This window comes from Burkholderia sp. B10 (assembly GCF_004368385.1).
Lineage (GTDB): Bacteria > Pseudomonadota > Gammaproteobacteria > Burkholderiales > Burkholderiaceae > Burkholderia > Burkholderia vietnamiensis.
The window spans coordinates 55,410-112,783 of the sequence record NZ_PQMX01000009.1 but is presented as its reverse complement, the minus strand read 5'-3'; the positions used below and the strand labels follow the sequence as shown (position 1 = coordinate 112,783).

The following is a 57,374-nucleotide window of genomic DNA, read 5'->3' as shown; positions in this document are numbered from 1 at the left end:
CGGCGCGCGGCAACCGCGGTCCTGCCGCCCACCGCGCGGCACGCCACACGAACGACAGGAATCCATGATGGAGAAGCAACAAGAGTCGCGCGACGCGCAGAACCGCGAGCCGCACCTGCGCAGCGTGCGGCTGACGAGCGACTTCAGCCTGCCGAAGCTGTCGGCGATCGAGATCGGCAGCTACCTGTTCGCGCTGGTCGCGATGGTGGCCGTGATCGAGCTGAAGCTGCTCGGCGGGCTGCTGGCCGGCCTGCTGGTCTACCAGCTGATCCACACGATCGCGCCTGCGATCGAACGGCATACGACCAGCATGCGCGCGCGCTGGGTGGCCGTCGTGCTGCTGTCGATCGCGATCGTCGGCGGCCTCACCGGCCTGACGATCGGCATCATCCAGCACTTCGAGCACACGGTGCCGAACCTGCAGAGCCTGCTCGGCCAGCTGATGCAGATCGTCGAGCAGACGCGCGCGCGCACGCCGGCGTGGATCGCCAACCTGCTGCCGGTCGACGTCGAGCAGATGAAGGCGAAGGCCGCGCTGCTGATGCACTCGCACATGGACCAGCTCCAGCAAGGCGGCAAGAGCGTCGCGCGCGGCTTCGGCCACGTGCTGTTCGGGATGGTCATCGGCGCGATGATCGCGATCGGCGTCGAGCACGGCAAGGTGCGCCGGCCGCTGTCGACGGCGCTCGTCACGCGCGTGTCGCGCTTCGCCGAATCGTTCCGCCGGATCGTGTTCGCGCAGATCAAGATCTCGGCGATCAACGCGGCGTTCACCGGCGTCTACCTGCTCGTCGCGCTGCCGATCTTCCAGCAGCGGCTGCCGCTGTCGAAGACGCTCGTGCTCGTCACGTTCATCGTCGGGCTGCTGCCGGTGATCGGCAACCTCGTCTCGAACACGCTGATCGTCGCCGTGTCGCTGTCGGTGAGCATGGGCACCGCGATCGCGTCGCTCGCGTTCCTGATCGTGATCCACAAGCTCGAATACTTCCTGAACGCGAAGATCATCGGCGGCCAGATCGAATCGCGTGCATGGGAGCTGCTGCTCGCGATGCTGATCATGGAAGCCGCGTTCGGGCTGCCGGGCGTGATCGCCGCGCCGATCTTCTACGCATACGTGAAGCGCGAGCTGTACATGCTGCGGCTGATCTGACCCCGCGCGCCGTCACCCGGCCTACGAAAAAAACGCCGCGCTCGATTACGAGCGCGGCGTTTTTGCTGGCGGGCCGGCAAGCGGCCGGCGCGATGCGCCGCTCAGCGGAACACGACGGTCTTGGTCCCGTTCAGCACGATCCGGTGCTCGACGTGCCACTTCACCGCGCGCGCGAGCGTCACGCACTCGACGTCGCGGCCGATCGCAGTCAGCTGGTCGGGCGTCATGCTGTGGTCGACGCGCTCGACTTCCTGCTCGATGATCGGGCCTTCGTCGAGGTCGGTCGTCACGTAGTGTGCGGTCGCGCCGATCAGCTTCACGCCGCGGTCGAACGCCTGGTAATACGGCTTGGCGCCCTTGAAGCTCGGCAGGAACGAATGATGGATGTTGATCGCGCGGCCGGCGAGCTGCTCGCACATGTTCGGCGACAGGATCTGCATGTAGCGCGCGAGCACGACGAGATCGGCGCGGTGCTCGTCGATCACCTCCAGCACGCGGGCTTCCTGCGCGGCCTTCGCCGCGTCCGACGATCCGCCGACGAGCGGAAAGTGATGGAACGGGATGTTGTAGCTGGCGGCGAGCTGGTAGAACTCCTTGTGGTTCGACACGATCGCCGGAATCTCGATCGGCAGCTGGCCGGTGCGATAGCGGAACAGCAGATCGTTCAGGCAATGGCCGATCTTCGACACCATGATCACGACGCGCGGCTTCACCGCCGCGTCGTGCAGCTCCCAGCGCATCTCGAACTGCTCGGCGAGCGGCGCGAATTCGCGGCGCAGCGTGTCGAGCGCGGCCGTGGCATCCACGCCGTCGGCATCCTGCTCGAAGTGCACGCGCATGAAGAACTCGCCGCTGCGGCTGTCGCCGAACTGCGCGGAATCGAGGATGTTGTTGCTGCGCTCGAACAGGAAGCCCGAGACCGCGTGGACGATGCCGTGCCGGTCGGGGCACGACAGTTTCAAGATAAAGCTGTGATCGGTCGACATGACCGCTACTCCCTTCGTTTCGGTATTCGTCAATTGGGCCGTGGGTTCGGCTGCGACGCCGGCCGCGCCCGCCACGGCATCGCGCGGGTCACGCGGCTGAGGCTCAGGCGGGCGGCGCGAACAGCGCATCCATGCCGTCGGCGTCGGCCGCTGCCAGCCAGCGGTGGCGCAGCAGCGTGTCGAGCATCGCGAGGCTCGCATCCATCGTCGCGCGGCCTTCGCGCAGCCAGCCGAGCACTTCCGGAACGCCGGCCAGCAGATGCTCGGCCACCTCGCCGTCCTGGTTGTGCGGCGCGAAGTCGCGCGGCAGCGGCAGGTCGTACACGAAGATCAGTTCGGATTGCGTGCCTTCGGGCAGCGAGCACAACACCTGCACCGCACGGCCCGCGACCGCGCGCGCCGCCAGTTCGGCCGGCATGCCGGCCTCTTCCCAGCACTCTTTCGCGAGCGTCTCGCGCACGCCCAGCCCCCAGCCGATGCCGCCCGCGACGACGTTGTCGAGCATGCCCGGGTCGGTGGCCTTGGTGGCGCTGCGGCGGCCGAGCCACATCTGCGGCACGGCCGGCGCGCCCGGCGCGGCCGCATATTCTACGATGCCGTTCAGGTGCACCGCATAAGTCTGCGTGCCGAAGAAGCGCGCGGCGGCGCGCTCGATATAGGCGAGCGGCGGATCGTCGAAGCGGTTGCGGATCGCATAGATCTCGTCGCGCCAGCCGGGGATCGCGCCTTCCGCGGCCAGTGCGCCGATCGCGCTCGCGAGCGCCATGCTGCGTGCGTCGACCGTGTCGTAGCGCGCCGACAGCACGACGCGCGCGTCGCTCAGCTCGAACACGTCGGGCCAGCGGGCCAGCTTCGCGACGTCTGCGCGCCGCACCCAGCCGACCTGACGGCCGGCGATCTCGAAGCGCAGGTGCGCGGCCGGATCGAAGCGGCGCGCGGCCGCAATGCAGGGGAACGTCATCGGCGTCAGTCCTTCAGCGCCACGCGGATGCCGATCGCGATGAAGGTCGCGCCGGCGATCCGGTCGAGCCACACGCCGGCCTTCGGGCGGCGCTTCAGCCAGGCGCCGATCGCGCCCGCGCCGACGCCGAACAGCGAGAAGATCGCGGCCGTCTGCAGCATGAACAGCGCGCCGAGCTCGAACATCTGCAGCGTCACCGGCTGCGCGCCGTGCGGATCGACGAACTGCGGCAGGAACACGACGAAGAACAGCGTGACTTTCGGGTTCATCAGGTTGCCGATCACGCTCTGCCGGAAGATCGCGCCGAGCGGCTGCGGCGGGCGCGCATGCGCGTTCGCGAGCCCCTGGCTGCGCAGCGCCTTGATGCCGATCCACACGAGATACGCGGCGCCCGCGAGCTTCAGGATCTGGAACGCGACCGGCGACGAGCGCAGCACGGCCGCGACGCCGAGCGCCGCGAGCGTCGTATGGAACAGGATCCCGGCCGTGAAGCCGAGCGCGGCGACGAAGCCGGCCGCGCGGCCCTGCGAGATGCCGCGCGCGAGCACCTGCAGGTTGTCGGGGCCGGGCGCGAAGGTGATCGCGATCGACGTGGCGAGAAACAGCATGAAGTTGGGCATCGTGACCTCGCGGCGTGAGCCGGCGCTCGATGGTTCAGTGGCCGGCGAATTCGGTGACGGTGTAGATCGGCAGCCCTGCGTTGCGAAGCAGCGTCGAGCCGCCGAGGTCCGGCAGGTCGATGATCGCCGCGCCTTCGACGACGACCGCGCCGAGCCGCTGCAGCAGGTTGCGTCCCGCCATCATCGTGCCGCCGGTCGCGATCAGGTCGTCCATGATGATCACGCGGTCGCCGGGGCGGCACGCGTCCTCGTGGATCTCGACCGTCGCGCTGCCGTATTCGAGGTCGTAAGATTCCGAGCACGTCTTGTACGGCAGCTTGCCGACCTTGCGGATCGGCACGAAGCCGACGCTCAGCTCATAAGCGACGATCGGCGCGATGATGAAGCCGCGCGCGTCGAGGCCCGCGACGTAGTCGAGCTTCGCATCGACATAGCGCTCGACGAACAGGTCGACGAGGATGCGCAGCGCCTTCGGGCTCTGCAGCAGCGTCGTGATGTCGCGGAACATCACGCCCGGCTGCGGCCAGTCGGGCACCGTGCGGATCTGGCTGTGGATGAAGGCGACCGGATCGAGCGGCGCGCCCGACGACGAATGCGGCATGAAACTCTCCGAAAAAAACGGTGCGCGACGATCGCGCACCGTTTCGAATTAATGCGGGTCAGGTTGTTGGGTCGCCCTTCGAGGCTTCGAGGCTTCAGGCTACCGCGGCCGGCGGCTCGCGCCGCAGCCGCGACAGCCGCTCCTCGGCGATCGCGAGCGCCTCGGGCAGCCCGCGCAGCACGACGATGTCGCTCGCGCGCAGCTTGGTCTGCGGATCGGGCTCGACGCCGCGAATGCCGTGCCGGCGAATCGCCGTGACTTCGATCCCGAGCACGTACAGCCCGAGCTCCTCCAGCGAGCGCCCGACCGCGTCGGCGCGCGCGTCGACCGGCACCGATTGTAGCCGCACCTGCTCGTGATCGTCGTCGTCGGCATCGTCCGCGCCGTGGAAATAGCCGCGCAGCAGGCTGTAGCGCTCGTCGCGCATCTCCTCGACGCGCCGCACGACCTTGCGCATCGGCACGCCCACCAGCACCAGCGTGTGCGACGCGAGCATCAGGCTGCCCTCGACGATCTCCGGAATCACCTCGGTCGCGCCGGCCGCGAGCAGCTTCTCGAGATCGGCGTCGTCGACGGTGCGCACGATCGCCGGCAGCGTCGGCGCCAGCTCGTGCACGTGGTGCAGCACGCGCAGCGCCGACGGCGTGTTCGCATACGTGATCGCGACGGCCGCCGCGCGATGGATGCCGGCCGCGAGCAGCGACTCGCGGCGCGCCGCGTCGCCGAACACGACCGATTCGCCGGCCGTCGCCGCGGCGCTCACGCGATCGGGATCGAGGTCGAGCGCGACGTACGGAATGCCTTCCTGCTCGAGCATGCGCGCGAGGTTCTGCCCCGCGCGGCCGTAGCCGCAGATGATCACGTGGCCGCGCTGCTTGAGGCTTTGCGTCGCGATCCGCGTCATCTGCAGCGACTGCTGCATCCATTCGGTCGACGACAGCCGCATCACGATCCGGTCGGCGTTCTGGATCAGGAACGGCGCGGCGAGCATCGACAGCAGCATCGACGCGAGGATCGCCTGCAGCAGCGTCGCATCGACCAGGTGCCGGTCGAGGATCAGGTTCAGCAGCACGAAGCCGAACTCGCCGGCCTGCGCGAGGCCGATGCCGGTGCGCATCGCGACGCCCGGCGTCGCGCCGAACAGCCGCGCGAGCCCCGCGATCGTCGTCGCCTTGAACAGGATCTGCCCGATGAAGAAGCCGAGCACGAGCAACGGATGCTCCCAGATCACGCGCGGATCGAGCAGCATCCCGGTCGTCACGAAGAACAGCCCGAGCAGCACGTCGCGAAACGGCTTGATGTCCTCTTCCACCTGATGACGGAACGGCGTCTCGGCGATCAGCATCCCGGCGATGAACGCGCCGAGCGCGAGCGACAGACCGAAGCGGTCGGTGATGAACGCGGCGCCCAGCGTGACGAGCAGCAGGTTCAGCACGAACAGCTCCTGCGAGCGGCGCCGCGCGACGACGTTCAGCCAGCGCGTCATGAAGCGCTGCCCGACGATCAGCAGCAGGGCGAGCGCGATCACGATCTTGACCGCCGCGAAGCCAAGCGTGATCGCGAGATCCTTCGACGACTCGGCGCCGAACGCCGCGATGACGATCAGCAGCGGCACCACCGCGAGATCCTGGAACAGCAGCACGCCGAAGATGTTGCGCCCGTGCGCGGTCTCGATCTCGAGCCGCTCGGCGAGCATCTTCGAGACGATCGCCGTCGACGACATCGCGAGCGCGCCGCCGAGCGCGACGCTGCCCTGCCACGCGATGTGCACCCAGCGCTCGAACAGCGCGCCGAGCACGACCGCCAGCACGAGCGTCGCGACCACCTGCAGCAGCCCGAGCCCGAACACGAGCCGCTGCATCGCCCGTAGCTTCGCGAGCGAGAACTCGAGGCCGATCGAAAACATCAGGAACACGACGCCGAATTCGGCAAGATGCTCGGCGCGCTCGAGGTCCGCGGCGACGCCGAACGCGTGCGGGCCGACCAGAATGCCGACGGTCAGATAGCCGAGCATCGGCGGCAGGTTCAGCGAGCGAAATACGACGACGCCGACCACCGAAGCCAGCAGCAGCAGCAGCGTCATTTCGAGCGGGGAAATCACAGGCGAAGCGTCCTCGTTCGTCGGGGCCACGGCAATGCGGGCGCGGGTGGTGGCGGTAGGCAAGCGGCATCGGACAAGTCCGAAGGCGCGGCGCGGCGAACAAACGCCTTTGCTATACTCCGCGCATGATAGCGAAAATCAATGATGATCGGGCGCTCGCGCTCGCCCGCGACGTGCTCGACATCGAGGCGGACGCCGTGCGCGCGCTGCGCGACCAGCTCGACGGCGACTTCGTCCAGGCCGTGGCACTGCTGCTCGGCTGCCGCGGGCGCGTGGTGGTCTCCGGCATCGGCAAATCAGGGCATATCGCCCGCAAGATCGCGGCCACGCTGGCCAGCACCGGTACGCCTGCATTCTTCGTCCACCCGGCGGAAGCGAGCCATGGCGACCTCGGGATGGTGACCGCCGACGACGTCTTCATCGGCATTTCGTATTCCGGCGAATCGGAAGAGCTCGTGGCGATCCTGCCGCTCGTCAAGCGGATCGGCGCGAAGCTGATCGCGATCACGGGCCGCGCCGAATCGAGCCTCGGCAAGCTCGCCGACGTGCACCTGAACGCCGCCGTGTCGAAGGAAGCCTGCCCGCTGAACCTCGCGCCCACCGCGAGCACGACGGCCGCGCTCGCGCTCGGCGACGCGCTCGCCGTCGCGGTGCTCGATGCGCGCGGCTTCGGCTCCGAGGACTTCGCGCGCTCGCATCCGGGCGGCGCGCTCGGCCGCCGTCTGCTCACGCACGTACGCGACGTGATGCGCAGCGGCGCCGACGTGCCGCGCGTCGGGCTCGACGCGACGCTGTCGGACGCGCTGTTCCAGATCACCGAAAAGCGCCTCGGCATGACGGCCGTGGTCGATCCCGACGGCCGCGTCGCCGGCATCTTCACCGACGGCGACCTGCGCCGCGTGCTCGCGCGCGACGGCGACTTCCGCACGCTGCCGATCGTCGACGTGATGACGCGCGCGCCGCGCACGATCGGCCCGGACCAGCTCGCGGTCGAAGCCGTGGAACTGATGGAGCGCCACCGGATCAACCAGATGCTGGTGGTCGATGCAAACGGCATGCTGATCGGCGCGCTGAACATGCACGACCTGTTTTCGAAGAAGGTGATCTGATGAGCGCAGCGCTGACTGCGGCCGAACGCGCGAGCCGCGTGAAGCTGATGATTTTCGACGTCGACGGCGTACTGACCGACGGCGGCCTGCTGTTTACCGCGGCCGGCGACGCGATGAAGTCGTTCAATTCGCTCGACGGCCATGGCGTGAAGCTGCTCGGCGAAGCCGGCATCGCGACCGCGATCATCACCGGACGCCGTTCGGAGATCGTCGCGGCGCGCGCGAAGGAAATGAAGATCGCGCACCTGTTCCAGGGCGTCGAGGACAAGCTCGCCGTGTTCGCCGATCTGGCCGGCTCGCTCGGCATCGGCGCCGACGCATGCGGCTACATGGGCGACGACTGGCCCGACCTGCCCGTGATGCTGCGCTGCGGCTTCGCGACCGCGCCGGCCAATGCGCACCCCGAGGTGATCGCGCGCGCACACTGGGTGGCCGAGGCCCGCGGCGGTCACGGCGCGGTGCGCGAAGTGTGCGACGCGATCCTGCGCGCGCAGCGCCGCTACGATGCGCTGCTCGCCGCCGCGTGCGGAGTCTGACCGATGAATCCGCAATTTCGCTGGACCCAGCTGCTGCCGCTCGTCGCGGTGGCCGCGCTCGCGGGCATCACGTGGTGGCTGCTGCAGGCGACGCTGCCGCCGCCCGGCGAAGGCGCCGCGCAACCGAAGCGCCATACGCCCGACTATTTCGCCGACAACTTCTCGGTCACCGAGCTCGACCAGACCGGCACGACCCAGTACCGGCTGACGGCCGCGAAGCTGGTCCACTACGAAGACACCGACGACAGCGACCTGACCGATCCGGCGATGCGCGCGTTCCAGCCCGGCAAGCCGGTCGTCACGACCACCGCGAAGCGCGGCACGGTCAACGGCGACGTGTCGATCGTCGACTTGTACGACGACGCGCGCATCCTGCGCGTGGCCGGCGGCGGCGATCCGCAGATGCAGGCCGATTCGCAGCATTTCCGGATCTTGGTCAACGACGATGTGATCCAGACCGAAAAGCCGGTTAAACTTCAGCGCGGCCTGTCGCTCGTCAACGCGACCGACGGCATGAAGTACAACAACGTCACCCGGGTCATCGAGCTTTACGGCAACGTGCGCGGCACGATCGCCGCCACGGACACGTCCGGCGGCTCGAAAGGTCAACCCAGGTGACGCATCCCTCACGTGACTGCATGAACGAACCGTTCCCTCGACAGAATTCCGGCGGCGCTGCGCGCGCCGTCCGCGCCGCGCTCGTCGCGACGCTCGTGGCGCTCCCGCTCGTCGGGCTGGCGCCGCTCGCCCATGCCGAGAAGGCCGACCAGAACAAGCCGATCAACGTCGAGGCCGACAACCTGACCTATGACGACCTGAAGCAGGTGACCGTCGCGACCGGCAACGTCGTGATCACGAAGGGCACGATCAAGATCACCGGCGACCGCGTCGAAGTGCGGCAGGACCCGGAAGGCTACCAGTACGCGACGTCGTTCGGCAGCGGCAAGAAGCACGCGACGTTCCGCCAGAAGCGCGAAGGCCTCGACGAATACATCGACGGCGACGCCGAGCGCATCGACTACGACGGCAAGCAGGACCTGACCACGCTGACGACGGCCGCCACCGTGCGCCGCCTGCAGGGCACGTCGACGATCGCGGACACCGTGCACGGCAGCGTGATCACGTACGACGGCCAGCGCGACTTCTACACCGCGAAGGGCGGCAAGGACGTCGCCGCGCCGGGCAACCCGAACGGCCGCGTGCGCGCGATGCTGTCGCCGAAGAACGGCGGCCCCGGTCCCCTGAACGGCGCGCCGGCGAAGCTGTCGCCGTCGACCACGATCCAGGGAGCGCCCGCCCAATGAACGCGCTTCCGAATCGCCAGCCGGCCGGCACCACGAGTTCGCTCGTGGTGCGCAACCTGAAGAAGCGCTACGGCTCGCGCACCGTCGTCAAGGACGTGTCGCTCGACGTGAAGAGCGGCGAGGTGGTCGGCCTGCTCGGCCCGAACGGCGCGGGCAAGACGACGTCGTTCTACATGATCGTCGGCCTCGTGCCGCTCGATGCGGGCGAAATCTCGCTGAACGGCAGTTCGATCAGCCTGCTGCCGATCCACAAGCGCGCGTCGCTCGGCCTGTCGTATCTGCCGCAGGAAGCGTCGGTGTTCCGCAAGCTGACCGTCGAGGAAAACATCCGCGCGGTGCTCGAGCTGCAGCACGGCGAAGACGGCAAGCGCCTGTCGAAGGACGCCATCGCGGCGCGCACGGAGGCGCTGCTCGACGAGCTGCAGATTGGCCACCTGCGCGACAATCCCGCGCTGTCGCTGTCGGGCGGCGAACGCCGTCGCGTGGAGATCGCACGCGCGCTCGCGACCAACCCGAACTTCATCCTGCTCGACGAACCGTTCGCGGGCGTCGACCCGATCGCGGTGCTCGAGATCCAGAAGATCGTCAAGTTCCTGAAGCAACGCAACATCGGCGTGTTGATCACCGATCACAACGTGCGTGAAACGCTCGGCATCTGCGATCACGCCTACATCATCAGCGACGGTTCGGTGCTCGCCGCCGGCGCGCCGAGCGAAATCATCGAGAACGAGAGCGTGCGCCGCGTCTACCTCGGCGAACACTTCCGGATGTAACTTCCCCATGGCTGGCCGCCCCCGCCCGGCGACGCCGCGCGGGGCCGCGCCCGCGTGCCCGCTCAGCGGCCCTGCCGCGGCCTGACGCCGCGCCGCGCGTAATCGCGGATGGCTCAACGCGGCTGGGTCGTGGCAAACTGCCGGTATGACTCCCTCCTCGCCATGAAAGCCAGCCTCCAACTCCGCCTGTCGCAACACCTTGCGTTGACGCCGCAGCTGCAGCAGTCGATTCGGCTTTTGCAGCTGTCGACGCTCGAGCTGCAGCAGGAAGTCGCGATGGCCGTCGCGCAGAATCCGCTGCTGGAAAGCGACGACGAATGGATCGCGAGCCCGCTGCGCGTCGCAGCCGACGGATCGCTGATCGCGCAGACGCCGCCCGCCCCGAACGGCGAGTCCGGCAGCATGAACGGCAGCGGCCAGTCGAGCGAGCGCGCCGAACGCGACGAGCCGGCCGCCACCGACGAATACGACGGCTATGGCTCGGGCGACGCGAGCGACGGCCCGCAATGGAATCTCGACGAATTCGGCCGCTCGAGCGGCGCGTCGGACGACGACGATCTCCCGCCGCTGCAGGTCCAGGAAGCCGCCACGTCGCTGCGCGAGCATCTGTCCGCGCAGCTGCGCGTCACGCAGGCCAGCCCGCGCGATCGCGCGCTCGTGATGTTCCTGATCGAATCGCTCGACGACGACGGCTATCTGACCGCGTCGCTCGACGAAGTGCTGGCCGACCTGCCGCCCGAACTGGAAGTCGACGGCGACGAGCTGAACGCGGCGCTCGCGCTGCTGCACAGCTTCGATCCGGCCGGCGTCGGCGCGCGCTCGGCGTCCGAATGCCTGAAGCTGCAACTGCTGCGGCTCGATCCGTCCCCGACCCGCACGCTCGCGCTGGAAATCGTCTCGCAGCATCTCGAGCTGCTCGCCGCGCGCGACTTCACGCGGCTGCGCAAGCAACTGAAGGCGAGCGACGACGCGCTGCGCGACGCGCACGCGCTGATCCGCTCGCTGGAGCCGTTCCCGGGCGCGGCCTACGGCAAGGCCGAGGCCGACTACGTGGTGCCCGACATCATCGTGAAGAAGGCCGGCCAGGGCTGGCTCGCGGAGCTCAATCCGGAGGTGATGCCGCGCCTGCGGATCAACAACCTGTACGCGAACATTCTGCGCAACAGCCGCGGCGATCCGTCGACCGGATCGTTGAAGCAACAGCTGCAGGAAGCACGCTGGCTGATCAAGAATATCCAGCAGCGATTCGACACGATCCTGCGTGTCGCGCAGGCTATTGTCGAACGTCAGAAGAACTTCTTTGCGCACGGCGAAATTGCCATGCGCCCCTTGGTTTTGCGGGAAATAGCTGATACGCTGGGCCTACACGAGTCGACTGTCAGCCGTGTGACAACCGGTAAGTACATGCTGACCCCGTTCGGGACGCTGGAGTTCAAGTACTTCTTCGGATCGCACGTTTCGACCGACACCGGAGGCGCCGCATCGTCGACCGCCATCCGAGCCCTGATCAAGCAACTGATAGGAGCTGAAGACCCAAAGTCGCCACTTTCGGACAGCCGCATTGCCGAGCTGCTGGCAGAACAGGGATTCGTGGTCGCGCGCCGCACGGTCGCGAAGTATCGCGAAGCCCTCAGGATCCCGGCAGTGAATCTGCGCAAATCTCTTTAAGCCTGCTGCCTGCCCGGCGGCAGGCGTGTTCCGGCCACCGCGCATACGGGGAACAGGCCGGGCGACCTGTCCGCGATTACGCCGCCATGTGCGGCAGGGCAAGTCGACCGGAGCGCCGCCTCGATGCGGCCGGGTGGTCACTCGCTTGGAGAAGCACTATGAACCTGAAGATCAGTGGACATCATCTCGAAGTCACGCCTGCAATTCGCGAATACGTGATCACCAAGCTGGACCGGGTGCTACGCCATAGCGATCAGGTCATCGATGGCACTGTGATCCTCTCGGTCGACAACCACAAGGAAAAGGACAAGCAGCAGCGCGCGGAAATCAACCTGCACCTGAAGGGCAAGGACATCTTCGTCGAAAGCGCGAACGGCAACCTGTACGCAGCGATCGATCTGCTGATCGACAAGCTGGATCGCCAGGTCGTCAAGCACATGGAGCGTCTGCAGACCCATGCGCACGACCCGATCAAGCTCCAGCCGTCGGTCGACCAGATCGAACTGCCGCCGCAATAACCTTTACCGCAACACGCACATCGCCCGGTTCGCCGGGCTTTTTTTGTGCCCTCGGGGCCGTGGTGCGACCGGTCCGTCCATGCTGCGCCATGCACGCGGCTGTGCTCTATAATGTGCCGGTTATCGCCGGGGGGCGTGGCGCGCGGTAGCTGCGTTGCAGGCTGCCGAAGCCGAACGCCTTGATATCGCCGAACATGGAAAATCAGTCTGCCGCAGCAAGGAGACCCCAGGCCGCCCACTCGCCTGCCAACATGAATCGCCTAGCCAAAATCCTGCCCATTGAGAACGTCGTCATCGACCTCTCCGTCACCAGCAAGAAACGCGTCTTCGAGCAAGCGGGGCTGATCTTCGAGAATCAGAACGGCATCGCCCGCAGCACCGTCACGGACAACCTGTTCGCGCGCGAGCGCCTCGGCTCGACCGGGCTCGGCGAAGGCGTCGCGATTCCACACGGGCGCATCAAGGGTCTCAAGCATCCGCTCGCCGCCTTCGTCCGGCTCGCCGAGGCGATCCCGTTCGAAGCACCCGACGGCCAGCCCGTCGGGCTCCTGATTTTCCTGCTCGTGCCCGAGCAAGCCACGCAGCAGCACCTCGAGATCCTGTCGGAGATCGCGCAGCTGCTGTCCGATCGAGACGCGCGCGAGCGTCTGCACAACGAAACGGATATCGCCGAGTTGCATCGCCTGCTCACTCAGTGGCAACCTTGAGTTGATCCGGGCGGAACATTCCCCAGAACCCGGCGGCACGCGCCGCCGTCCAGGGCCGCCCGGCGCCGGTCCGGCATGGCGACGCCCGTCGCCGTGCGCATGCACCGGCTCATTGGAGTGACGAGAGTCATGGATACGTCCAGCATCAACGCCCAGAGCATCTTCGACGACAACGCGGCCACGCTGAAGCTCAGTTGGCTGACGGGGCATGAAGGCTGGGAGCGCGGTTTCTCGGCCGACACGGTCGGCAACGCGACGTCGAGCGCCGACCTCGTCGGCCACTTGAACCTGATCCACCCGAACCGGATCCAGGTGCTCGGCGAAGCCGAAATCGACTACTACCAGCGGCAGACCGACGAAGACCGTTCGCGCCACATGGCCGAGCTGATCGCGCTCGAGCCGCCGTTCCTGGTGGTGGCCGGCGGCGCGGCCGCCCCGCCCGAGTTGGTGCTGCGCTGCACGCGCTCGTCCACGCCGCTGTTCACGACGCCGATGTCCGCGGCCGCGGTCATCGACAGCCTGCGGCTCTACATGTCGCGCATCCTCGCGCCGCGCGCGACGCTGCATGGCGTGTTCCTCGACATCCTCGGGATGGGCGTGCTGCTCACCGGCGATTCGGGGCTCGGCAAGAGCGAGCTCGGCCTCGAGCTGATCAGCCGCGGTCACGGCCTGGTGGCCGACGACGCCGTCGATTTCGTCCGCCTCGGTCCCGATTTCGTCGAAGGCCGCTGCCCGCCGCTGCTGCAGAACCTGCTCGAAGTGCGCGGCCTCGGGCTGCTCGACATCAAGACGATCTTCGGCGAAACCGCCGTGCGCCGGAAAATGAAGCTGAAGCTGATCGTCCAGCTGGTGCGCCGGCCGGACGGCGAATTCCAGCGCTTGCCGCTCGAAAGCCAGACGGTCGACGTGCTCGGCCTGCCGATCAGCAAGGTCACGATCCAGGTGGCGGCCGGCCGCAACCTCGCGGTGCTCGTCGAGGCGGCCGTGCGCAACACGATCCTGCAGCTGCGCGGCATCGACACGTTGCGCGATTTCATGGATCGGCAACGGCTCGCGATGCAGGATCCCGACAGTCAGTTCCCCGGCAAGCTGGTATAGCGTTCGCGCGCCGGCCACGCAGCGCCGACGCGTCGAGCCGGTGCTATGATGAAACGTCAGGATTCTCTGCTTCCCATGCGCATCGTCCTCATCACCGGCATCTCCGGCTCAGGCAAGTCCGTCGCGCTGAACGCGCTGGAGGACGCAGGCTACTACTGCGTCGACAACCTGCCGCCGCACGTGCTGCCCGAACTCGCCCGCTACCTCGCCGAGGATGGCCAGCACCGGCTCGCGGTCGCGATCGATGCGCGTTCGAGCGCGTCGCTCGACGAAATGCCCGGCCTGATCCGCGCGCTGTCGCTCGAGCACGACGTGCGCGTGCTGTTCCTCAACGCGAGCACGCAGTCGTTGATCCAGCGCTTTTCCGAAACGCGCCGGCGCCATCCGCTGTCCGGCTCGCCGTCGCACGACGCGAACGTCGGGCTGCTGTCGTCGCTCGAGGAAGCGATCGAGCGCGAGCGCGAGCTGGTCGCGCCGCTCGCCGAATTCGGCCACCAGATCGACACCAGCACGCTGCGCGCGAACGTGCTGCGCACCTGGGTCAAGCGCTTCATCGAGCAGAAGAACAACGACCTGATGGTGATGTTCGAATCGTTCGGCTTCAAGCGCGGCGTGCCGCTCGACGCCGACCTGATGTTCGACGTGCGCGCGCTGCCGAATCCGTACTACGACCACGAGCTGCGCCCGCTCACCGGGCTCGACCAGCCGGTCATCGCGTTTCTCGACGCACTGCCGATCGTCCATCAGATGATCGACGACATCCATGCGTTCCTGATGAAATGGTTGCCGCACTTTCGCGAGGACAACCGCAGCTATCTGACCGTCGCCATCGGCTGTACCGGCGGCCAGCATCGCTCGGTGTTCATCGCGGAAACGCTCGCCGCGCGCCTCGCGCACGATGCGAACGTGATCGTGCGGCATCGTGACGCGCCGGTGGATGTCGACGCGTCGTCGCGGCTCGTCGCCGACGTCCACCGACCTTAGCGACACCGCCTCTCTCGCCAGCGCGCCATGTCCACCTTATCGACGACCCTGATCGACCTGCCGCTGTTTCCGCTGCACACGGTGCTGTTCCCCGGCGGCTGGCTGCCGCTGAAGGTGTTCGAGGCGCGCTATCTGGACATGTGCCGCGCGTGCCTGCGCGACGACGCGCCGTTCGGCGTGTGCCTGCTCAAGAGCGGCCCCGAAGTGGCGCAGGACGGCGCCGTGTCGGTGCCCGAGACCATCGGCTGCATGGCGCGCATCACCGAATGCGACACCGGCGAGTTCGGCATGCTCTACATGCAGGCGATCGGCACGCAGCGCTTCGAGCTGCTGTCGTATCGCGTCGAAGGCAACGGGCTGCTGGTCGGCATCGCGCAGGCGCTCCCCGACGACATCCCGCTCGAAGGCGAACAGGCGCTCGCGCAGTTCGGCTCGTGCGCGGAGGTGCTCGAACGGATCATCGACGCGCTGAAGAAGTCCGAGCCCGACAACAAGCTGCCGTTTTGCGAGCCGTTCCGCCTCGACGACCCGAGCTGGGTGTCCAACCGTCTCGCCGAGCTGCTGCCGCTCGACCTGCGCGCGCGGCAGAAATTGATGGAGTTTCCGGACGTCGGCGCCCGGATCGACGCCGTGCATCACGTGCTCGATCGGCACGGATGGCTTTGAGCGCAGGACGCGCGTCGGTTTTCTATCGGCTTCACGTGGCGGATCGAAGCCGCGGCGCGAGCGCGCGGAGCGGCGTCGCGGCGTACTGAACGCACGCGCCGCCTCGTCACCGTTTCGTCACAACAGCGGCCCGCTCAACGCATCGAGCAGCTTGCGCACCGGCGCCGGCACGCCGTACGCATCGAGGCCGGCGAGCGACACCCACGCGGTGTCGGCATCGAGCGCCGCCGCTTGCGCCTGACCGCCGTGCGTCATGTCGCTCAGGCGCGGTTCGATCTCCAGCCGGAAATGCGTGAAGGTGTGCGTGAACGGCGCGAGCGGCACCGGGCCGCCGCCGCCGAAGCCCTGCGCCAGCGCCGCGAGCGCCGCATCGCCGTCGGCCTGCGGCAGGCACCACAGCCCGCCCCAGATGCCGGCCGGCGGACGCCGCTCGAGCAGCACCGCATCGCCGTCGCGCAGCACCAGCATCCAGGTCTTGCGCGTCGGCACCGCCTTCTTCGGCCGGGCTGCCGGAAGTTCGCGCTGGCGCCCCGTCGACTGCGCGACGCAGTCGCCCGCGAACGGACAGCGCGCGCAATCCGGCTTGCCGCGCACGCACAGCGTCGCGCCGAGATCCATCAGCCCTTGCGTGTACGCGCTCACATCGGCCGCATTCGCGGCATCCGGCAGCAACGATTCGGCGAGCGCCCACATGTCGTTCTCGACGCGCTTGTCGCCCGGAAAGCCTTCGACGCCGAACACCCGCGCGAGCACGCGCTTCACGTTGCCGTCGAGGATCGTCGCGCGCGCGCCGTACGCGAACGACGCGATCGCGGCGGCCGTCGAGCGGCCGATGCCCGGCAGCTCGGCAAGCCCGTCCGGCGTCGACGGGAATACGCCGCCGTGCTCGGCGACGACGACCTGCGCGCAGCGATGCAGATTGCGCGCGCGCGAGTAGTAGCCGAGGCCGGCCCACAGCGCCATCACGTCGTCGGACGGCGCGGCCGCGAGCGCGGCGACGTCGGGAAAGCGCTCGAGAAAGCGCGTGTAATACGGAACGACCGTCGACACCTGCGTCTGTTGCAGCATGATTTCCGACAGCCAGATCCGGTACGGATCGCGGGTGTTCTGCCACGGCAGGTCATGGCGGCCGTGCACGCGCTGCCAGGCGACGAGGCGCGTGGCGAAGGTGCGGTGCAGCGGCGTGACGGGGAACGGAGCGGGAGCGATGCGGGGCGGCTTCAAGTGTTCGAAGTTTCGGAAAGAGGTTACGACGCGCAGCTCAACGCTGGCAGGTCGGACAGAAATAGGTCGAGCGCTGCCCCTGCACGATCTGGCGGATCGGCGTGCCGCATACGCGGCAAGGCAGCCCGGCGCGGTCGTACGCGAAGCAGTCGAGCTGGAAATAGCCGCTTTCGCCGTTGCTGCCGACGAAATCGCGCAGCGTGCTGCCGCCGCGTTCGATCGCGTCGGCGAGCGTCGCGCGCACCGCGTCGGCGAGCCGCTCATAGCGCGGCAGCGACACCTTGCCGGCCGCGGTCGTCGGCCGGATGCCGGCGCGAAACAGGCTCTCCGACGCATAGATGTTGCCCACGCCGACGACCATGTCGCCCGCGAGCAGCGCCTGCTTGACCGACACCGTGCGCCCGCGCGTGCGCGCATGCAGCAGCGCGCCGGTGAAGGCGGGCGAGAACGGCTCGACGCCGAGGCTCGCGAGCAGCGGATGCGCATGCACGTCGCCGGCTTCGCGCGGGTGCCACAGCACGGCGCCGAAGCGGCGCGGATCGCGAAAGCGCAGCACGAATTCGTCGAAGATCCAGTCGATGTGGTCGTGTTTGGCCGCGACCGGCACGCCGGCCACCGGCAGCACGCGCAGCGTGCCGGTCATCCCGAGATGGACGATGAACCAGCCGGCGTCGACTTCGAACAGCAGATACTTGCCGCGACGCTCGACGGCGAGCACCTCGCGCGCGCGCAATTGCTCGGCGAGGTCCGCCGGCACCGGCCAACGCAGCATCGCGGTGCGGACGTCGACACGCTCGACGCGGCGGCCCGCGACAAAGGGCGCGATGCCCCGGCGCGTGACTTCGACTTCTGGCAACTCTGGCATGTTTTGCGGGTCTGAGACGGGATTCACGATCGTGCGTGTATTGTAGCGAGCGCGTTACAATCGGTTGAAACATCGAACGGATTTCCATGACCCTGCCCTCGAAGCTGCTTCTGAAGCGCCCCGCCGCCGCGCGCGGCGCGCGCGCCTTCCCGGTCCGCCGTGCGCTCGGCGCCGCGCTGTTCGCCGCATGGACCCTCACCGCCCTCCCGGCTCACGCGCAGGCTCCGGCATCGGACGACGCGCAGTCGCAGGGCGCGTTCGAGCACGTGATGCCGGACGAGAAGAAGAATCTCCCGGCCGTTCCGCTGACGAGCCAGATCGTCTACCAGGTGCTGGCCGCCGAGGTCGCGCTCCAGCGCAACCAGCCGGCGCCGGCCTACCAGACCTACCTCGCGCTCGCCCGCGACACGCGCGATCCGCGCATGGCGCAGCGTGCGACCGAGATCGCGCTGGGTGCGCAAAGCCCGGCCGACGCGCTGTCGGCGGCCAATCTGTGGCTCCAGTACGCGCCGGATTCGAATCGCGCGTCGCAAGTCGACGCGGCGCTGCTGGTGCTCGCCGGCAAGCCCGCCGACGCGCAGCCGATGCTCGCCCGCGAGCTGGCGCGCGCGACCGGCGAGACGCGCGGTCAGGCGATCCTCGCGCTGCAGGCGCTGCTGGTGCGCGGCGCCGACCGCGTCGGCGGCCTCGCGGTGCTGAAGGACATGCTGAAGAACGACATGAACCGGCCGGAGGCGCAGCTCGCGATCGCGCGGCAGCAGCTCGCGGTCGACGACAAGGAAGGCGCCGCGCAATCGCTGAAGCAGGCGCTGCAGATCCGCCCCGACTACCTGCCGGCCGCGCTGATGCTGTCGCAGATGGGGCCCGCGGAGCGCGCGGCCGGCATCGCTTCGTTCGAGAAATACGTTCAGCAGAATCCGAAGTCGCGCGATGCGCGGCTCGCGCTGTCGCAGCTGTATCTCGCCGACGATCGCCTCGACGACGCGCAAAAGCAGTTCGAGTCGATGCGCAAGCTCGATTCGAAGGATCCGACGCCGCTGATGGCGCTCGCGCTGATCAAGATCCAGCAGAAGAAGCTCGACGATGCGAGCGCGTACCTGAAACAGTACGTGCAGCTCGGCACGAAGCAGCCGAACCTCGACGTCGGCCAGGGCTACATCTACCTTGCGCAGATCGCGATCGAGCAAGGCAACGACGCGCAGGCGTCGCAGTGGCTCGACAAGGTCGACCAGACGAGCCAGCACTACCTGCCCGCGCAGATCACGCGCGCCCAGCTGCTGCAGAAACAGGGCAAGACCGACGAGGCGCGCAAGGTGCTCGACGATCTGCCGATCAGCGATCCGCGCGATGCGGCCGTGGTCGCGCGCACCGACGCGTCGATCCTGTTCACCGCGAAGCGCTACACGGAAGCCGAGGCACGGCTCGGCCAGGCGGTCCAGGACTTCCCGGACGATCCCGACCTGCGCTACGACTACGCGATGGCGGCCGAAAAGACCGGCCACTACGCGACGATGGAAAAGCAGCTGCGCGAGCTGATCCGCACGCAGCCCGACAATCCGCAGGCATACAACGCGCTCGGCTATTCGCTGGCCGATCGCAACCAGCGGCTGCCCGAGGCGAACAAGCTGATCGACAAGGCGCTGTCGCTCGCGCCGAACGATGCGTACATCATGGACAGCCTCGGCTGGGTGAAGTACCGGATGGGCGACACGGCCGGCGCGACCAAGGTGCTGCGGCGCGCGTACGAGCTGCAGCCGAACGCCGAGATCGGCGCGCACTTGGGCGAAGTGCTGTGGAAGAGCGGCGCGCAGGAAGACGCACGCAACGCGTGGCGTGCCGCGCAGCAGCTCGAGCCCGACAACGAGACGCTCGTGCAGACGCTGAAGCGCCTGCAGGTCAACGGCCTTTGATGCGGATGTTCCCGATGCTTTTCCCGTCTTTCCGCGCGCAGCGCGCGCTGGCTGCGGCCGGCGCGGCGCTCGCGCTCGCCGGCTGCGCGAGCACGCCGCCGGCGGCGAACGCGCCGTCGGACGCCGTGCTGCAGACGGCCGCGACGCACGCGTATCACGGCCGCTTCGCGGTGCAGTACAACGACCGCCTCGGCCGGCAACAGAACGTGTACGGCAACTTCGACTGGCAGGAGCACGGCGACGACGTATCGCTGGAACTGCGCAGCCCGCTCGGCCAGACGCTCGCCGTCGTCAAATCGACGCCGCAGGCCGCGTCGCTCGAGCTGCCGAACCGTCAGCCGCAATATGCGACCGACGTCGGCGAGCTGATGCAGAACACGCTCGGCTTCGCGTTGCCGCTCGCCGGCCTGCGCTACTGGCTGCTGCCAACGCCCGCGCCCACGACGCCCGCGCAGACGCAGCGCGATCCGGCCGACGCCGCGCGCGTCACGCAGATCCGCCAGGACGGCTGGACGATCGACTACCTCGCCTACGCGGACGCGCCGGCCACGGGCGTCAAACGCGTGAACCTCGTGCGCGCGACGCCACCACTCGACATCAAGCTCGTGCTCGACCAGTGAGCACGTGAACCTAGCCCCGACATACGCATGACCGATTCGACCCGCTCGCTGCGCAACTGCCTTGCGCCCGCGAAACTCAACCTGTTCCTGCACATCACCGGCCGCCGGCCGAATGGCTATCACGATCTGCAGAGCGTGTTCCAGCTGCTGAACTGGGGCGACACGCTGCACTTCACGCTGCGCGACGACGGCCGCGTCGCACGCGCGACCGACGTGCCGGGCGTGCCAGAGGAAAGCGATCTCGTCGTGCGCGCGGCGAACCTGCTGAAAGCACACACCGGCACCGTCGCGGGCGTCGACATCGAGATCGACAAGTGCCTGCCGATGGGCGCGGGCCTTGGCGGCGGCAGCTCGGATGCGGCGACGACGCTGCTCGCGCTGAACCGTCTGTGGCAACTCAACCTTTCGCGTGCGGAGCTGCAATCGCTCGCGGTGAAACTCGGCGCGGACGTGCCGTTCTTCGTTTTCGGAAAAAATGCGTTCGCAGAGGGTATCGGAGAAGAATTAGCTGAGGTACAATTGCCGACTCGCTGGTTCCTGGTTGTGACGCCGCGAGTTCATGTCCCCACCGCTGAGATTTTTTCAGACGAGCTGTTGACAAGGGACACAAAGCCAGTCACAATTGCTGACTTTCTTGCACGGCGTAACAGCGATGCGGGATGGCCAGACAGTTTCGGCCGGAACGATATGCAGCAAGTTGTGACAAGTAAGTACGCGGAAGTTGCACAGGTGGTCAAATGGTTGTATAATGTGACCCCTTCAAGGATGACCGGCTCCGGAGCAAGCGTGTTTGCGGTGTTTCGAAGCAGGCACGAGGCAGAAGCGGTGAAAGCCAATCTGCCCACCGGTTGGAATGGTGCAGTTGCCGAGAGCCTGAACGAGCATCCGCTCTTCGCTTTCGCGTCATGAAGTTTCGCTTTGTCGGATGGCCTACGAGTCCGGCGAAGTTATCAGTTAAGTGTAGGGGAGTCGCCAAGTTGGTCAAGGCACCGGATTTTGATTCCGGCATGCGAGGGTTCGAGTCCTTCCTCCCCTGCCAAAAATTTTCCCGCATTTCCCGCCTAAGCCTGAAGCAGGTGCACGATGAGCAGCCACAGCCATGATGGCTTGATGGTCTTTACTGGCAACGCGAACCCCGCGCTCGCCCAGGAAGTCGTCAATATCCTTGGTATTCCCCTCGGCAAAGCAATGGTCAGCCGGTTCTCCGACGGCGAGATCCAGGTCGAGATCCAGGAAAACGTGCGCGGCAAGGACGTCTTCGTCCTGCAATCCACGTGCGCGCCGGCCAACGACAATCTGATGGAACTGATGATCATGGTCGACGCGCTCAAGCGTGCGTCCGCCGGCCGGATCACCGCTGCCATCCCCTACTTCGGCTACGCCCGCCAGGATCGCCGCCCGCGTTCCGCGCGCGTCGCGATCTCGGCGAAGATCGTCGCGAACATGCTGGAAATCGCCGGCGTCGAGCGGATCATCACGATGGATCTGCACGCCGACCAGATTCAGGGCTTCTTCGACATTCCGGTCGACAATATCTACGCAACGCCGATCCTGCTGGGCGATCTGCGCAAGCAGAACTACTCGGATCTGCTCGTCGTGTCGCCGGACGTCGGCGGCGTGGTGCGCGCCCGCGCGCTCGCGAAGCAGCTGAACTGCGATCTCGCGATCATCGACAAGCGTCGTCCGAAGGCGAACGTCGCCGAAGTGATGAACATCATCGGTGAAGTCGAAGGCCGCACCTGCGTGATCATGGACGACATGGTCGATACGGCCGGCACGCTCTGCAAGGCCGCGCAAGTGCTGAAGGATCGCGGCGCGAAGCAGGTGTTCGCCTATGCGACGCACCCGGTGCTGTCGGGCGGCGCCGCCGAGCGCATCGCCGCATCGGCACTCGACGAGCTGGTCGTCACCGATACGATCCCGCTGTCGGCAGAATCGCTGGCCTGCTCGAAGATTCGCTCGCTGACGAGCGCGAGCCTGCTGGCCGAAACGTTCTCGCGGATTCGCCGCGGCGACTCGGTGATGTCGCTGTTCGCGGAATCCTGATCGCGGAACGACACGTAACGAATGCGCAGAAAGCGAAGCGGTGACGCTTCGCTTTTTGCACAATCGGACGGGATAGACGAAACCCCGTCCGCTTTATCGGGGGCCGCCATTTCGCCGGCCCCGTTTTACTGCCTGGTCGCGGGCAGCAAATGGAGAATCACATGAAAGTCGTCGCTTTCGAGCGCCAACAGCAAGGTACGGGTGCGAGCCGCCGCCTGCGCAACGCCGGTAAGACCACGGGCATCGTCTACGGTGGCGAAGCTGCCCCGCAAAAGATCGAACTGGATCACAACGCGCTGTGGCACGCACTGAAGAAGGAAGCTTTCCACGCGTCGATCCTCGACCTGGAAATCGCTGGCCAGTCGCAACAGGTTCTGCTGCGCGACGTGCAATACCACCCGTTCAAGCAACTGGTGCTGCACGTTGACTTCCAGCGCGTCGATGCGAAGAAGAAGCTGCACACGAAGGTGCCGCTCCACTTCCTGAACGCCGAAGTCAGCCCGGCAGTGAAGCTGTCGAGCGCAATCGTCTCGCACGTCACGACGGAAATCGAAGTCGAGTGCCTGCCGTCGGCTCTGCCGGAATTCCTCGAAGTCGATCTGTCGAAGATCGAAGCAGGTCAGTCGCTGCACGCGAAGGACATCGCACTGCCGAACGGCGTCGCGCTGGTCGCGCACGTCGACGCGGAAAACCCGGTTGTCGCCTCGGCGACGGTCCCGGCTGGTGCCGTGTCGGACGCAGCAGAAGGCGAAACGCCGGCTGCCTAACGGCTGCCCACGCGCCATTCGATCCGTTTCACGAAACGGTCGACGCAACCCGCCGCGGCTCGCCCGGCGGGTTTTTCTTTTTTGCGCCCAGGCGGGCGCTGCCGCCTACGAAACGTCATGATCAAACTGATCGTCGGCCTCGGCAATCCCGGGGCGGAATACACCGCGACGCGCCACAACGCCGGCTTCTGGCTGATCGACCAGCTCGCCCGCGAGGCCGGCACGACGCTGCGCGACGAGCGCCGCTTTCACGGCTTTTATGCGAAAGCGCGCCTGCACGGCGAGGAAGTGCATCTGCTCGAGCCGCAAACCTACATGAACCGTTCCGGCCAGTCGGTCGTCGCGGTCGCGAGTTTCTTCAAGATCCTGCCCGATCAGATCCTCGTCGCGCACGACGAGCTCGATCTGCCGCCCGGCACCGTGAAGCTGAAGCTCGGCGGCGGCAGCGGCGGCCACAACGGGCTGAAGGACATCTCCGCGCACCTGTCGTCGCAGCAGTACTGGCGGCTGCGTATCGGCATCGGCCATCCGCGCGATCTGATCCCGGAAGGCGCACGTGCCGGCGCGAAGCCCGACGTCGCGAACTTCGTGCTGAAGCCGCCGCGACGCGAGGAGCAGGACGTGATCGACGCATCGATCGAGCGCGCGCTCGCCGTGATGCCGATGATCGTCAAGGGCGAGCTCGACCGCGCGACGATGCAGCTGCATCGCAACTGACCGGCCCGCAGCACCGGCGCCGAGCCACGCGCGGCCCGGCGGATGCGCCGCGCGGCCATCCGCCGTCGGCGCAATTGCGCACCGCAGCGCTCACATGCGGTACTCTGGCTGTTTTGCCTGTCAGGAGCCAAGCGGTGAGCCGTTACTGGAGCGACGTCGTTCAGCAACTCGTGCCTTACGTGCCGGGCGAACAGCCCGCACTCGCACACCCCGTCAAGCTGAACACCAACGAGAATCCCTATCCGCCGTCGCCGCGCGTCGTCGCGGCGATCGCCCGCGAACTCGGCGACACCGGCGACACGCTGCGCCGCTATCCCGATCCGCTCGCGCGTGCGCTGCGCGAGACGGTCGCGGCCCATCACCGCATCAAGCCCGAACAGGTTTTCGTCGGCAACGGCTCGGACGAAGTGCTCGCGCACGCGTTCCACGCGCTGCTCAAGCACGACCGGCCGCTGCGCTTCCCGGACATCTCGTACAGCTTCTACCCGACCTACGCGCGGCTGTACGGCGTGCAGACGGCCATCGTGCCGCTCGCGGACGATTTCTCGATCCGCGTCGACGACTATCTCGACGACGCCGGCGGCGTGCTGTTTCCGAACCCGAACGCGCCGACCGGGCGCGCGCTGCCGCTCGCGGACATCGAACGAATCGCGGCGGCGAACCCGTCGTCGGTCGTGCTGATCGACGAGGCCTATGTCGATTTCGGCGCGCAATCGGCGATCACGCTGATCGATCGCCATCCGAACCTGCTGGTCGTGCACACGACGTCGAAGGCGCGCTCGCTGGCGGGCATGCGCGTCGGCTTCGCGTTCGGCCATGTCGATCTGATCGATGCGCTGAACCGCGTGAAGGACAGCTTCAACTCGTATCCGCTCGACCGGCTCGCGCAGGTCGCCGCGCAGGCCGCATACGAGGACACCGACTATTTCGCCGCGACCTCCCGTCGCGTGATCGACAGCCGGACGCGGCTCACACACGCGCTCGAGGCGCTCGGTTTCGACGTCGTGCCGTCGGCCGCGAACTTCGTGTTCGCGCGCCATCCGGCGCACGATGCGGGCACGCTCGCGGCCACGCTGAAGGATCGGGAGATTTTCGTGCGGCATTTCCGCGCGCCGCGCATCGACCAGCATCTGCGCATCACGGTCGGCACCGATGCCGAATGCGACGCGCTCGTCGCGGCCTTGCGTGAAATGATCGGCTGAACACCGGAAGGACGCCGGCGCGAGGCTGCGCCGGCCGAAGAAACGGTGACGCGCACGCGTCACCGCGACATCACTGCGCGCCGTCGCCCTTCGCGGCGATCAACGCGTGATACTTCTCCATCAACTGCGCGTGCGATTCCTCATGCTGCGGATCGCGCGGAATGCATTCGACCGGACACACCTGCTGGCACTGCGGTTCGTCGAAATGGCCGACGCATTCGGTGCACTTGCCGGGATCGATCACGTAAATGTCCGGGCCCATCGAAATCGCGCCGTTCGGGCACTCGGGCTCGCACACGTCGCAATTGATGCACTCGTCGGTAATCATCAAAGCCATACTGATCTCACTTCTTCAAGCCCGCGGCCGGCTTCGGGGCGAAACCGGCCGGCGCCGCGTCATGCGGCCGGGCCTCCCATCGCGGCGACTTTCTCGGTCAGCCACTTCTCGACGGACGGGAACACGAACTTGCTGACATCGCCGCCCAACTGCGCGATTTCGCGCACGATCGTGCCGGAGATGAACTGGTACTGATCGGACGGCGTCATGAACATCGTCTCGACGTCGGGCAGCAGATAGCGGTTCATCCCCGCCATCTGGAACTCGTATTCGAAATCGGACACGGCACGCAGGCCGCGCACGATCACGCGCGCGTTGTTGGTGCGGACGAAGTCCTTCAACAGGCCCTTGAAGCCCATCACCTTCACGTTCGGATAGTGACCGAGCACCTCGTTCGCAATCTTCAGACGTTCTTCCAGCGAGAAGAACGGCTTCTTCGCGCGGCTGTCGGCGACGCCGACCACCAGCGTATCAAAAATGCTCGACGCACGCCGCACGAGGTCTTCGTGCCCGCGCGTCAGCGGATCGAACGTACCGGGATACACGGCGACTACCATGTCGCTCCTCCTGTCATCACGCCAACGGGGTGGCAGCCGTGCCGTGCGCACGTGGCTGCCGAGATGGGCTTGCGTCGCCTTTGGGGCGCGCCGCCTCGTATGGAACGCGCATTATTCATCATTTTCGCGTTGCAGCAAATGATAGTGAACCGCGCCTGCCTTGCCGTGCTTCACCACCTGCCAGCCGGCCAGCGCTTCGTGCGCATCGGGTTCCAGCGCCTCGCCGGTTTCGACGTACAGCGCGCCGTCCGGCGCGACGAGCGGCGCCGCCAGCGCGAGCGCGCGCGCCAGCACGGCCGGCTCGCCGAACGGCGGATCGAGGAACACGACGTCGAACGCGCCCGGCGTCAGCCCGGCCGCGAGCCGCAGCGCGTCGGCTTCCGCGACCTCGACCGAGCGCGCGCCCAGCTTGTCCTTGATCGCGCGAAGCTGCTGCGCCGCGCGCGGGTGGCGCTCGACCATCACGACGCTCGCCGCGCCGCGCGACGCGGCCTCGAAGCCGAGCGCGCCGGTGCCCGCGAACAGGTCGAGGCAGCGCCGGCCGGCGAGATCCTGGCCGAGCCAGTTGAACAGCGTCTCGCGCACGCGATCGGGGGTCGGCCGCAGGCCGTCGAGATCGAGCACGGCGAGCGGAGTGCGTTTCCAGTCACCGCCGATGATGCGGATCGTGTGCGGCTTGCCGCGGCCGGCAGAGGCCGCGGGGCGGCCGGAAGAGGAACGGGACATACGGAGTATCGACGACGGGGGAGACGGGGGCGCGCACGCGGGCGTGCCGCCAAACAGGCGCACGTTACCACAGCGGCGGCGACGGCTGACGCGACTGTCTCGCCGCACTGATAAAATGCTCGGTTTCGGCCGCCGTGCGCACGCCCGACGCCTCCCGGCGCGCCGCCATGCCGGCCCCCGCCCTCTTCCCGACGTCAAACCATGTTCAGCTTCTTCAAACGATTCAAGAAAACGCAGGAGCCCGACTCCGCGGAATCGCAACCGGCCGACGCGCCGCAGCCGGACGAGCCGTCCGCTGCGCCGGCCCCCGCCGCGCGAGCGGCGGACACTGCGCGCGCGCCCGCCGTCGTGATGACGGTCACGCCCACCAACGACGGCAGCGACGAAGTCGTCGAAGCGGTCGAGATCGTGCCGCCGCCGACGCAGGACGCGTCCGCGAAGAAGTCCTGGCTGTCGCGCCTGAAATCGGGGCTCGCGAAGACGGGTTCGAGCATCACCAGCGTGTTCGTCAACACGAAGATCGACGAGGACCTGTACGAGGAGCTCGAAACCGCGCTGCTGATGTCCGATGCGGGCGTCGATGCGACCGAATACCTGCTCGGCGCGCTGCGCGAGAAGGTGCGCGTGGGCCGGCTGACCGACCCGCAGCAGGTGAAGGCGGCGCTGCACGATCTGCTCGTCGAGCTGCTGCAGCCGCTCGAGAAATCGTTGATGCTCGGCCGCGCGCAGCCGCTCGTGATGATGATCACCGGCGTGAACGGCGCGGGCAAGACGACCAGCATCGGCAAGCTCGCGAAGCACCTGCAGAGCTTCGACCAGTCGGTGCTGCTGGCCGCGGGCGACACGTTCCGCGCGGCCGCGCGCGAGCAGCTGGCCGTCTGGGGCGAGCGCAACAACGTGACGGTCGTCCAGCAGGAAAGCGGCGATCCGGCCGCGGTGATCTTCGATGCGGTCAGCGCCGCGCGCGCGCGCAAGATCGACGTGATGATGGCCGACACGGCCGGCCGGCTGCCGACCCAGCTGCACCTGATGGAGGAGCTGAAAAAGGTGAAGCGCGTGATCGCGAAGGCGCACGACGGCGCGCCGCACGAGGTGCTGCTCGTGATCGACGCGAACACCGGCCAGAACGCGCTCACGCAGGTGAAGGCCTTCGACGATGCGCTCGGCCTCACCGGGCTGATCGTCACGAAGCTCGACGGCACCGCGAAGGGCGGGATCCTCGCCGCGATCGCGCGGCAGCGTCCGGTGCCCGTCTACTTCATCGGCGTCGGCGAGAAGGTCGAGGACCTGCAGCCGTTCAACGCGGTGGAATTCGCGGACGCGCTGCTCGGCTGAACGCCGTCGACACGTCCTGCAACGGGCGCCTTCGGGCGCCCGTTTTCATTGGCGGCGGCGGGCCGCGGCGACGTCAGCCGGCCATCATTCGGCGTCGGGCTGCACACCGGGCGCGGCGGCCTTGAACGCATCGAGCGTCGACGCGTAATCGGCGATCCGCCGCAGCGTCGGGAAGCGCGTCGTATCGATCGAGAAACGGTCGGCGTTGAACATCTGCGGCACGATGCAGATATCGGCGAGCGTCGGCGAGTCGCCGAAGCAGAGCTTGCCGGTGCGCGGATCGTTCGCGAGACGCGTCTCGAGCGACGCGAAGCCCGCGTCGATCCAGTGCCGATACCATTCGCTCTTCGCGTCCTCGGACACTTGCAGCGTGTGCTTCAGGTACTTCAACACGCGCAGGTTGTTCAGCGGATGGATCTCGCACGCGATCTGCAGCGCGATCGCGCGCACATACGCGCGGTCGGCCGGCGCCTTCGGCAGCAACGCGGGCTCGGGGTGCATTTCGTCGAGATACTCGATGATCGCGAGCGACTGCTGCAGCGTCGCGTCGCCGTCGATCAGCGTCGGCACGACCGCATCCGGATTCACCGCGCGGTATGCGTCCTTCAGTTGCTCGCCGCCGTCGCGCAGCATGTGCACGGGCACCGTGTCGAACGGCAGCTGCTTCAGGTTCAGGGCGATCCGTACGCGGTAAGACGCGGAACTGCGGAAATAGCTGTAGAGCTTCATCGGTTGTCTCTCGTAATCGTATTCGGCCGGCGCCGCCGGGGACTCCGAGTTTAGCGCGCCGCACCGCGTCGGCATACGCGGCCGCGCTTGCGCGACGCGCGCCCGTGCGATACTCGGGCATTCCTCACCGCTCAGCGCGCGGCCCGATGCCGGCCGCCCGCCCCGTCACGATGACCGCTTCCCAAGACTCCACAGCCGCTTCGCCGTTCCCGTGCGCCCGCTTCATCAAGGAAATCGGCCGCGGTCCGCACGGCGCACGCGCGCTGTCGGCCGAAGACACGTTCGAGCTCTATCGCGCGATGCTCGATGCGCGCGTGTCGGACGTCGAACTCGGCGCAATCCTGATCGCATATCGACTGAAGGGCGAAACCGCCGACGAGCTGGCGGCGATGCTGGCCGCCGCACAGGCGTCGTTCGAACCCGTGCACGTGCAGGACGCGGCGTTCCGGCCGGTGTCGATCCCGAGCTACAACGGCGCGCGCAAGCAACCCAATCTCGTGCCGCTGCTCGCGCTGCTGCTCGCGCGCGAAGGCGTGCCGGTGCTGGTGCACGGCGTCGAGCGCGATCCCGGCCGGGTGACCAGCGCGGAGATCTTTGCGGCGCTGTCGATCGCTTCGGCAAGCTCGCACGACGCAATCGAAGACACGCTCGCCGAACGCCGCGTCGCCTTCGCGCCGATCGACGTGCTGGCGCCGCGCATTGCGCGTCTGCTGTCGCTGCGCGCCGTGCTCGGCGTGCGCAACTCCACGCATACGCTGGTCAAGATCCTGCAGCCGTTCGCACCGGCCGGCCTGCGGCTCGTCAATTACACGCATCCGCCGTACCGCGACAGCCTCGCGCAACTGTTTCGCGAGCATCCGGAAGCGGCGCTCGGCGGCGCGCTGCTCGCGCGCGGCACCGAAGGCGAGGCGGTGGCCGACACGCGCCGCCAGGTGCAGGTCGACTGGCTGCACGACGGCATCTGCGACACGCTGATCGCGGCCGAGCGCTCGTCGGACGACGCGCCGCCCGTCGCGCTGCCGGAATCGCGCGACGCCGCGACGACGGCCGCGTGGACCGGCGCCGTGCTGCGCGGCGAGGTGCCGGTGCCCGACGCGCTCGCGCGTCAGGTCGAAACGATCGTGCGGCTGACGCGGCTCGCACCGTGACGGGCCTCCGCGGGCGGCGCGCTGTCGTGCCGGCCGCTGACGTATCGGCCGCTGTCGTGCCGGCCGTTCGGCCGATCATCCAAGCCGCGATTTACCCGACCATTTGACACGCGCAGGCATCCTGGCATAGAGTTCTCGCCATGCGTTCCTTTCCGAACACCCTCCGAATTACCTCCGGCCGCCTAGCGCGGTCGCTATCGCTACGACTAGCCTAAGGCTGTCCTAGCGCCGTGTGCTGTCCGCACGGTCCCTCCCTGCAGTTCCTCGCAGCACCTTTCTCGCAGTTTTTACAACCCGAAGTCGTCAGCATTCGTCCGTCTATCCGTCGGTCGATTCGCGAAGATCATCCGCATCTGCTGCGCGCGTTGCGCGCGCCGGTGCGAGGCAGCGCCAACCGTCGCCCATGCCGCCCGTCTTCGCTCGCGACTTGAGACCCGAGGTCCAGAAGATGAAGCGCAATCCGCAAGACAAGTACCGTCCGTTCGAACCCGTCCGCATCAATGGTCGCCGCTGGCCGACCCGCACCATCGAGCGTGCGCCGGTCTGGATGAGCACCGACCTCCGTGACGGCAACCAGTCGCTGATCGAGCCGATGAGCATCGAGCAGAAGCTGGAGTTCTTCGACATGCTGGTCGCGATCGGTTTCAAGGAAATCGAAGTCGGTTTTCCGTCGGCGTCGCAAACCGACTTCGATTTCGTCCGCAAGCTGATCGACGAAAAGCGCATTCCGGACGACGTGACGATCGAAGTGCTCGTGCAGTCGCGCGAAGACCTGATCGCACGCACGTTCGACGCGCTCGACGGCGTGCCGCGCGCGATCGTGCATCTGTACAACGCGATCTGCCCGTCGTTCCGGCGCATCGTGTTCGGGATGTCGAAGGACGACGTGAAGGCGCTCGCGGTCGACGGCACGCGGCTCATCAAGGAGCACGCGGCCGCCCGCCCGGACACGCACTGGACCTATCAATACTCGCCGGAAACCTTCAGCATGACCGAGCTGACGTTCGCGCGCGAAGTGTGCGACGCGGTCGCGCAGGCCTGGCGCCCGACGCGCGATCACAAGATGATCGTGAACCTGCCGGCGACCGTCGAAGCGGCGACCCCGAACGTGTTCGCCGACCAGATCGAGTGGATGGACCGCAATCTCGCGTACCGCGACAGCATCGTGTTGTCCGTGCATCCGCACAACGATCGCGGCACCGCGGTAGCCGCCGCCGAGCTGGCGCTGCTCGCGGGCGCCGATCGCATCGAGGGCTGCCTGTTCGGCAACGGCGAGCGCACCGGCAACGTCGATCTCGTCACGCTCGCGCTGAACCTCTATACGCAGGGCATCGACCCCGGCCTCGATTTCTCCGACATCGACGCGGTGCGCCGCGTGGTCGAGCGCTGCAACCAGATTCCGGTGCATCCGCGCCATCCGTACGCGGGCGATCTCGTGTTCACCGCCTTCTCCGGCTCGCACCAGGACGCGATCCGCAAGGGCTTCGCGCAGCAGCGCCCGGACGCCGTATGGGAAGTGCCGTATCTGCCGATCGACCCGGCCGACCTCGGCCGCAGCTATGACGCGGTGATCCGCGTGAACAGCCAGTCCGGCAAGGGCGGCGCGACGTTCCTGCTCGAACGCGGGATGGGCTTCACGCCGACGCGCCGCGTGCAGATCGAGTTCAGCCACGCCGTGCAGACGCTCGCCGACGCCTCCGGCGAAGAAGTGACCGGCGACGCGATCTGCGCGCTGTTCGCTCGCGAATTCTTCGAGACCGACGGGCCAGCCGCGCGCCACGGCGATACGGCGCGCTGGAGCAATCGCGACCTCGCGTACGCAGCGCCGGCCAACGCCGCGCCCGAAGAGGTCGTGCAGCAGGCGGCCTCGGCCTTCGCGAGTGCCGCCGGCGCACCGATCGAGGTCGCGTCGTGCGAACACACGCGCACGACGGACGGCCGGATTGCGATATCGGTCGGCTGCCGGGTCGGCGATGCGCCGCTGCGGCATGGCGTCGGCGTGCATGCCGACGTGGCGAGCGCCGCGCTCGATGCGCTCGTGAGCGCGATCAACCGGTCGGCGTGGCACTGCGCCGACCGCCGTGCGGCGGCCTGAGCGGGCTGCGGGAACAGGTTCAAAGGTCAGCGAGCGGTGCGTGACCGCCCGTGCACCGCGCGATCCGCGCTGCACGGGCCAATGAAAAGCGGCTCAGAAAGCCGCTTCGGTCGGGACACGAAAACGAGCGCCACGCGCGCTCATGTCTCGGTCGCGCATCGCGTCGCCTGCCACGCGAGCAGACGCCACTGCCCGTGCTCATGGGTATGGACGGCCGTATAGGCAATCGGAAACACCAGGCCGCCGTTGTTGGTTTCCATCTCGATCAGCGCGCGCCCGGTGACGACGCAGGTTGCGTCGCCGACGGGCAGCAGGTCCTGCGACTGGATCTCGATCTGGCGGTAGCGGCGGCGGCCGGCGACGATGGCGTCGATGAACTGCTGCTTGGTCTCGCGCTTGCCGTTGGTGTGCACGAAGAACACCTTGTCGGACAATTGCGCGTCGAGCGCCTCGCCGTCCCCATCGACCATCGCTCGGAACCGATCGCGCTCGAGTGCGCGAATCGCATCGACCACCTTCGCCATCGCCTGACTCCTCGGCAACGCGCCCGCCGTGGGCGGGCGTGCGGATCAGAAGTTGTACTGCAGGTAGAACTGGTGGAAATTTATACCAGGATTCGGCTCTTTGATACCCGCGTTAGACACATGTTCGAAACGGTAGCCGACCTGATACTGTTGCCGTTGGCCGAACTCCACGCCGACGCCTGCGGTCGGCGCGAACTGGAACGCCGTCGACAGCGAGAAATGGTCGGAGATCGTCGGATGCGTGAGCACCCGCACGCCGCCGCCGGCCTCGATGAACGGACGGATCTGCCCCGCGCTCTTGACGAAGCGGAACATCGGCGTCACCCCGAATTCGCCGATGTTGCTGTGGACGTTGCCGCCCGTATGCCAGTAGCCGGCATGCCCTTCGACCACGAAAGCGAAGTGCCACCCGCCGATTTCCCACCAGTTCCAGCCCGGATCCCACACGACGCCGAGATCGCCCTTGTCGACGCCGTGGCGATCGGAGAAACCGCCGCCGGCCTGAATCCCCCAACGATCGGCGCACGCGGCTCCCGATCCGGCCAGCAGCGACGCCGTGAGCAACGCATGCAGGGCAAGCCGGCTACGGGGCCGACGGTTCTTCTTGTTGTTCATCTAACACTCCAACTTTATGGGTTGAATGTGGGCCTTGCCGCACCGGCCGGGCCCGAGCGAACAGAATGGTATGGTAAAGGACTTTTCGGATCGGCATCACGAAGTGAAATGGTTTGCTTCCGAAACAACAAAAATCGAAAACCTGTACTGATTACCAACAGAAACAACGCTTTACGGAACTTCGCCCGAGTTGGCGAGTCGCACGATATACTATCGACATGGACATTCCGATAGAAAACGGGAACTTCGATGCCCACCCGCGCTCTAAGGAATTAGCACTCGGATTACGGGAGTGCTAAGATGAGACTCGGAATCTCGTCCGAGACCAGGGGTTTGTCCCTGATTCCAAAGGAGTTTTTAGTGAGCCACGCCCTGACCCTTCCGAACACCCTGAGCCCGACGCCGGCCAAGGCCGCATCGGCAGGCTCGCTGGCGCTCGCAACCCAATCGCTGTTGCCGGGCCAGCTGGGCAACATCGACGCCTATATCCAGGCCGTCAACCGGATTCCCCTGCTGAGCGCCGAGGAAGAACGCCGGTATGCGACCGAGTTCCGCGAGGACAACAACCTCGACGCGGCACGCAAGCTCGTGCTGTCGCACCTGCGGCTCGTCGTGTCGATCGCGCGCAACTATCTCGGTTACGGCCTGCCGCACGGCGACCTGATCCAGGAAGGCAACATCGGCCTGATGAAGGCGGTGAAGCGGTTCGACCCTGCGCAAAACGTGCGCCTGGTGTCGTACGCGATCCACTGGATCAAGGCGGAGATCCACGAGTACATCCTGCGCAACTGGCGCATGGTGAAGGTCGCGACGACGAAGGCGCAGCGCAAGCTGTTCTTCAACCTGCGCAGCCACAAGAAGAGCATGCAGGCGATGACGCCGGAGGAAATCGACGGCCTCGCGCAGGAGCTCAACGTCAAGCGCGAAGAAGTGACCGAGATGGAAACGCGCCTGTCGGGTGGCGACATCGCGCTCGAAGGCCAGGTCGAAGACGGCGAGGAAGCATACGCGCCGATCGCGTATCTGGCCGACTCGCACAACGAGCCGACCGCCGTGCTCGCCGCGCGCCAACGCGACATGCTGCAAACGGACGGCATCGCGCAAGCGCTCGAGGCACTCGACGCGCGCAGCCGTCGCATCATCGAGGCGCGCTGGCTGAACGTCGACGACGACGGCTCGGGCGGCTCGACGCTGCACGACCTCGCGGCCGAGTTCGGCGTGTCCGCAGAGCGCATTCGTCAGATCGAAGCGAGCGCAATGAAAAAGATGCGCACTGCACTCGCCGAGTACGCATAAGCACCGGCATAAGCACCGGCAATTCAGCGCGCTTCACGCAAAAACCGCTGCCAAACGGCAGCGGTTTTTTTTGCACTTATGATTGCCGCCTTTCCGCCGTTAATAGACATATTCGATTGGGTATCGGCAGGCTGCGAGCCCCTTCCGCACAACCTTGATCTGCCTCAATCTTTGGCCGGCAGTTCGCGACGGTCTGCCGCAGCGCGACACTCGGCATCGTAAGGCGCGCAATCTAAAATTGGCATGTCGGCTTAAAAGGATTAAAACACCTTCATTGCGGTCATAAATCCGACGTAAAGTCGCCCCCAAACCACACACGTCGATTCAGGATAATTACCTTGATCTCGATCAATAAAGAGCCTGCGCCGCCCCCCGCGCAGGCCGCCGCCCCGATCGGCTGGCGCACGCGCATCGTCGCGTGGGCGCGAGGGCCCACATTGATGCGCGACATCACGCTGCTATTGATCGTCAAGCTGATCCTCCTGATGTCGCTCAAGTACGCATTTTTCAATCATCCGCAGGCTGCGCACATGTCGCTTCCGCCTGCCGTCGTCGCCGAGAAGCTGCTCTCGGTGCCGGCGCCTGCATCCACCGAGGGAGACCACCATGATAAGTAGCGAAGTAGTCGATCTGTCACGTCTGCAGTTCGGCATCACGGCGCTCTACCACTTCTTGTTTGTGCCGTTGACGCTCGGCATGTCCTGGCTGCTCGTCATCATGGAAGCGGTATACGTGATGACCGGCAAACAGGTCTACAAGGACATGACGCAGTTCTGGGGCAAGCTGTTCGGTATCAACTTTGCGATGGGCGTGACCACCGGGATCACGATGGAATTCCAGTTCGGTACGAACTGGTCGTACTACTCGCACTACGTCGGTGACATCTTCGGCGTGCCGCTCGCGGTCGAAGGCCTGATGGCGTTCTTCCTCGAATCGACGTTCGTCGGCCTGTTCTTCTTCGGCTGGAACCGGCTGTCGAAGGTCAAGCACCTGATCGTGACGTTCCTCGTCGCGCTCGGCTCGAACCTCTCCGCGCTGTGGATTCTGGTGGCGAACGGCTGGATGAACAATCCGGTCGGCGCCGAGTTCAACTACCAGACGATGCGCATGGAGATGACGAGCCTGTTCGACGTGGTGTTCAACCCCGTCGCGCAGGTCAAGTTCGTGCATACCGTGTCGGCCGGCTACGTGTCGGCGGCGATGTTCGTGCTCGGCGTGTCGTCGTGGTACCTGCTGCGCAAGCGCGACGTCGACTTCGCGCTGCGCTCGTTCGCGGTCGCGGCCGGCTTCGGCCTCGCGGCGACGCTGTGCGTGATCGTGCTCGGCGACGAGTCGGGCTATACGACCGGCGAAGTGCAGAAGATGAAGCTCGCCGCGATCGAATCCGAATGGGAAACGCAGCCGGCGCCCGCCTCGTTCACGCTGATCGGCATGCCGAATCAGGAAGAACAGCGCACCGACTACGCGATCAAGATCCCGTACGCGCTCGGCCTGATCGCGACGCGCTCGATCGACGAACCGGTGACCGGCCTGCGCGATCTCGCCAAGCTCAGCGAGGAGCACATCCAGAGCGGGATGATCGCGTACGGCGCACTGCAGAAGATGAAGCAGGGCGACAAGAGCGACGCAACCCGCGCGTTGTTCGACCAGCACAAGCAGTATCTCGGCTACGGGTTGATGCTCAAGCAGTTCACGCCGAACGTGACCGATGCGACGCCGGACCAGATCAAGGCCGCGGCGAAGAAGACGATCCCGCCGGTGGCGCCCGTGTTCTTCTCGTTCCGGATCATGGTGGCTCTCGGCTTCCTGTTCGTCGCGACGTTCGTTACCGCGTTCTGGCTGTGCGCGCGCCGTCAGTTGCTGCAGGACAACCGCCGCTGGTTCCTCCGCTATGCGGTGTGGGCGATCCCGCTGCCGTGGATCGCGATCGAATTCGGCTGGATCGTCGCCGAGCTCGGCCGTCAGCCGTGGACGATCGCGGGCGTGCTGCCGACCCATCTGTCCTCGTCCAGCCTGCAAGTGAACGACCTGTACCTGAGTATCGCCGGCTTCGTGCTGTTCTACACGGCACTGTTCATCATCGAAATCAAGCTGATGTTCAAGTACGCGCGCCTCGGCCCGTCGTCGCTGCATACCGGCCGCTATCACCACGAACTCGCCCCGGCTGGCGAGCGTGCCTCGGTTTGAGCACGCCCTCGCAACGGAACAAGGAATCGCTATGGACTACGCAACTCTCAAGCTGATCTGGTGGCTGCTCGTCGGCGTGCTGCTGGTCGGCTTCGCCGTCACGGACGGCTTCGACATGGGCGCAACCGCGCTGCTGCCGTTCCTCGGCAAGACCGACGACGAACGCCGCATCATCGTCAACACGGTCGGCGCGACGTGGGAAGGCAACCAGGTGTGGCTGATCACGGCAGGCGGCGCGATGTTCGCAGCCTGGCCGCTCGTCTACGCCGCATCGTTCTCCGGCTTCTACTTCGCGATGCTGCTCGTGCTGTTCGCGCTGTTCTTCCGGCCGGTCGGCTTCGACTACCGCAGCAAGCGGCCCGATCCGCGCTGGCGCGCGGGCTGGGACTGGGCGCTGTTCGTCGGCGGCTTCGTCCCGGCGCTGGTGTTCGGCGTCGCGTTCGGCAACCTGCTGCAAGGCGTGCCGTTCCAGTTCGACACCGACCTGCGCGTCACTTACTACGGCGGCTTCTGGGCGCTGCTGAACCCGTTCGCGCTGCTCTGCGGGCTGGTCAGCCTCACGATGCTCGTCGCGCACGGCGCCGCATTCATCAAGATGAAGACGGACGGCGCGATCGCGCGCCGCGCGTCGGTCGCACTGCGCGTGTCGTCGTTCCTCGCCGTCGTGCTGTTCGTGCTGGCCGGCGTGCTGGTCGCGTCGTACATCGGCGGCTTCCACATCACCCACGCCGCGCCGACCGACACGGTCGCGAACCCGCTGTTGAAGGACGTCGCCGCCGGCTCGGGCCTGTGGCTGTCGAACTACCACGAATTCCCGTGGATGATCGCCGCGCCCGTCGTCGGCATCGCGGGCGGCCTGCTTGCGCTGCTGCTCGCCGGCTCGAAGCAGGAAAAGACCGCGTTCTTCTGCACCGGCCTGATGATCGCCGGCGTGATCATGACGGCAGGCTTCTCGATGTTCCCGTTCATCATGCCGTCGTCGCTCGACCCGCGCAGCAGCCTGACCGTCTGGGATTCGACGTCCAGCCACAAGACGCTGCAGGTGATGCTGATCGCGGTGATCGTGTTCCTGCCGATCGTCCTGCTCTACACGGGCTGGGTGTATCGCGTGATGCGCGGCAAGGTCACGCATCAGGCGCTCGAAGAGAACAAGCACTCGATGTATTGAACTCGGCCGGGGGCGCACGGCGCCCTCGTCCACCGTTTCGCAAGGAGTCGGACCATGTGGTATTTCAGCTGGATTCTCGGTATGGGCGTCGCGCTGTCGTTCGGCATCGTCAACGCGATGTGGCTCGAAGCGCGGCAGAAGCCGCAGGAAGCAGCGGTGCGTACGCGCCGCGACTGACCCGCGGCCGGCGGCAGATCGCTGCGCCGCCGTCGTCCGGAAAGAACCTCGCCTCGCGCGAGGTTTTTTTTCGTCCGCAGGCGGCGCGCATGCCGGTGGCGCCGATGCCAATTTAGCGCCAGATTGATACCACTTGAATACCAATCAAAGGTTTCATAAGATCGTTGGACACGGCCGCCGCAAGGCCGGATCCATCTGGTGGGGCAGACATGCGCATCCCGTGTCAGGCGCGCGCACGCGCGCCGTTTCGCCGGCCGCACGCAGCGGCTGATCGCCGTGCAGCGGCGTATCGCGTGGCCGGCCTGGCGCAGCGCGGCCACGACCCCCGCGTCGACTCCGCCGCGGCCGCTCTCCCTCGATGAACACGCCGTCACGCGCCGGCCGCCCCGATCGGCACGCGCGCCCGCCTCCCGTTCCGTAATGCACGCGCGTCGCGTGCCGAACCCGCGCGGGGCGATCCGCTCGCACCGCGCGTCGATGTCCCCGCAGCTCCGTTGAAAGACCCGATCGCAGCGACGTCATCCGACGCCGCCGCGGCGCCACCCTTTTTCTCAGGAGTTCCAATGAAACGCCCGTTGCCCTTCCTGTTTGCCGGCGTGCTGATCGCGGCGCTGCTGCCGTCCGCAAGCCGCGCCGAACCCGTGCCGGCCGGCGCCGGCTCGGTGGCCGCCTCGGTGGTCGTGCCGGCCGCCGGCATCGCGCGGCCCGCCATGCAGCCGGCCGACCTCGCTGCGTTGCTGTCGAACGGCCTCGCGCTGCGCGTCGCCGTCGACAACAACCATGCGGCGGCGGCCGGCGTGCCGTGCGCCGATCTCGGCGCCGACGGCGCCGCCTGCGCGACCGGCCGCCTGTTCCTGCAGAACCGCGGCCACCAGCCGATCGCCGACGGCGGCTGGAAGCTCTATCTGCACAGCATCCGACGGCTGCTGCGTATCGATCGTCCGGGCTTCGCGTTGCGGCGGCTCACGGGCGACCTGTACGAGCTGACGCCGCAGCCGGGCTCGCTGCGGCTCGCGCCCGGCGAGCGCATCGCGTTGCCGTTCGTCGCCGAATACTGGCTGCGACGCTACAGCGACGTGATACCGCGCCCGTATGTGGTGGTCGACGGCGCGCCGCCGGCGGTGCTGCGCTACAACGATACCGACGACGAACTGCGCTACGTCGAATCGCTGCCGGCCGATGCGCAGAACAGCTCGACCGGCAATGCGCCGCCGGTGGCCGCGCGGCCGGACGCGAGCCGCGCGCTGCCGAGCGTGAAGCGCGAGCAGCGGCTGCCCGGCGCGCTCGAGCTGCGCGGCGTCGAGCTGGTGCTGCCCGAGTTGCCCGATGCGCAGGTCGCGGCGCTGCGCGAACGCGCGGCGACGCTCGGGCTGGACGGCGCCCGCGCGCGCGTGCGCGGCGTGGTCGCGCCGCGCCGGCTGCCGGCCGACATCGCGACGCCGGGCGGCTACCGGCTCGCGATCGGGCCGCGCGGCGTGCTCGTCGAAGGCTACGATCGCGCCGGCCTCTACTACGGCGTGCAGACGCTGTTCTCGCTCGCGCCGGCCGGCGGCGGCCCGGTTCCGGCACTGCTCGTCGAGGACGCGCCGCGCTTCACGCATCGCGGCATGCACGTCGATCTCGCGCGCAACTTCAAGCATCCGGCGACGCTGCGCCGCCTGATCGACCAGATGAGCGCGTACAAGCTCAACCGGCTGCACCTGCACCTGTCCGACGACGAAGGCTGGCGCATCGAGATCCCCGGGCTGCCCGAGCTGACCGACATCGGCGCGCGCCGCTGTCACGATCCGTCCGAGACGCGTTGCCTGCTGCCGCAGCTCGGCTCCGGTCCGGACAACCGCTCGGGCGGCGGCTATCTGACACGCGCCGACTACGTCGCGCTGGTGCGCTACGCGGCCGACCGCTTCGTCGAGGTGATCCCCGAAATCGACATGCCCGCCCATGCACGCGCGGCCGTCGTGTCGATGGAAGCGCGCTACCGGCGCCTGCATGCGGCCGGCCGCGACCAGGAGGCGAACGCGTATCGGCTGCTCGACCCGCAGGACACGTCGAACCTGACCACGGTGCAGTTCTACGATCGACGCAGCGATCTGAACCCGTGCGTGCCGGGCGCGCTGAACTTCGCGTCGAAGGTGATCCGCGAGATCGCGGCGATGCACGCGGACGCGCAGGCGCCGCTGCGGAACTGGCATTTCGGCGGCGACGAAGCGAAGAACATCCTGCTCGGCGGCGGCTTCCAGCCGCTGAACGGCACCGATCCGAACAAGGGGCGCATCGACCTCGCCGCACAGGACAAGCCGTGGGCGCGCTCGCCCGCGTGCGCGGCGCTGCTGCAGGGTGGCGAGATCCGCTCGATCGACGAGCTGCCGACGCGCTTCGCGAAACAGGTCAGCGCGGCGGTCGACGCGAACGGGATCGACACGATGGCCGCGTGGCAGGACGGCATCAAGCACGCGAGCGGGCCGCGCGATTTCAGTACGCGTCACGTGATGGTGTCGCTGTGGGACACGATCTTCTGGGGCGCGGCGGACAGCGCGCGCGACCTCAGCAACGCCGGCTATCTGACCGTGCTCGCGCTGCCCGACTACCTGTACTTCGACTTCCCGTACACGCTGAATCCGCGCGAGCGCGGCTATTACTGGGGGTCGCAGGCAACCGACGAGTACAAGGTGTTCTCGCTCGCGCCCGAGAACCTGCCGCAGAACGCCGAGGTGATGGGCGATCGCGACGGCAACGCGTTCGAGGCGACCGGCACGGGCCCCGCGCCGCGCATCGAGGGCATCCAGGGGCAGGCATGGGGCGAGGTGATGCGCAACGACACATTCCTCGAGTACATGGTGTATCCGCGGCTGCTCGCACTCGCCGAACGCGCGTGGCATCGCGCCGACTGGGAGCTGCCCTATGCGGCCGGCGTGCGCTACAAGCGCGGCGACACGCATCACGTCGACACCGCGGCACTCCAGCGAGACTGGGCCGGCTTCGCGACGCTCGTCGTCCAGCGCGAGCTGCCGAAGCTCGACCGTGCGGGGATCGGTTATCGGAAGCCGAGCTTCACGGTGACGAACCCGTAAGGGGCGCGCAGTTGCACGGGGTGGGCGAGGCGCGAGGCGGATCGGAGCACCGGCACTGAACACTGAGCAGTGGCACCGCCCCCAAAGTAAAAACGGCTTGCGCCCCATCGGTCGCAAGCCGTTTTCGTACTGGGGCCGGCAGCCGGCCCGCTGCGGCAACGCAGACAGACCGGCAGCGTCGCGTCAGGCCGGTTGCGCGGCCGCGCCGCCCCCGGTCGACGGCAGGCGTGCGCCGAGCTGCTGCGCATAGCGCGCGGCCGCATTGCCGCAGACGATGTGGAATGTGTCCGGCGACACCCATGCGGCGTCGAGCGTGCCGAGCCGTTCGCGATCGACGGCCGATGCGTCGCGCACGACCACGCGCAGCCGCGTGGTCGCGATCGCGTCGAGCGCTGCGACGTTGGTCGCGCCGCCGAACACCGCGAGCCAGCGCAGCGGATCGGGATCGAGCGGCCCGGCCGCCGCGCCCGTGACCGCTTGCGCCGTCGATTGCGCGGCCGCGGCCGGCGCTGCGGCTGCGGCCCCAGCCGTACCGCTGCCGATCACCGCCCGCATCTCGTCGGCGATGATGTCGGCCTCCGGCCCGATGATCACCTGCACGCTGTTGCCGCCGCGCTTGAGCACGCCGCGCGCGCCGATCGCCTTGAGCTCCGGCTCCGACACCTTGTCCGGATCGACGACACTCAGGCGCAGACGCGTCGTGCAGGCGTCGACGACCGTCAGGTTGCCCGCACCGCCGAGCGCAGCGATGTAGCGCTGCGCGCGCGGGGCCGCCACAGCCGCGCCGCCGGCCGGCGCGACGAAGCCGCCCGACGCGTACGATTCGGCCGCCGCATCGGCGCTGGCCGGCTCGCGGCCGGGCGTCGCCATGTTGAACTTGCGGATGAAGAAGCGGAACAACCCGTAGTACGCGACGCCGTACGCGATGCCGAGCGGAATCGCGATCCAGCCCTTCGTCGACAGCCCGTAGTTCAGCACGTAGTCGATCGCGCCGGCCGAGAACGTGAAGCCGAGCTTCACGCCGAGGATCTGGCAGATCGCGAGCGACAGCCCGGTCAGCACCGCGTGGATCACGTACAGCACCGGCGCGAGGAACATGAAGCTGAACTCGATCGGCTCGGTCACGCCGGTCAGGAACGACGTGAGCGCCATCGAGAACAGCAGGCCGCCGACCATCGCGCGGCGCTCCTTCGGCGCTTCGTGCAGCATCGCGAGACACGCGGCCGGCAGGCCGAACATCATGATCGGGAAGAAGCCGGCCATGAAGGTGCCCGCGGTCGGATCGCCCGCGAAGAAGCGGTGCAGGTCGCCGTGCACGATCTCGCCACCGGCCGGCGGCGTGAAGTTGCCGAACACGAACCACGCGAGCGAGTTGATGATGTGGTGCAGGCCCGTGACGAGCAGCAAGCGGTTCAGGAAGCCGAACACGAACGCGCCGATCGCACCCGCGGTCGTCAGCCATTGCCCGGCCGCGTCGATCGCATGCTGGATCGGCTGCCACACATAGCCGAACACGATGCCGAGCACCACGCACGCGAGCCCCGTGATGATCGGCACGAAGCGCTTGCCGCCGAAGAAGGCGAGGTAGTCGGGCAACTTGATGTCCTTGTAGCGGTTGTACAGCAAGCCCGCCACCACGCCCGCGATGATCCCGGACAGCACGCCCATGTTCAGCTTGGGATCGATGTCCTTCATGATCGCGGTTTCGATCAGATAGCCGATCGCGCCCGCGAGCGCCGCGACGCCGTTGTTGTCCTTCGCGAAGCCGACCGCCACGCCGATCGCGAACAGCAGCGGCAGGTTGTCGAAGATCGCCCCGCCGGCGTCGGCGATCATCTTGATGTTGAACACGTCCGGCTGGCCGAGGCGCAGCAGGATGCCGGCGACCGGCAACACCGCGATCGGCAGCATCAGGGCGCGGCCCAGCCCCTGTATCTTCAGAAACGGATTCCCGTCCATTCAGTCCTCCAGTCCATTGTCTCGTCGTGAAGCGTCGTTGACCTAATTGCTTTCGTGGTGATACGGGTCGCGCGCCCGCCGTCGACGTTCAGTCGAGCGGCCAGACCTCGCGGCTTGCTGCCCTTACCGCCTGTGCCGAGTCGAGTGCGAGCAGATCCTGCGCACGCTGGCGACACAGCTGGTAATCGAGACGGCGCACGCGCGCCTTGATGCCCGGCACCGCCACCGGGTCGACCGACAGCTCGGTCACGCCGAGGCCGACGAGGATCGGCACCGCGAGCGGATCGCCGCCGAGCGCGCCGCACACGCCGACCCACTTGCCGTGTTTCGTCGCGCCGCGCACCGCGATGTCGATCAGGCGCAGCACGGCCGGATGCAGGCCGTCGGACTGCGCGGCGAGGTCGGCCTGGCAGCGGTCCATCGCGAGCGTGTACTGCGTGAGGTCGTTGGTGCCGATCGACAGGAAATCCGCGTGCCGTGCGAGTTGATCGGCAAGCAGCGCCGCCGACGGCACCTCGATCATCACGCCGACCTCGATCGGCTCGGTACGGCCCTGCGCCCGCGCGAATTCGTCGATGCGCGCGCGCAGCCGCACGAGTTCGCCCGCGTCGGTGACCATCGGCAGCAGGATGCGCACCGCACCGAACGGCTTCACCGCGAGCAGACCCTGCAGCTGATCGTCGAGCAGATCGGGGCGCACCTGCGCGAGCCGGATGCCGCGCAGGCCGAGCGCCGGATTCGGCTCCGGCGGCAGCGTCAGATAGTCGACTTCCTTGTCCGCGCCGACGTCGAGCGTGCGGATGATCGCGGTGCGGCCCTGCAGCGCGTCGACGATCGACTGGTAGCTCTGCCGGTGCTCGACGACGCTCGGCGCGGTTTGACGATGGATGAACATCAGCTCGGTGCGCAGCAGCCCGATCGAATCGGCGCCGTTGTCGAGCGCGGTGTTCGCGTCGTCGAGCGTCGCGATGTTCGCGGCGACTTCGATCGCGCGGCCGTCGGCCGTCGCGGCGGCTTCGCGCGCATGTTGGCGGTTCGCTTCGCGCACGCCGTCGAGGCGCTCGCGTTCGTGGCGCGCACGCTCGACGTCGACCGCGCTCGGCGCATGTTCGAGCCGGCCCGCGCTCGCGTCCACGACGACCTGCGTGCCGTCCGGAATCGCGTACAGCGCATCGCCGACCGCGACGAGCGCCGGGATGCCGAGCTGGCGCGCGATGATCGCCGCATGCGAGGTCGCGCCGCCGCGCGCCATCACGAGCGCGGTCACGCGTTCGCGATCGAGCGACGACAGGTCCGACGGCGTGAACTCCTCGGCGGCGAGCACGGCCTCGTCGGGCAGCGCGCGCGTCGCGCCGCTCGTGTGACCGAGCGCGCGCAGCACGCGCTTCTCGATGTCGCGCAGATCGGCCGCGCGCTCGGCGAGCAGCGCGTCGTCGAGCCGCGACAGCGTGTCGATCTGCGCGCGGATCGTCGCGCGCCACGCGAAGCCGGCGCTCTTGCCGAGGCTGATCTGGTCGCGCGCCGCGTCGACCAGCGTCGGATCCTCCAGCAGCACGCGATGCACCGCGAAAATGCCGGCCTCGCCCACCGCGCCGCGCGCGGACGCGTTGCGCACCGTTTCGCCGAGTTCGGCGTCGACCGCCTTCAGCGCCTCATCGAGGCGGCGGCTTTCCGACGCGGGCGTGCCGCTCGCCTGTTCGGGCGGCACGATGTCGGCATCGTCGAGCCGCACCAGCGTGCCGACCGCGATGCCGGGCGCCGCACATACGCCCGCGAGCGTGTTCGGATCGAGGGGCGCACCGGCGCGCGCCGCGCCGTCGTCGTGCCGCAGCGTCGGCGGCGCCGGCGAGCGCAGCCGTGCCGGCGTCTCTTCCACTTCGCCGTGCGCTTCGCGCAGCAGCTCGCGCGCGACCGCGTCGACGGCCTGCTGCGCATGCGCGCCGCGGCCGATCAGCTCGACCGTCGCGCCTTCGCCGGCGCCGAGGCCGAGCAGGCCCACGACGCTCGCGATCGACGCGTGGCGGCCGTCGAACTGCACGTCGACCGTCGCGTCGAAACCGCGCACGGATTCGCGCGCCCGCGCGGCCGGGCGCGCATGCAGGCCGCCCGGCTGCGTGAGCACGATCTGGCGGCGCACTTCGTGCGCCGAAGTCGCGGTCGCGGTCGCATGAGCGGCCTGCGTGGCCTGCCCGGCCGCTGCGCCGTTGGCGCGCAGCGTCAGCAGCGGCGTCTCGCCGGCCGTCGCGAAGCCGCTCGCGCGCTCGACGACGTCGAATGCATCCGAGTTCGCGATCGCGATCACCGACACGAGCGAATGCGCGCTGCGTGCGACCACGTCCTGATCGAACTCGATCAGCAGGTCGCCCGGCGCGACGTGCGCGCCGTCCTCGACGCGCGCGGTGAAGCCCTGCCCGTTCAGCTCGACGGTGTCGATGCCGATGTGCAGCAGCACCTGCGCGCCTTGCGGCGTCGTGATCGTCACCGCATGGCCGGTACGCGCCAGATGCGACACGACGCCCGCGCACGGCGCGACGAGCCGGCCCGCGAGCGGGTCGATGCCGATGCCGTCGCCGAACATCCCGCCGGCAAACACCGGATCGGGCACATCGGCCAGCGCGACGATCGGCCCGCTCAGCGGGGCGAGCAGGACGATCTGATCTTGGGCGGAACTCTTCAACTGGGACTCCTCGGCGCGTCTCATCGGCTGTCTCGGCTATCAGTGCGTTTCGGTGACTTTGTTCAGGTGACGCGGCGTGTCGGGATTGCGACCGCGCGCGACGGCGAGCTCGGCCGCCATCACGTAGAACGACAGAATGGCGGCGATCGGATCGAGCGCCGCATGGGCGGACTGCGCGAGCGGCAGGTTCGCGCCCGGCGTGCCGGCGGGCGCGGCGAGCAGCACCGCCGCGCCGCGTGCGCGCATGTCCTGCGCGAGCTGCAGCAGCCCGGCCTGCTCCGGCCCCGGCGGCGCGAACACGAGCAGCGGATAGTCGCGCTCGATCAGCTCCATCGGGCCATGCCGGACTTCGGCGCTCGAAAATGCCTCGGCCTGGATGCCCGAGGTTTCCTTCAGCTTCAGCGCGGCTTCCTGCGCGATCGCGAGGCCAAGGCCGCGGCCGATCACGATCATCCGCTCGATGCCCGAAAGCGCGGCCACCGCCGCCGACCAGTCGAGCCGGCCCGCTTGCGCGAGCACGTCGGGCAGGCCGCGCAACGCGGTGACCAGCGCGGCGTCGCGCTGCCAGAACGCGACGATCTGCGCGGACAGCGACAGCATCGCGATATAGCTCTTGGTCGCGGCGACCGACAGCTCGGGGCCGGCCAGCAGCGGCAACTGGTGCTCGCACGCATCGGCGAGCGGCGACGGCAGCACGTTGACGGCAGCGACGGTCCGCGCGCCGGCTTCGCGCAGCGCGGCCATCGTGTTGACGAGATCGGGGCTCTGGCCCGACTGGGAAAACGCGAGCGCGAGCTGGTCGTGCACCTTCAGCGGCGCCTGCTGCAAGGTCGCGACCGACATCGGCAGCGACGCGACCGGCACGCCGAGGCGGCTCATCGTCAGGCTCGCGAAATAGCTGGCCGCGTGATCCGAGCTGCCGCGCGCGACCGTCAGCGCGACGGCCGGCGGGTGATCGAGCAGTTGGCCGGCGAGCGCCTCGACGCGCGCGGTATCGGCGAGCTGCGCGGCGACGACCTGGGCGGCCTCGCGCGCTTCCTTAAGCATATTCGACAATCGATTCTCCTTCGACGTAGGTCGCGGTGAGGTTCAGGTCGCGATCGAATACCGCGAGGTCGGCCCATGCGCCGCGCTCAAGGCGGCCGCGGTCCGCGATGCCGAGGTAGTCGGCCGCGTAGCGCGACATGCGGTTCGACACGTCGGCGATCGGCAGGCCGAGCGACACGAGGTTGCGCAGCGCCTGATCCATCGTCAGCGTGCTGCCCGCGAGCGTGCCGTCGGCGAGCCGCACGCCGCCGAGGCACTTGGTCACGTGCTGGCTGCCGAGCCGGTATTCGCCGTCGGGCATGCCGGTGGCCGACGTGCTGTCGGTCACCACGTACAGGCGCGGGATCGCGCGCAGCGCCGCGCGGATCGCGCCGGGATGCACGTGCAGCAGGTCGGGGATGATTTCCGCGTACTCGGCATGCGCGAGCGCCGCGCCGACGAGGCCGGGGTTGCGGTGATGCAGCGGCGACATCGCGTTGAACAGATGCGTGAAGCCGCACGCGCCGTGCTTGAGCGCGGTGACCGCGTCGTCGTACGTCGCGAGCGAGTGGCCGAGCTGCACGCGCACGCCGCGCGCGGCCATCTCGCCGATGATCTCGATGTGGCCGGCGATCTCCGGGGCAAGCGTGACCACGCGGATCGGCGCGATCGACAGGTATTTCAGCACTTCGTCGAGCACGGCCGACACGGCCGCGTCCGGTTGCGCGCCGAGCTTGCCGGGGTTGATGTACGGCCCTTCGAGATGCACGCCGAGCACGCGTGCGCCGCCCGGCGTGCGCGCGCGCGCGGCGGTGCCGAGGTTCGCGACGACTTCCATCAGCTCGTCGCGCGGCGCGGTCATCGTGGTGGCGAGCAGGCTCGTCGTGCCGAACTGCGCGTGGGTGCGCGCGATCGTCTCGATCGCGTCGCCGCCTTCCATCACGTCGGCGCCGCCGCCGCCGTGCACGTGCAGATCGATGAAGCCGGGCAGGATGTACGGCGCGTCGTTGTTGGCCGGGTCGGCGGGCGTGCCGTCGACCATCGTGATGCGGCCGTTCTCGCTGTCGAGCGAGCCGTGAATCCAGCCGTCGGGGGTGAGGATGTTGCCAGTCAGCATGACGTTTCTCTTGATGATCCGGTGACGCGGAGCGCCGCGTCGCGATGTGCCAGTTCGTTGGGATGCGTTGCGCGCGATTGCGTTCCGTTGCGTTGCATTGCGTTCCAGTCGGGTGGCGCGCGCAGTCTCGCGCGTCAGCGTTTCAGTTCGGCGACGAAGTCGTAATAGTCGTCGCGGCAATACGATTCGGTCACTTCGAGCGCGCGCTGATCGGCGCCATAGCCGATCCGCCTGATCACGAGCAGCGCCGCGCCCGGCTTCACGCCCATCCATTTCGCGATCTCGTGCGTCGCGTTGGCCGCGCGAAAGTGCTGCAGCGCGCGCACGACGCTCGACCCGCGCGCCTCCAGATAGTCGTACAGCGATGCGCCGAGCGCCTGCGGATCGGGCAGCACCGCGGCCGGCAGCGTCGAGTGCTCGACGGCCATCACGGTGCCGTCCGCGCGGCGCAGCCGCTCGAGCCGCGCGACCGTCGCGCCCGGCGCGAGCCCCAGATGCGCGATTTCGTCGCGACTCGCGACGCGCAGCGTGCGCGCGAGCCACACCGAATCGGGGATGAAGCCGCGCTGCCGCATCTTCTCGGTGAAGCCGACGAGCCGCGACAGCGGATCGGCGACGCGCGGCGTGATGAAGCTGCCCGCCCCGCGCACCCGCCGGATCAGCCCCTGCTCGACCAGCAGCGCGAGCGCGCGGCGCGCCGTGATGCGCGATACGCCGACCGTGTCCGACAGCAGCCGCTCCGACGGCAGCGCCTCGCCCGCGCGCCACGCGCCAGCGTGGATCGCGCTCGCCAGATTGCGGGCGAGCTGCAGATACAGCGGCGTGTCGTCGAGGGGATCGGGCGCCAGTTCGGAGCAGCCGGTTTCCATATGCCTCCGCGGGTCGGACGACGGCCGTCGAGCCGTCGAGCCGTCGAGCCGTCGAGCCGTCGAGCCGTCGAGCCGTCGAGCCGTCGAAAGTGAACGCATTATATAACCACAATAATACCAGTCAACGAACTGGTATTAGACTCGTGGAAATCGCGGAAAGCCTTGTCCGACAAGCGGTTTAGTCGCAATAAGTCCTTTGTTTACAAGGCGATGCGGGATAGGTATTTACCCGGAGTGGTATGCAAAGGGACGGGTTGCAGCCTCGCCTCGGCGTGCGAAACGAGGCAAAAACGATACCGGAATAGAACCAGTTAGGGCCACTGGTATGCATGCGACCGAGCGGGGTGCGGGTGAGCCGGGATGACCGGTGTATGGATGAGCGTTTCGCGGTGAGCGGTGAGCGGCAATCGACACGCCCCGCCCTCTGTCGCGCCCTCAGTGAAATTCCCGGCTCGACGTGCGCAGGCCGCCGAGCAGCGGCGTCAGATCCTCGAAATGCTGCGCGACGAGGTGCCTCACGTCGCTGACGACCTGCCACACGCCCGACGCAGCGAGCAGCCGCGAGTCAAGCGTTTCGCGCCGCTGCCGGGCGAGCAGCTCGGGCCGCACGATCACGTTCACGCAGCCCGTTTCGTCTTCGAGCGTCATGAACATCACGCCCTTCGCGGTGCCCGGCATCTGCCGCGCGATCACGAGCCCGCACGCGCGCGCGAGCCGGCCGTCGGGACGGTCGCGCAGCTCGGCCGCGGACGACAGCCGCTGCGCGCGCAACGCGGGCCGCAGCAGCGCGACCGGATGGCGGTTCAGCGTCAGGCCGATGGTGTGATAGTCGGCGAGGATGTCGTCGGCTTCGGACGGCGCGCCGAGCGCCGGCTGCTCCGTTTCGTCGATCGGCGCGGCGGCGAGCAGGTCGCGCTCGGGCGCCGCGGCGACGGCCTGCCACAATGCGTCGCGGCGATGGCCGGCGAGCGCCGCCAGCGCGTTCGCGGCGGCGAGCGCCTCGAGATCGCGCCGCTCGAGCTGCGCGCGGCGCGCGAGCGCGTCGACGCTGTCGAACGGGCCGGCCGCGCGCGCGGCCTCGATGCGCCGCGCGGCCGCCTCGCCGAGCCCGCGCACGAGCGCCAGGCCGAGCCGCACCGCCGGCTGGCCGTGTGGCGGCGGCTGACCGGGCAGCGCTTCGAGCGACGTCTCCCAGCCGCTTTGCGTGACGTCGGCCGGCAGCACCTGCACGCCGTGGCGCTTCGCGTCCTGCACGAGCTGCGCGGGCGCATAGAAACCCATCGGCTGGCTGTTCAGCAGCGCCGCGACGAAGATCGCGGGCTCGTGGCACTTGAGCCAGCTGCTCGCATACGCGAGTTTCGCGAAGCTCGCCGCGTGGCTTTCGGGGAAGCCGTATTCGCCGAAGCCCTTGATCTGCTCGAAGATCTGCTCGGCGAATTCGCGGGTGTAATTGCGCGCGAGCATCCCTTCGACGATCTTGTCGTGATACTTCTCAAGATTGCCCTTGCGCTTCCACGCGGCCATCGCGCGCCGCAGCTCGTCGGCCTCGCCCGGCGTGAAGCCCGCCGCGACGATCGCGATCTGCATCACCTGCTCCTGGAAGATCGGCACGCCGAGGGTGCGCTCGAGCACCTCCTTGAGCGCGTCGCTCGGATAGGTGACCTTGCCTTGCTCCTCGCCGGACATGATCCGGCGCCGCTTCAGGTACGGATGCACGGCGCCGCCCTGGATCGGCCCGGGCCGCACGATCGACACCTGGACGACGAGGTCGTAGTAGTTGCGCGGCTTCAGCCGCGGCAGCATCGACATCTGCGCGCGCGACTCGATCTGGAACACGCCCACCGTATCGGCCCGGCAGATCATGTCGTAAGTCGCCTCGTCGTCCTGCGGGACGTGCTTCATCGTGAACGGCTCGCCGTCCGGCTGCGGGCCGCGCCACGCGGTGCGCAGGTCGAAGGCGCGATGCAGCGCCGACAGCATGCCGAGCGCGAGCACGTCGACCTTCATCAGGCCGAGCGCTTCGAGATCGTCCTTGTCCCACTGGATCACGCGCCGCCCGTCCATCGCCGCGTTCTCGACCGGCACGAGCCGCGTGAGCTTGCCGCGGCTGATCACGAAGCCGCCCGAGTGCTGCGACAGGTGGCGCGGAAAGTTCAGCAGCCGCGCGGCGAGCGTGGCCCACGTGGCGATCAGCGGCGTGGCCGGATCGAGCCCGGTCGACGCGAACTGCTTCAGCAGATCGCGGCTGCCGTCGAACCAGCGGTGCGCCTTCGCGACGCGGTCGACCAGCATCGGATCGACGCCGAGCGCCTTGCCGGTTTCGCGCAGCACGCCGCGCGGGCGGTAGGTCGAGACGGCGGCGGCGATCGCCGCGCGATCCTTGCCGTACTTCCGGTAGATGTGCTGAATCACCTCTTCGCGGCGCTGGTGCTCGAAGTCGACGTCGATGTCGGGCGGCTCGCCGCGCTTCTCGCTGATGAAGCGCTCGAACAGCATCGTGCTCTGATCGGGATCGACCTCGGTGATGCCGAGGCAATAGCAGACGACCGAATTCGCGGCCGAGCCGCGGCCCTGGCACAGGATGTTCCGGCTGCGCGCGAATTTGACGATGTCGTAGACGGTCAGGAAGAACGGCTCGTAGCTCAGCTTCGCGATCAGGTCGAGCTCATGGCGGATCAGCTTCGCGACCTTCTCGGGAACCCCGCGTGGATACCGCGCGCGCGCCCCGGCGAGGGTTTCCTGTTCCAGATAGCGCGTCGGCGTGAGCCCCGCCGGCACGATCTCGTCGGGATACTCGTAGCGCAGCGAGCCGAGCTCGAAATCGCACGCGTCGAGAATCTCGCAGGTTTGCGCTATCTCGTCCGGCGAGTACAGCTGCCCGATGCGCTGCCGCGACCGCAGGTGCTGCTCGGCATTCGGCGCCAGCGCGTAACCGCACTCGGCCACCGGCATGCCGACGCGGATCGCCGTCATCACGTCCTGCAACGGCTTGCACGAGCGCCGGTGCATCGTCACGTCGCCGAGCGCGACGACGGGCACGCCGCGCCGCTCGCCGGCCGCGCGGATCTCCTCGCGCTGCGCGCCGTCGAGCGCGCGCTGCAACTGCACGAGCCCGAGCCGTGCGCGCTCGCCGAAGGTCGCGCGAAACCATGCGACCTGCGCATCGAGCACGTCGGCGCGCACCGGATACACGGGCACGAGGATCGCGAAACAGTCGGGCATGCCGCGCAGGTGTGCGAATGCCGCAGGCGGCGCCGACAGCATCCGCGACGTCAGCGTGTAGGTGCCCTTCGGCGCCGCCATGCGCCGCCAGGAAATCAGCTCGGCAAGATTGCCGTAGCCCTCGCGGTTCTGCGCGAGCAGCACGAGCCCGAAGGCGCCGGGCCCCGGATCGTGGCCCGGCGCGACCTCATCGGGCGTGACGGCGAAATACGCGCCGACGACGAGCAGCAGCCCTTGCGCCTGCGCGGCGACATGCATGCGCGGCGCGCCGGCCAGCGAGCATTCGTCGGTGATCGCGAGGCCGCGATAGCCGAGCTCCGCCGCGCGCGCGACGAGCTCCTCCGCATGCGACGCGCCATGCAGGAACGAGAAGTTCGAGCGGCAGAACAACTCCGCGTAGTCGGGCAGCCAGGTGATTTGCGCGGCCATCGTCGCTCACCCGAACAGGCCGTGCAGGAACCAGCGCGGCTCGGCCGCGCTTTCGGAACGCTCGAGGAACACCCAGTAGCACGCGCCCGCTTCGTCGTGCGCGACGTGGTAGTCGCGCGCCACGTGCTGCCCGTCGAACCAGCCGCCTTCGATCCGCTCGGCCGACGACATCATCCTGAGCGGCGTATGGAATACCGGCCGCTCGCCGCGCATCAGCAGCGGCAACGGCTCGGCCAGCAGCCATGCGGGACGCGGCGGCGCGTCGGGCGGCCCGGCCGCGGCCTTGCCCGCCTGCGCGTCGAGCGGCAGCCAGCGGTTGGCGGCCTCCGGACGGTGATCGGCGACGCGCGCCGCGCGCAGCACGTTGTCCGCGCCGAGCCGCGCCGACAGCAGCTCGAACAGCCGCGCGCGCGTCTCGCGCGTGCCGCCCGGCTCCGGAAACAGATCGTCGGCCGGCGGCGCGACCGATTCGACGCGCGTGGCCTTCAGCCGCACCGCGATCACCGCGGCCGGCAGCTCGACGCGCGCGAGCCGCTCGCCGAGCAGCCGCATGAAGTGCGCTTCGTCGCGCACGGGCGCGGCGAACGCGAGCTCCAGCGCGGTCGGCGGCACGGCCTGGCGGCCGCGCTCGTGCTCGAGATCGAACGTCATCGCGGCGAGCGACAGCTGGCGCGCGGCCAGCCAGCCGCAGAGCTGCACCACGAGCCGCTGCGCGGCGAACAGCACGGCTTGCGCGTATTCGACGCGCTCCGGCAGCTCGAGCCGCACGTCGAAGACGGGCGGCACCGTCATCCATGCGAGCGGTTCGAGCGCATCGCCGTACGCGCGATCGAGCGCCGCGAGCAGCGCGGGCCCGCAGCGGCGCTGCAGCCCGGCGCGCGGCAGCGCGCGCAGATCGGCGAACGTGCGGCAGCCGAGGCCGTCGAGCCAGCCCGCATACGGACGCGCATCCGGCAGCAGCACGCACGGCAACCGATCGAGCGTGCGGCCGAGCGAAGCCGGTCGCGCCACGCGGCGCCGCACCCGCGCACGCGCCGACGTGCGCGCGAGCAGCCACGCGCCGCGCCCGGTCGGCGCGGCCGACAGGTGCGCCGCATAGCCGAGCGCCGCGAGCGTCGCGCGCACCTGGCGGCACAGCGACGGCAAGCCGCCGAACAGCCGCAGGCTCGGGCCGACGTCGACGATCAGCGTCGCTTCGTCGTCGAGCGCGACGCACGGCGAGAAGCGCAGCAACGCGAGCGCGACGGCGCGCAGCGCGTCGGCCTCGCGCGCCGGATCGCGCTCGACGAGCCGCGTGCCGGGCGCGAGCGTCAGCACGCCGCCGCGCTTCATGCCCGCGCGCACGCCGTGCCGGCGCGCGGGCGCGTCGGCAATCAGCACGACGCCCTGCTCGAGCACCGCGCAGCCGGCCGCGCCGGCTTCTGCGTCAGACGGCGGCGGGGCGCACACGTCGAGCGGCAGGCGCGGCAGATGGATGCCGAGCAAGACGCGCATAGCGGCTCTCCACGATGGGCGACGGCAATTCGAGCGCGAGCGGTTCGCTGCGCGCGGGCCCGCGACGCTTGACGATGTCGAGCGACACGCCGCCCGGCACCGGATGCAGCGCGACGCGCAGCACGGCCGGCGACGGCTGCCGCACGGCCGACAGCGCGCGCAGCATCACGAACAGCGTGTCGCCGGTGCGCGCGGCCGCCAGATGCAGGCGCCGCAGCGCATCGGGCCGCGCGTCCTGCCACAGCAGCAGCGCTCCGCAGCAGCCCGTCTTGAGCGCCTGCTCGGCGGCCCACAACGCGTCGGTACGGCTGCCCGCGCGCAGCCACAGCAGCGCATCGGACGGCACGCCGAGGGCGGCCAGCGCGCTCGCATGCGGCGCATGGGGCGGCGCGACCAGCGCGAGCGGACGCCGCGCGCTGACCGACTGCGCGAGCGCGGGCGCGAGCAGGCGCATCTCGCCGCAGCCCGGCTGCGCGGCCAGCAGCTCGACGAGTGCGCCGACCGGCCAGCCGCCGCCCGGCAGCTCGGCGGACAGCGACGCGAAGCCCGTGTCGATCGTGCGCGGGCCGCCGCGCGCGAGCTGCGAGCCGCGCCACAGCGACGGATGAAGGGATTCGGGAGAAATGGAGGATGCGAGCATGACGCCACCCACAACTGTATGGATATACAGTATATGGCAATGCGCCCGCGTCGCACAGTCTCGGCACGAAACCGGCCTTTCGTCAGATGAACGCAGCGCATGCCGCACGCGCCGCCAGCGGCCACGGGCCAGCACCCGCCCCAATGAAAAAGGGCCTGCGCGCGGCAGGCCCTTCGGGTCGGCAATCGGACCGGTGTGCGGCGTTCAGAACGACGCGACCATCGAGCCCTTGAACTGCTTCTTGATGAATTCGCGCACTTCCGGCGACTGGTACGCGCTGACCAGCTTCTTCACCCACGGCTGGTCCTTGTCCTTCGCGCGCACGGCGATCAGGTTCGCATACGGGCTCGTCAGCGATTCGAGCGCGATCGCGTCCTTGGTCGGCTGCAGGTTCGCGGCGAGCGCGTAGTTCGTGTTGATCACGGCCGCGTCGACGTCCGACAGCACGCGCGGCAGTTGCGCGGCGTCGAGCTCGGAGATCTTCAGCTTCTTCGGGTTCTCGGCGATGTCGAGCACCGTCGCGTTGTTGCCGCCCGTGCCGGCGCCGGCCTTCAGCTTGATCACGCCTTGCGTCTGCAGCAGCAGCAGCGCGCGGTTCTCGTTCGACGGATCGTTCGGCACCGCGAGCTTCGCGCCTTGCGGCAGATCCTTCAGCGCCTTGAACTTCTTCGAATACACGCCGATCGGCGAGATGTAGGTCAGGCCTGCGCTGACGATCTTGTAGCCGCGCTGCTTCACCTGGCTGTCGAGGTAGGGCTGGTGCTGGAAGCTGTTCGCATCGAGGTCGCCCGCGTCGAGCGCCGCGTTCGGCTGCACGTAGTCGTTGAACTCGATGACCTTCACGTTCAGGCCTTGCTTCTCCTTCGCGACCTTCTGCACGACCTGCCACACCTGCGCATCCGGGCCGGCGACCGTGCCGACCTTGATCACCTTGTCTTCGGCGTGGGCGCCCGCCGACAGCGTCAGCGCGGCACCGGTGGCCACCACGGAAAATACCTTCAGGAGACTGCGACGCTTCATCTGTTTCTCACTTCGTTGCTAACTGAAATAGGGGCGCGATACGGGTATCCCCGGACTCGCAGGAAGGGGCAAATGGTGTCACAGGATCGCGCGGAAGTGAAATACATCCCGCTCATATATGTATGCACCGCAACGGGGCCGACGAACGACCGCCGCCACGGCCACCGGCCGCCGGCCGGATGAGTCAGCGCGCGCCGCCGGCCGCCTCGGCGACGCGGAACGCGCCGATCGCCTCGCGCAGCCGCCCGGCCTGCTCCTGCAGCGACGCGGCGGCGGCCGCGGCCTCCTCGACGAGCGCCGCGTTCTGCTGCGTCACCTGGTCCATCTGCGTGACGGCGCGCCCGACCTGCGTGATGCCGCTTGCCTGCTCCTCCGACGCGGCCGCGATCTCGCCCATGATGTCGGTCACACGCGCGACGGCCTGCAGGATCTCCCCCATCGTCGTGCCGGCCTGGCCGACCAGCGCCGAGCCGTTGCGCACGCGCTCGACCGAATCGACGATCAGCGCGCGGATCTCCTTCGCGGCCGTCGCGCTGCGCTGCGCGAGCGAGCGCACCTCGCCCGCGACCACCGCGAAGCCGCGTCCCTGCTCGCCCGCGCGGGCCGCCTCGACCGCCGCGTTCAGCGCGAGGATGTTGGTCTGGAACGCAATGCCCTCGATCACGCCGATGATGTCGGCGATCTTGCGCGAACTGTCGTCGATCTGCCCCATCGTGCCGATCACGCGGCTCACGACGTCGTGGCCGGTGCGCGCGATCTCCGACGCGTTGTTCGCGAGCCCGCTCGCCTGCCGCGCGTTGTCGGCGTTCTGCTTCACCGTCGCGGTCAACTGCTCCATGCTCGCGGCCGTTTCCTCGAGCGACGCGGCCTGCTCCTCGGTGCGCTGCGACAGGTCGTTGTTGCCCGACGCGATCTCGCGGCTCGCCGACGCGATCGACTCCGCCGACTGACGAATCCCGCCGATCGTCGCCTGCAGGCGCGCCTGCATGTCGCGCATCGCGGCCATCATGCTGGTGCGGTCGTCCGCGCGCACCGGCACCGGCTGCGTGAGGTCGCCCTGCGCGATGCGGGCCGCCAGCGCGGCCGCTTCGTCCGGCTCGCCGCCCAGGCTGCCGCGCACGTTGCGGATGATCACGAGCATCGCCGCGCTGATCACGAAGCCGATCACCAGCACGACCGCGAGGTGGCCGAACAGCGTGCGGTAGTAGACGGTATCGATGTCCTTCAGGAACACGCCGCTCGAGATGTTCCAGTCCCACGGCGCGAAGCGCGTCACGTAGCTGATCTTCGGCACCGCGGTCTCGCTGTGCGGCAGTCGCCCGCGATACTCGGCGAAGCCGCTGCCGGTCGCCTTCGCGGCGTTCAGGATCGTGACGAACAGCGGCTTGCCGTCCGGATCGAGATAATCGCCGACCTGCGTGCCGACCAGTTTCGGCAACGTCGGGTGCATCAGCACGACCGGCTTCGAATCCATCACGAACACGTAGCCCGACTCGCCGTAGCGCATCGCGGCGAGGCTCGCGAGCGCGTCGCGCTTCGCGTCGGCCTCGGGCAGCGTGCCGCTCTGCGCGAGCGCGTGATACGCGGCCACGATGCCGGCCGCCGAATCGACGAGATTCGCGATGCCTTGCTTGCGTTCGGCGAGCATCGTCGCGCGCGTCTCGTATGCGCTCCATGCGCCTACGCCCAGCAGACCGATCCATACCAGCGCAAGCGCGAGCCACAGCTTGCGGTTCAAACTCATTCTGCTCATCTACGTGCCTTGTTGTCGAAGTCATGCCCCGCTGCGCGCCGACGGCCAGCCGCGCGCAAACGGTTGCGTA

51 protein-coding genes and 1 tRNA gene are annotated in these 57,374 nt (G+C 68.1%); 29 read left to right on the top strand and 23 right to left on the bottom strand.

Annotation, left to right across the window (positions count from 1 at the left end; translation table 11 throughout):
- Positions 1–67 precede the first annotated feature (67 nt).
- Positions 68–1,150 (top strand): AI-2E family transporter, encoded by a 1,083-nt coding sequence (locus C3Y15_RS07350; protein ID WP_069246328.1) that lies wholly within the window; start codon positions 68–70, stop codon positions 1,148–1,150.
- 101 nt (positions 1,151–1,251) lie between these two features.
- Here C3Y15_RS07350 and purU read toward each other — a convergent pair whose 3' ends face one another.
- The 5 genes from purU to C3Y15_RS07325 form a co-directional block, all read right to left on the bottom strand.
- Positions 1,252–2,136 carry a formyltetrahydrofolate deformylase gene (gene purU, locus C3Y15_RS07345; protein ID WP_011886046.1) on the bottom strand — a complete coding sequence of 295 codons (885 nt, stop codon included), beginning with the start codon at positions 2,134–2,136 and terminating at the stop codon, positions 1,252–1,254.
- 103 nt (positions 2,137–2,239) lie between these two features.
- Entirely contained in the window at positions 2,240–3,097 is an 858-nt protein-coding gene (locus tag C3Y15_RS07340; protein WP_011886047.1) for a DUF4743 domain-containing protein, read from the bottom strand.
- A gap of 5 nt (positions 3,098–3,102) precedes the next feature.
- Positions 3,103–3,717: a LysE family translocator gene (locus tag C3Y15_RS07335; RefSeq protein ID WP_011886048.1), complete on the bottom strand. Its 615-nt coding sequence runs from the start codon at positions 3,715–3,717 to the stop codon at positions 3,103–3,105.
- Positions 3,718–3,751: 34 nt separating this feature from the next.
- A complete protein-coding gene (locus C3Y15_RS07330) occupies positions 3,752–4,318 on the bottom strand; it encodes an adenine phosphoribosyltransferase (RefSeq protein WP_011886049.1) in 567 nt (188 codons plus the stop codon).
- 94 nt (positions 4,319–4,412) lie between these two features.
- Positions 4,413–6,419, bottom strand: coding sequence for a monovalent cation:proton antiporter family protein (locus C3Y15_RS07325; RefSeq protein ID WP_045578773.1), 2,007 nt, complete (start codon positions 6,417–6,419; stop codon positions 4,413–4,415).
- A 125-nt stretch (positions 6,420–6,544) separates the two neighbouring features.
- On the opposite strand from C3Y15_RS07325, the gene kdsD reads away from it, so the two are divergent.
- The 11 genes from kdsD (at position 6,545) to C3Y15_RS07270 (ending at position 15,782) form a co-directional block, all read left to right on the top strand.
- Positions 6,545–7,528 (top strand): arabinose 5-phosphate isomerase KdsD, encoded by a 984-nt coding sequence (gene kdsD / locus C3Y15_RS07320; protein ID WP_014723665.1) that lies wholly within the window; start codon positions 6,545–6,547, stop codon positions 7,526–7,528.
- A complete protein-coding gene (locus C3Y15_RS07315; protein WP_011886052.1) occupies positions 7,528–8,064 on the top strand; it encodes an HAD family hydrolase in 537 nt (178 codons plus the stop codon). The genes kdsD and C3Y15_RS07315 overlap by 1 nt, the downstream gene beginning before the upstream one ends.
- A 3-nt stretch (positions 8,065–8,067) precedes the next feature.
- Positions 8,068–8,682 carry an LPS export ABC transporter periplasmic protein LptC gene (lptC, locus tag C3Y15_RS07310; protein WP_011886053.1) on the top strand — a complete coding sequence of 205 codons (615 nt, stop codon included), beginning with the start codon at positions 8,068–8,070 and terminating at the stop codon, positions 8,680–8,682.
- 20 nt (positions 8,683–8,702) lie between these two features.
- Positions 8,703–9,368 carry a lipopolysaccharide transport periplasmic protein LptA gene (lptA, locus tag C3Y15_RS07305; RefSeq protein ID WP_011886054.1) on the top strand — a complete coding sequence of 222 codons (666 nt, stop codon included), beginning with the start codon at positions 8,703–8,705 and terminating at the stop codon, positions 9,366–9,368.
- Entirely contained in the window at positions 9,365–10,141 is a 777-nt protein-coding gene (gene lptB, locus C3Y15_RS07300) for an LPS export ABC transporter ATP-binding protein (protein ID WP_011886055.1), read from the top strand. The genes lptA and lptB overlap by 4 nt, the downstream gene beginning before the upstream one ends.
- A gap of 162 nt (positions 10,142–10,303) precedes the next feature.
- Entirely contained in the window at positions 10,304–11,809 is a 1,506-nt protein-coding gene (locus C3Y15_RS07295) for an RNA polymerase factor sigma-54 (RefSeq protein WP_041493891.1), read from the top strand.
- A gap of 158 nt (positions 11,810–11,967) precedes the next feature.
- On the top strand, positions 11,968–12,327 hold the full coding sequence (gene raiA, locus C3Y15_RS07290; protein WP_011886057.1) for a ribosome-associated translation inhibitor RaiA: 360 nt from the start codon (positions 11,968–11,970) through the stop codon (positions 12,325–12,327).
- A 194-nt stretch (positions 12,328–12,521) separates the two neighbouring features.
- Positions 12,522–13,034: a PTS sugar transporter subunit IIA gene (locus C3Y15_RS07285; RefSeq protein WP_011886058.1), complete on the top strand. Its 513-nt coding sequence runs from the start codon at positions 12,522–12,524 to the stop codon at positions 13,032–13,034.
- A 129-nt stretch (positions 13,035–13,163) separates the two neighbouring features.
- Positions 13,164–14,132, top strand: a complete 969-nt coding sequence (gene hprK / locus C3Y15_RS07280; RefSeq protein ID WP_006483133.1) for an HPr(Ser) kinase/phosphatase — start codon at positions 13,164–13,166, stop codon at positions 14,130–14,132.
- A gap of 75 nt (positions 14,133–14,207) precedes the next feature.
- Positions 14,208–15,116 carry an RNase adapter RapZ gene (gene rapZ, locus C3Y15_RS07275; RefSeq protein WP_034192566.1) on the top strand — a complete coding sequence of 303 codons (909 nt, stop codon included), beginning with the start codon at positions 14,208–14,210 and terminating at the stop codon, positions 15,114–15,116.
- A gap of 27 nt (positions 15,117–15,143) precedes the next feature.
- Positions 15,144–15,782, top strand: coding sequence for an LON peptidase substrate-binding domain-containing protein (locus C3Y15_RS07270; RefSeq protein WP_011886060.1), 639 nt, complete (start codon positions 15,144–15,146; stop codon positions 15,780–15,782).
- 117 nt (positions 15,783–15,899) lie between these two features.
- Here C3Y15_RS07270 and mutY read toward each other — a convergent pair whose 3' ends face one another.
- Positions 15,900–17,006, bottom strand: coding sequence for an A/G-specific adenine glycosylase (gene mutY, locus C3Y15_RS07265; protein WP_069246329.1), 1,107 nt, complete (start codon positions 17,004–17,006; stop codon positions 15,900–15,902).
- A 37-nt stretch (positions 17,007–17,043) separates the two neighbouring features.
- A complete protein-coding gene (gene mutM / locus C3Y15_RS07260; protein WP_011886062.1) occupies positions 17,044–17,871 on the bottom strand; it encodes a bifunctional DNA-formamidopyrimidine glycosylase/DNA-(apurinic or apyrimidinic site) lyase in 828 nt (275 codons plus the stop codon).
- 86 nt (positions 17,872–17,957) lie between these two features.
- Here mutM and C3Y15_RS07255 point away from each other — a divergent pair, with 86 nt between their 5' ends.
- The 8 genes from C3Y15_RS07255 to hisC all read left to right on the top strand — a co-directional run bounded on the left by C3Y15_RS07255 (position 17,958) and on the right by hisC (position 25,133).
- A complete protein-coding gene (locus C3Y15_RS07255; protein WP_011886063.1) occupies positions 17,958–19,781 on the top strand; it encodes a tetratricopeptide repeat protein in 1,824 nt (607 codons plus the stop codon).
- Complete coding sequence (gene lolB, locus C3Y15_RS07250; RefSeq protein ID WP_011886064.1) at positions 19,781–20,401, top strand: lipoprotein insertase outer membrane protein LolB; 621 nt, start codon at positions 19,781–19,783, stop codon at positions 20,399–20,401. The genes C3Y15_RS07255 and lolB overlap by 1 nt, the downstream gene beginning before the upstream one ends.
- Before the next feature lie 27 nt (positions 20,402–20,428).
- Positions 20,429–21,310, top strand: a complete 882-nt coding sequence (ispE, locus tag C3Y15_RS07245; RefSeq protein ID WP_059475371.1) for a 4-(cytidine 5'-diphospho)-2-C-methyl-D-erythritol kinase — start codon at positions 20,429–20,431, stop codon at positions 21,308–21,310.
- A gap of 53 nt (positions 21,311–21,363) precedes the next feature.
- Positions 21,364–21,440 (top strand) — tRNA-Gln (locus C3Y15_RS07240).
- 44 nt (positions 21,441–21,484) lie between these two features.
- Positions 21,485–22,447, top strand: a complete 963-nt coding sequence (locus tag C3Y15_RS07235; protein WP_011886066.1) for a ribose-phosphate pyrophosphokinase — start codon at positions 21,485–21,487, stop codon at positions 22,445–22,447.
- Between the two features lie 161 nt (positions 22,448–22,608).
- Positions 22,609–23,214: a 50S ribosomal protein L25/general stress protein Ctc gene (locus C3Y15_RS07230; RefSeq protein ID WP_011886067.1), complete on the top strand. Its 606-nt coding sequence runs from the start codon at positions 22,609–22,611 to the stop codon at positions 23,212–23,214.
- Between the two features lie 117 nt (positions 23,215–23,331).
- A complete protein-coding gene (pth, locus tag C3Y15_RS07225) occupies positions 23,332–23,931 on the top strand; it encodes an aminoacyl-tRNA hydrolase (RefSeq protein WP_045578768.1) in 600 nt (199 codons plus the stop codon).
- A gap of 134 nt (positions 23,932–24,065) precedes the next feature.
- On the top strand, positions 24,066–25,133 hold the full coding sequence (gene hisC, locus C3Y15_RS07220) for a histidinol-phosphate transaminase (protein WP_069246330.1): 1,068 nt from the start codon (positions 24,066–24,068) through the stop codon (positions 25,131–25,133).
- 70 nt (positions 25,134–25,203) lie between these two features.
- On the opposite strand, the gene C3Y15_RS07215 is transcribed toward hisC, so the two are convergent.
- The 3 genes from C3Y15_RS07215 to rsmD form a co-directional block, all read right to left on the bottom strand.
- The gene (locus tag C3Y15_RS07215; protein WP_011886070.1) at positions 25,204–25,470 is read right to left on the bottom strand and encodes a YfhL family 4Fe-4S dicluster ferredoxin; all 267 of its coding nucleotides are present in this window, start codon (positions 25,468–25,470) and stop codon (positions 25,204–25,206) included.
- Between the two features lie 59 nt (positions 25,471–25,529).
- On the bottom strand, positions 25,530–26,027 hold the full coding sequence (gene coaD / locus C3Y15_RS07210; RefSeq protein ID WP_006398238.1) for a pantetheine-phosphate adenylyltransferase: 498 nt from the start codon (positions 26,025–26,027) through the stop codon (positions 25,530–25,532).
- Between the two features lie 111 nt (positions 26,028–26,138).
- Complete coding sequence (gene rsmD, locus C3Y15_RS07205) at positions 26,139–26,753, bottom strand: 16S rRNA (guanine(966)-N(2))-methyltransferase RsmD (RefSeq protein WP_011886071.1); 615 nt, start codon at positions 26,751–26,753, stop codon at positions 26,139–26,141.
- A 201-nt stretch (positions 26,754–26,954) separates the two neighbouring features.
- Between rsmD and ftsY the strand changes: the two genes are divergently transcribed.
- On the top strand, positions 26,955–28,088 hold the full coding sequence (gene ftsY / locus C3Y15_RS07200) for a signal recognition particle-docking protein FtsY (RefSeq protein WP_011886072.1): 1,134 nt from the start codon (positions 26,955–26,957) through the stop codon (positions 28,086–28,088).
- An 84-nt stretch (positions 28,089–28,172) separates the two neighbouring features.
- On the opposite strand, the gene maiA is transcribed toward ftsY, so the two are convergent.
- On the bottom strand, positions 28,173–28,817 hold the full coding sequence (gene maiA / locus C3Y15_RS07195) for a maleylacetoacetate isomerase (RefSeq protein ID WP_011886073.1): 645 nt from the start codon (positions 28,815–28,817) through the stop codon (positions 28,173–28,175).
- Positions 28,818–28,987: 170 nt separating this feature from the next.
- On the opposite strand from maiA, the gene ybiB reads away from it, so the two are divergent.
- On the top strand, positions 28,988–29,965 hold the full coding sequence (gene ybiB, locus C3Y15_RS07190; RefSeq protein WP_011886074.1) for a DNA-binding protein YbiB: 978 nt from the start codon (positions 28,988–28,990) through the stop codon (positions 29,963–29,965).
- Positions 29,966–30,413: 448 nt separating this feature from the next.
- Positions 30,414–32,060: a 2-isopropylmalate synthase gene (gene leuA, locus C3Y15_RS07185; RefSeq protein WP_045578766.1), complete on the top strand. Its 1,647-nt coding sequence runs from the start codon at positions 30,414–30,416 to the stop codon at positions 32,058–32,060.
- Between the two features lie 140 nt (positions 32,061–32,200).
- On the opposite strand, the gene C3Y15_RS07180 is transcribed toward leuA, so the two are convergent.
- Both C3Y15_RS07180 and C3Y15_RS07175 read right to left on the bottom strand, forming a co-directional pair.
- Positions 32,201–32,584: a nuclear transport factor 2 family protein gene (locus C3Y15_RS07180; RefSeq protein ID WP_011886076.1), complete on the bottom strand. Its 384-nt coding sequence runs from the start codon at positions 32,582–32,584 to the stop codon at positions 32,201–32,203.
- A 45-nt stretch (positions 32,585–32,629) separates the two neighbouring features.
- On the bottom strand, positions 32,630–33,199 hold the full coding sequence (locus C3Y15_RS07175; RefSeq protein ID WP_011886077.1) for an acyloxyacyl hydrolase: 570 nt from the start codon (positions 33,197–33,199) through the stop codon (positions 32,630–32,632).
- A gap of 360 nt (positions 33,200–33,559) precedes the next feature.
- Here C3Y15_RS07175 and rpoH point away from each other — a divergent pair, with 360 nt between their 5' ends.
- From rpoH to C3Y15_RS07145, 6 genes are all read left to right on the top strand, one after another.
- Positions 33,560–34,495 (top strand): RNA polymerase sigma factor RpoH, encoded by a 936-nt coding sequence (gene rpoH, locus C3Y15_RS07170; RefSeq protein ID WP_014723678.1) that lies wholly within the window; start codon positions 33,560–33,562, stop codon positions 34,493–34,495.
- Between the two features lie 338 nt (positions 34,496–34,833).
- Positions 34,834–35,112, top strand: a complete 279-nt coding sequence (gene cydP, locus C3Y15_RS07165) for a cytochrome oxidase putative small subunit CydP (RefSeq protein WP_011886079.1) — start codon at positions 34,834–34,836, stop codon at positions 35,110–35,112.
- Positions 35,102–36,682 (top strand): cytochrome ubiquinol oxidase subunit I, encoded by a 1,581-nt coding sequence (locus tag C3Y15_RS07160; RefSeq protein WP_011886080.1) that lies wholly within the window; start codon positions 35,102–35,104, stop codon positions 36,680–36,682. Before cydP ends, C3Y15_RS07160 begins: the two co-directional genes overlap by 11 nt.
- Before the next feature lie 31 nt (positions 36,683–36,713).
- The gene (gene cydB, locus C3Y15_RS07155) at positions 36,714–37,850 is read left to right on the top strand and encodes a cytochrome d ubiquinol oxidase subunit II (RefSeq protein WP_011886081.1); all 1,137 of its coding nucleotides are present in this window, start codon (positions 36,714–36,716) and stop codon (positions 37,848–37,850) included.
- 54 nt (positions 37,851–37,904) lie between these two features.
- On the top strand, positions 37,905–38,027 hold the full coding sequence (gene cydX, locus C3Y15_RS07150) for a cytochrome bd-I oxidase subunit CydX (RefSeq protein WP_014723679.1): 123 nt from the start codon (positions 37,905–37,907) through the stop codon (positions 38,025–38,027).
- Between the two features lie 563 nt (positions 38,028–38,590).
- Positions 38,591–41,098, top strand: coding sequence for a family 20 glycosylhydrolase (locus C3Y15_RS07145; RefSeq protein ID WP_059558636.1), 2,508 nt, complete (start codon positions 38,591–38,593; stop codon positions 41,096–41,098).
- A 183-nt stretch (positions 41,099–41,281) separates the two neighbouring features.
- Here the strand turns inward: C3Y15_RS07145 and nagE are convergent, their stop codons facing one another.
- The 10 genes from nagE to C3Y15_RS07095 form a co-directional block, all read right to left on the bottom strand.
- Positions 41,282–43,057 carry an N-acetylglucosamine-specific PTS transporter subunit IIBC gene (gene nagE / locus C3Y15_RS07140; RefSeq protein WP_045578764.1) on the bottom strand — a complete coding sequence of 592 codons (1,776 nt, stop codon included), beginning with the start codon at positions 43,055–43,057 and terminating at the stop codon, positions 41,282–41,284.
- An 88-nt stretch (positions 43,058–43,145) separates the two neighbouring features.
- Positions 43,146–45,758 (bottom strand): phosphoenolpyruvate--protein phosphotransferase, encoded by a 2,613-nt coding sequence (gene ptsP, locus C3Y15_RS07135; protein ID WP_069246331.1) that lies wholly within the window; start codon positions 45,756–45,758, stop codon positions 43,146–43,148.
- Between the two features lie 15 nt (positions 45,759–45,773).
- Complete coding sequence (locus tag C3Y15_RS07130; protein WP_014723683.1) at positions 45,774–46,781, bottom strand: SIS domain-containing protein; 1,008 nt, start codon at positions 46,779–46,781, stop codon at positions 45,774–45,776.
- A complete protein-coding gene (gene nagA / locus C3Y15_RS07125) occupies positions 46,774–47,877 on the bottom strand; it encodes an N-acetylglucosamine-6-phosphate deacetylase (protein ID WP_011886086.1) in 1,104 nt (367 codons plus the stop codon). Before nagA ends, C3Y15_RS07130 begins: the two co-directional genes overlap by 8 nt.
- Positions 47,878–48,011: 134 nt before the next feature.
- Positions 48,012–48,746, bottom strand: coding sequence for a GntR family transcriptional regulator (locus C3Y15_RS07120; protein ID WP_011886087.1), 735 nt, complete (start codon positions 48,744–48,746; stop codon positions 48,012–48,014).
- A gap of 435 nt (positions 48,747–49,181) precedes the next feature.
- A complete protein-coding gene (locus C3Y15_RS07115) occupies positions 49,182–52,397 on the bottom strand; it encodes an error-prone DNA polymerase (protein WP_014723685.1) in 3,216 nt (1,071 codons plus the stop codon).
- Between the two features lie 6 nt (positions 52,398–52,403).
- A complete protein-coding gene (locus tag C3Y15_RS07110) occupies positions 52,404–53,891 on the bottom strand; it encodes a DNA polymerase Y family protein (protein WP_059894292.1) in 1,488 nt (495 codons plus the stop codon).
- Positions 53,824–54,531 (bottom strand): translesion DNA synthesis-associated protein ImuA, encoded by a 708-nt coding sequence (gene imuA / locus C3Y15_RS07105; RefSeq protein ID WP_011886090.1) that lies wholly within the window; start codon positions 54,529–54,531, stop codon positions 53,824–53,826. The genes C3Y15_RS07110 and imuA overlap by 68 nt, the downstream gene beginning before the upstream one ends.
- A gap of 204 nt (positions 54,532–54,735) precedes the next feature.
- On the bottom strand, positions 54,736–55,551 hold the full coding sequence (locus C3Y15_RS07100; RefSeq protein WP_011886091.1) for a MetQ/NlpA family ABC transporter substrate-binding protein: 816 nt from the start codon (positions 55,549–55,551) through the stop codon (positions 54,736–54,738).
- Between the two features lie 184 nt (positions 55,552–55,735).
- On the bottom strand, positions 55,736–57,304 hold the full coding sequence (locus C3Y15_RS07095) for a methyl-accepting chemotaxis protein (protein WP_045578760.1): 1,569 nt from the start codon (positions 57,302–57,304) through the stop codon (positions 55,736–55,738).
- Positions 57,305–57,374: the final 70 nt, after the last annotated feature.

Coding starts and splice junctions, on each gene's coding strand:
- lolB (WP_011886064.1), top strand. CDS start 19,781: ATGCGGATGTTCCCGATGCTTTTCCCGTCTTTCCGCGCGCAGCGCGCG.
- pth (WP_045578768.1), top strand. CDS start 23,332: ATGATCAAACTGATCGTCGGCCTCGGCAATCCCGGGGCGGAATACACC.
- cydX (WP_014723679.1), top strand. CDS start 37,905: ATGTGGTATTTCAGCTGGATTCTCGGTATGGGCGTCGCGCTGTCGTTC.
- purU (WP_011886046.1), bottom strand. CDS start 2,136: ATGTCGACCGATCACAGCTTTATCTTGAAACTGTCGTGCCCCGACCGG.
- cydB (WP_011886081.1), top strand. CDS start 36,714: ATGGACTACGCAACTCTCAAGCTGATCTGGTGGCTGCTCGTCGGCGTG.
- mutM (WP_011886062.1), bottom strand. CDS start 17,871: ATGCCAGAGTTGCCAGAAGTCGAAGTCACGCGCCGGGGCATCGCGCCC.
- maiA (WP_011886073.1), bottom strand. CDS start 28,817: ATGAAGCTCTACAGCTATTTCCGCAGTTCCGCGTCTTACCGCGTACGG.
- C3Y15_RS07160 (WP_011886080.1), top strand. CDS start 35,102: ATGATAAGTAGCGAAGTAGTCGATCTGTCACGTCTGCAGTTCGGCATC.
- C3Y15_RS07340 (WP_011886047.1), bottom strand. CDS start 3,097: ATGACGTTCCCCTGCATTGCGGCCGCGCGCCGCTTCGATCCGGCCGCG.
- nagE (WP_045578764.1), bottom strand. CDS start 43,057: ATGGACGGGAATCCGTTTCTGAAGATACAGGGGCTGGGCCGCGCCCTG.
- C3Y15_RS07255 (WP_011886063.1), top strand. CDS start 17,958: ATGACCCTGCCCTCGAAGCTGCTTCTGAAGCGCCCCGCCGCCGCGCGC.
- C3Y15_RS07315 (WP_011886052.1), top strand. CDS start 7,528: ATGAGCGCAGCGCTGACTGCGGCCGAACGCGCGAGCCGCGTGAAGCTG.
- rsmD (WP_011886071.1), bottom strand. CDS start 26,753: ATGTCCCGTTCCTCTTCCGGCCGCCCCGCGGCCTCTGCCGGCCGCGGC.
- C3Y15_RS07335 (WP_011886048.1), bottom strand. CDS start 3,717: ATGCCCAACTTCATGCTGTTTCTCGCCACGTCGATCGCGATCACCTTC.
- raiA (WP_011886057.1), top strand. CDS start 11,968: ATGAACCTGAAGATCAGTGGACATCATCTCGAAGTCACGCCTGCAATT.
- C3Y15_RS07120 (WP_011886087.1), bottom strand. CDS start 48,746: ATGGAAACCGGCTGCTCCGAACTGGCGCCCGATCCCCTCGACGACACG.
- ispE (WP_059475371.1), top strand. CDS start 20,429: ATGACCGATTCGACCCGCTCGCTGCGCAACTGCCTTGCGCCCGCGAAA.
- C3Y15_RS07180 (WP_011886076.1), bottom strand. CDS start 32,584: ATGGCGAAGGTGGTCGATGCGATTCGCGCACTCGAGCGCGATCGGTTC.
- C3Y15_RS07285 (WP_011886058.1), top strand. CDS start 12,522: ATGGAAAATCAGTCTGCCGCAGCAAGGAGACCCCAGGCCGCCCACTCG.
- coaD (WP_006398238.1), bottom strand. CDS start 26,027: ATGGTAGTCGCCGTGTATCCCGGTACGTTCGATCCGCTGACGCGCGGG.
- imuA (WP_011886090.1), bottom strand. CDS start 54,531: ATGCTCGCATCCTCCATTTCTCCCGAATCCCTTCATCCGTCGCTGTGG.
- C3Y15_RS07230 (WP_011886067.1), top strand. CDS start 22,609: ATGAAAGTCGTCGCTTTCGAGCGCCAACAGCAAGGTACGGGTGCGAGC.
- ptsP (WP_069246331.1), bottom strand. CDS start 45,758: ATGAGACGCGCCGAGGAGTCCCAGTTGAAGAGTTCCGCCCAAGATCAG.
- C3Y15_RS07235 (WP_011886066.1), top strand. CDS start 21,485: ATGAGCAGCCACAGCCATGATGGCTTGATGGTCTTTACTGGCAACGCG.
- C3Y15_RS07330 (WP_011886049.1), bottom strand. CDS start 4,318: ATGCCGCATTCGTCGTCGGGCGCGCCGCTCGATCCGGTCGCCTTCATC.
- kdsD (WP_014723665.1), top strand. CDS start 6,545: ATGATAGCGAAAATCAATGATGATCGGGCGCTCGCGCTCGCCCGCGAC.
- C3Y15_RS07145 (WP_059558636.1), top strand. CDS start 38,591: ATGAAACGCCCGTTGCCCTTCCTGTTTGCCGGCGTGCTGATCGCGGCG.
- leuA (WP_045578766.1), top strand. CDS start 30,414: ATGAAGCGCAATCCGCAAGACAAGTACCGTCCGTTCGAACCCGTCCGC.
- C3Y15_RS07130 (WP_014723683.1), bottom strand. CDS start 46,781: ATGCTTAAGGAAGCGCGCGAGGCCGCCCAGGTCGTCGCCGCGCAGCTC.
- C3Y15_RS07115 (WP_014723685.1), bottom strand. CDS start 52,397: ATGGCCGCGCAAATCACCTGGCTGCCCGACTACGCGGAGTTGTTCTGC.
- lptB (WP_011886055.1), top strand. CDS start 9,365: ATGAACGCGCTTCCGAATCGCCAGCCGGCCGGCACCACGAGTTCGCTC.
- C3Y15_RS07110 (WP_059894292.1), bottom strand. CDS start 53,891: ATGCGCGTCTTGCTCGGCATCCATCTGCCGCGCCTGCCGCTCGACGTG.
- rapZ (WP_034192566.1), top strand. CDS start 14,208: ATGCGCATCGTCCTCATCACCGGCATCTCCGGCTCAGGCAAGTCCGTC.
- lptA (WP_011886054.1), top strand. CDS start 8,703: ATGAACGAACCGTTCCCTCGACAGAATTCCGGCGGCGCTGCGCGCGCC.
- hprK (WP_006483133.1), top strand. CDS start 13,164: ATGGATACGTCCAGCATCAACGCCCAGAGCATCTTCGACGACAACGCG.
- C3Y15_RS07295 (WP_041493891.1), top strand. CDS start 10,304: ATGAAAGCCAGCCTCCAACTCCGCCTGTCGCAACACCTTGCGTTGACG.
- C3Y15_RS07100 (WP_011886091.1), bottom strand. CDS start 55,551: ATGAAGCGTCGCAGTCTCCTGAAGGTATTTTCCGTGGTGGCCACCGGT.
- C3Y15_RS07095 (WP_045578760.1), bottom strand. CDS start 57,304: ATGAGCAGAATGAGTTTGAACCGCAAGCTGTGGCTCGCGCTTGCGCTG.
- lptC (WP_011886053.1), top strand. CDS start 8,068: ATGAATCCGCAATTTCGCTGGACCCAGCTGCTGCCGCTCGTCGCGGTG.
- C3Y15_RS07350 (WP_069246328.1), top strand. CDS start 68: ATGGAGAAGCAACAAGAGTCGCGCGACGCGCAGAACCGCGAGCCGCAC.
- C3Y15_RS07270 (WP_011886060.1), top strand. CDS start 15,144: ATGTCCACCTTATCGACGACCCTGATCGACCTGCCGCTGTTTCCGCTG.
- ybiB (WP_011886074.1), top strand. CDS start 28,988: ATGACCGCTTCCCAAGACTCCACAGCCGCTTCGCCGTTCCCGTGCGCC.
- C3Y15_RS07175 (WP_011886077.1), bottom strand. CDS start 33,199: ATGAACAACAAGAAGAACCGTCGGCCCCGTAGCCGGCTTGCCCTGCAT.
- ftsY (WP_011886072.1), top strand. CDS start 26,955: ATGTTCAGCTTCTTCAAACGATTCAAGAAAACGCAGGAGCCCGACTCC.
- nagA (WP_011886086.1), bottom strand. CDS start 47,877: ATGCTGACTGGCAACATCCTCACCCCCGACGGCTGGATTCACGGCTCG.
- C3Y15_RS07215 (WP_011886070.1), bottom strand. CDS start 25,470: ATGGCTTTGATGATTACCGACGAGTGCATCAATTGCGACGTGTGCGAG.